Annotated in this window: 53 protein-coding genes, 4 tRNA genes and 1 pseudogene (1 of these 58 only partly in view); 11 read left to right on the top strand and 47 right to left on the bottom strand. The window is 69.4% G+C overall.

The features are described from left to right. A protein-coding gene (locus AB0G20_RS39260; RefSeq protein ID WP_361311614.1) for a hypothetical protein crosses the window boundary here: on the bottom strand, positions 1 to 435 show its 5' portion. It extends 213 nt beyond the left edge of the window; 435 of the gene's 648 nt are visible here — the first part of the coding sequence; its start codon is at positions 433 to 435; the stop codon falls past the left edge of the window. Between the two features lie 242 nt (positions 436 to 677). Between AB0G20_RS39260 and AB0G20_RS39255 the strand changes: the two are divergent. Further along, positions 678 to 842, top strand: a pseudogene (locus tag AB0G20_RS39255) (protease); the annotation flags it as partial. On the opposite strand, the gene AB0G20_RS39250 reads toward AB0G20_RS39255, so the two are convergent. Beyond that, positions 839 to 1,042 (bottom strand): DUF397 domain-containing protein, encoded by a 204-nt coding sequence (locus tag AB0G20_RS39250; RefSeq protein ID WP_361311611.1) that lies wholly within the window; start codon positions 1,040 to 1,042, stop codon positions 839 to 841. The pseudogene AB0G20_RS39255 and the gene AB0G20_RS39250 sit on opposite strands and share 4 nt — an antisense overlap. Next, positions 1,039 to 1,914 (bottom strand): helix-turn-helix transcriptional regulator, encoded by an 876-nt coding sequence (locus AB0G20_RS39245; protein ID WP_361311608.1) that lies wholly within the window; start codon positions 1,912 to 1,914, stop codon positions 1,039 to 1,041. Before AB0G20_RS39245 ends, AB0G20_RS39250 begins: the two co-directional genes overlap by 4 nt. Before the next feature lie 155 nt (positions 1,915 to 2,069). On the opposite strand from AB0G20_RS39245, the gene AB0G20_RS39240 reads away from it, so the two are divergent. Further along, positions 2,070 to 2,480, top strand: a complete 411-nt coding sequence (locus AB0G20_RS39240; RefSeq protein ID WP_361311605.1) for an ATP-binding protein — start codon at positions 2,070 to 2,072, stop codon at positions 2,478 to 2,480. 76 nt (positions 2,481 to 2,556) lie between these two features. On the opposite strand, the gene AB0G20_RS39235 is transcribed toward AB0G20_RS39240, so the two are convergent. The 18 genes from AB0G20_RS39235 to AB0G20_RS39150 all read right to left on the bottom strand — a co-directional run bounded on the left by AB0G20_RS39235 (position 2,557) and on the right by AB0G20_RS39150 (position 23,338). After that, positions 2,557 to 3,270: a cation transporter gene (locus AB0G20_RS39235; protein ID WP_361311602.1), complete on the bottom strand. Its 714-nt coding sequence runs from the start codon at positions 3,268 to 3,270 to the stop codon at positions 2,557 to 2,559. Further along, a complete protein-coding gene (locus AB0G20_RS39230; protein WP_248506945.1) occupies positions 3,270 to 3,605 on the bottom strand; it encodes a metalloregulator ArsR/SmtB family transcription factor in 336 nt (111 codons plus the stop codon). The genes AB0G20_RS39235 and AB0G20_RS39230 overlap by 1 nt, the downstream gene beginning before the upstream one ends. Before the next feature lie 152 nt (positions 3,606 to 3,757). Further along, positions 3,758 to 4,951, bottom strand: a complete 1,194-nt coding sequence (gene tuf, locus AB0G20_RS39225) for an elongation factor Tu (protein WP_030839706.1) — start codon at positions 4,949 to 4,951, stop codon at positions 3,758 to 3,760. 154 nt (positions 4,952 to 5,105) lie between these two features. Continuing rightward, on the bottom strand, positions 5,106 to 7,232 hold the full coding sequence (gene fusA, locus AB0G20_RS39220; protein ID WP_361311598.1) for an elongation factor G: 2,127 nt from the start codon (positions 7,230 to 7,232) through the stop codon (positions 5,106 to 5,108). Between the two features lie 39 nt (positions 7,233 to 7,271). After that, positions 7,272 to 7,742 (bottom strand): 30S ribosomal protein S7, encoded by a 471-nt coding sequence (gene rpsG / locus AB0G20_RS39215; protein ID WP_003992340.1) that lies wholly within the window; start codon positions 7,740 to 7,742, stop codon positions 7,272 to 7,274. A 2-nt stretch (positions 7,743 to 7,744) separates the two neighbouring features. Further along, positions 7,745 to 8,116: a 30S ribosomal protein S12 gene (gene rpsL / locus AB0G20_RS39210; RefSeq protein WP_003948652.1), complete on the bottom strand. Its 372-nt coding sequence runs from the start codon at positions 8,114 to 8,116 to the stop codon at positions 7,745 to 7,747. A gap of 321 nt (positions 8,117 to 8,437) precedes the next feature. Next, positions 8,438 to 8,959 (bottom strand): DUF1707 and DUF4190 domain-containing protein, encoded by a 522-nt coding sequence (locus AB0G20_RS39205; protein ID WP_361311596.1) that lies wholly within the window; start codon positions 8,957 to 8,959, stop codon positions 8,438 to 8,440. 255 nt (positions 8,960 to 9,214) lie between these two features. Then, positions 9,215 to 13,114: a DNA-directed RNA polymerase subunit beta' gene (locus AB0G20_RS39200; protein ID WP_361311593.1), complete on the bottom strand. Its 3,900-nt coding sequence runs from the start codon at positions 13,112 to 13,114 to the stop codon at positions 9,215 to 9,217. A gap of 94 nt (positions 13,115 to 13,208) precedes the next feature. Beyond that, positions 13,209 to 16,694, bottom strand: a complete 3,486-nt coding sequence (gene rpoB / locus AB0G20_RS39195) for a DNA-directed RNA polymerase subunit beta (protein WP_361311590.1) — start codon at positions 16,692 to 16,694, stop codon at positions 13,209 to 13,211. Between the two features lie 571 nt (positions 16,695 to 17,265). Then, entirely contained in the window at positions 17,266 to 17,655 is a 390-nt protein-coding gene (gene rplL / locus AB0G20_RS39190; protein ID WP_033308983.1) for a 50S ribosomal protein L7/L12, read from the bottom strand. Between the two features lie 114 nt (positions 17,656 to 17,769). Beyond that, positions 17,770 to 18,300, bottom strand: coding sequence for a 50S ribosomal protein L10 (gene rplJ / locus AB0G20_RS39185; protein WP_053674508.1), 531 nt, complete (start codon positions 18,298 to 18,300; stop codon positions 17,770 to 17,772). Positions 18,301 to 18,609: 309 nt separating this feature from the next. Further along, complete coding sequence (locus AB0G20_RS39180) at positions 18,610 to 19,437, bottom strand: DUF1396 domain-containing protein (protein ID WP_361311587.1); 828 nt, start codon at positions 19,435 to 19,437, stop codon at positions 18,610 to 18,612. 93 nt (positions 19,438 to 19,530) lie between these two features. Continuing rightward, positions 19,531 to 20,388 carry a hypothetical protein gene (locus AB0G20_RS39175; RefSeq protein WP_361311585.1) on the bottom strand — a complete coding sequence of 286 codons (858 nt, stop codon included), beginning with the start codon at positions 20,386 to 20,388 and terminating at the stop codon, positions 19,531 to 19,533. A gap of 127 nt (positions 20,389 to 20,515) precedes the next feature. Beyond that, complete coding sequence (rplA, locus tag AB0G20_RS39170) at positions 20,516 to 21,241, bottom strand: 50S ribosomal protein L1 (protein ID WP_361311582.1); 726 nt, start codon at positions 21,239 to 21,241, stop codon at positions 20,516 to 20,518. Between the two features lie 77 nt (positions 21,242 to 21,318). Further along, positions 21,319 to 21,753: a 50S ribosomal protein L11 gene (rplK, locus tag AB0G20_RS39165; protein WP_003992325.1), complete on the bottom strand. Its 435-nt coding sequence runs from the start codon at positions 21,751 to 21,753 to the stop codon at positions 21,319 to 21,321. Positions 21,754 to 21,919: 166 nt separating this feature from the next. Further along, a complete protein-coding gene (gene nusG, locus AB0G20_RS39160) occupies positions 21,920 to 22,792 on the bottom strand; it encodes a transcription termination/antitermination protein NusG (RefSeq protein WP_361311579.1) in 873 nt (290 codons plus the stop codon). Positions 22,793 to 22,872: 80 nt separating this feature from the next. Then, positions 22,873 to 23,157, bottom strand: a complete 285-nt coding sequence (gene secE, locus AB0G20_RS39155; protein WP_030233953.1) for a preprotein translocase subunit SecE — start codon at positions 23,155 to 23,157, stop codon at positions 22,873 to 22,875. A gap of 108 nt (positions 23,158 to 23,265) precedes the next feature. After that, positions 23,266 to 23,338, bottom strand: a tRNA-Trp gene (locus AB0G20_RS39150). 306 nt (positions 23,339 to 23,644) lie between these two features. Here AB0G20_RS39150 and AB0G20_RS39145 point away from each other — a divergent pair. Beyond that, the gene (locus AB0G20_RS39145) at positions 23,645 to 24,871 is read left to right on the top strand and encodes a pyridoxal phosphate-dependent aminotransferase (protein WP_361311575.1); all 1,227 of its coding nucleotides are present in this window, start codon (positions 23,645 to 23,647) and stop codon (positions 24,869 to 24,871) included. A 133-nt stretch (positions 24,872 to 25,004) separates the two neighbouring features. Beyond that, positions 25,005 to 26,036 carry an adenosine deaminase gene (locus AB0G20_RS39140; RefSeq protein WP_361311572.1) on the top strand — a complete coding sequence of 344 codons (1,032 nt, stop codon included), beginning with the start codon at positions 25,005 to 25,007 and terminating at the stop codon, positions 26,034 to 26,036. Between the two features lie 156 nt (positions 26,037 to 26,192). On the opposite strand, the gene AB0G20_RS39135 is transcribed toward AB0G20_RS39140, so the two are convergent. From AB0G20_RS39135 to AB0G20_RS39095, 9 genes are all read right to left on the bottom strand, one after another. Next, positions 26,193 to 27,248, bottom strand: a complete 1,056-nt coding sequence (locus AB0G20_RS39135; RefSeq protein ID WP_361311569.1) for a UDP-N-acetylmuramate dehydrogenase — start codon at positions 27,246 to 27,248, stop codon at positions 26,193 to 26,195. 94 nt (positions 27,249 to 27,342) lie between these two features. Then, the gene (locus AB0G20_RS39130; RefSeq protein ID WP_361311566.1) at positions 27,343 to 27,723 is read right to left on the bottom strand and encodes a DUF3291 domain-containing protein; all 381 of its coding nucleotides are present in this window, start codon (positions 27,721 to 27,723) and stop codon (positions 27,343 to 27,345) included. Between the two features lie 30 nt (positions 27,724 to 27,753). After that, a complete protein-coding gene (locus tag AB0G20_RS39125; protein WP_361311563.1) occupies positions 27,754 to 29,190 on the bottom strand; it encodes an MFS transporter in 1,437 nt (478 codons plus the stop codon). Between the two features lie 92 nt (positions 29,191 to 29,282). Beyond that, positions 29,283 to 29,852 carry a TetR/AcrR family transcriptional regulator gene (locus tag AB0G20_RS39120; protein WP_361311561.1) on the bottom strand — a complete coding sequence of 190 codons (570 nt, stop codon included), beginning with the start codon at positions 29,850 to 29,852 and terminating at the stop codon, positions 29,283 to 29,285. A gap of 111 nt (positions 29,853 to 29,963) precedes the next feature. Continuing rightward, the gene (locus tag AB0G20_RS39115; RefSeq protein ID WP_161366358.1) at positions 29,964 to 30,392 is read right to left on the bottom strand and encodes a MaoC family dehydratase; all 429 of its coding nucleotides are present in this window, start codon (positions 30,390 to 30,392) and stop codon (positions 29,964 to 29,966) included. Positions 30,393 to 30,400: 8 nt separating this feature from the next. Next, on the bottom strand, positions 30,401 to 30,853 hold the full coding sequence (locus AB0G20_RS39110) for a MaoC family dehydratase N-terminal domain-containing protein (protein ID WP_248506915.1): 453 nt from the start codon (positions 30,851 to 30,853) through the stop codon (positions 30,401 to 30,403). A gap of 101 nt (positions 30,854 to 30,954) precedes the next feature. Beyond that, positions 30,955 to 31,119 carry a 50S ribosomal protein L33 gene (gene rpmG / locus AB0G20_RS39105; RefSeq protein ID WP_003948671.1) on the bottom strand — a complete coding sequence of 55 codons (165 nt, stop codon included), beginning with the start codon at positions 31,117 to 31,119 and terminating at the stop codon, positions 30,955 to 30,957. Positions 31,120 to 31,207: 88 nt separating this feature from the next. After that, a tRNA-Met gene (locus tag AB0G20_RS39100) sits at positions 31,208 to 31,280 on the bottom strand. Between the two features lie 45 nt (positions 31,281 to 31,325). Then, positions 31,326 to 31,398 (bottom strand) — tRNA-Thr (locus tag AB0G20_RS39095). Between the two features lie 234 nt (positions 31,399 to 31,632). Here AB0G20_RS39095 and AB0G20_RS39090 point away from each other — a divergent pair. Together AB0G20_RS39090 and AB0G20_RS39085 are read left to right on the top strand one after the other, a co-directional pair. Beyond that, positions 31,633 to 32,892: an amidohydrolase family protein gene (locus AB0G20_RS39090; protein ID WP_361311558.1), complete on the top strand. Its 1,260-nt coding sequence runs from the start codon at positions 31,633 to 31,635 to the stop codon at positions 32,890 to 32,892. A 66-nt stretch (positions 32,893 to 32,958) separates the two neighbouring features. Then, on the top strand, positions 32,959 to 33,615 hold the full coding sequence (locus tag AB0G20_RS39085; RefSeq protein ID WP_361311555.1) for an SDR family oxidoreductase: 657 nt from the start codon (positions 32,959 to 32,961) through the stop codon (positions 33,613 to 33,615). Positions 33,616 to 33,655: 40 nt separating this feature from the next. Here the strand turns inward: AB0G20_RS39085 and AB0G20_RS39080 are convergent, their stop codons facing one another. The 4 genes from AB0G20_RS39080 to AB0G20_RS39065 all read right to left on the bottom strand — a co-directional run bounded on the left by AB0G20_RS39080 (position 33,656) and on the right by AB0G20_RS39065 (position 36,810). Further along, entirely contained in the window at positions 33,656 to 33,868 is a 213-nt protein-coding gene (locus tag AB0G20_RS39080; protein ID WP_030839769.1) for a hypothetical protein, read from the bottom strand. A gap of 214 nt (positions 33,869 to 34,082) precedes the next feature. Then, complete coding sequence (gene rox, locus AB0G20_RS39075; RefSeq protein WP_361311552.1) at positions 34,083 to 35,513, bottom strand: rifampin monooxygenase; 1,431 nt, start codon at positions 35,511 to 35,513, stop codon at positions 34,083 to 34,085. Positions 35,514 to 35,726: 213 nt separating this feature from the next. Further along, complete coding sequence (locus tag AB0G20_RS39070; protein WP_361311550.1) at positions 35,727 to 36,284, bottom strand: CAP domain-containing protein; 558 nt, start codon at positions 36,282 to 36,284, stop codon at positions 35,727 to 35,729. A gap of 444 nt (positions 36,285 to 36,728) precedes the next feature. Beyond that, a tRNA-Tyr gene (locus AB0G20_RS39065) sits at positions 36,729 to 36,810 on the bottom strand. A 220-nt stretch (positions 36,811 to 37,030) separates the two neighbouring features. Between AB0G20_RS39065 and AB0G20_RS39060 the strand changes: the two genes are divergently transcribed. Next, positions 37,031 to 37,519 carry a YajQ family cyclic di-GMP-binding protein gene (locus tag AB0G20_RS39060; protein ID WP_033309004.1) on the top strand — a complete coding sequence of 163 codons (489 nt, stop codon included), beginning with the start codon at positions 37,031 to 37,033 and terminating at the stop codon, positions 37,517 to 37,519. Between the two features lie 98 nt (positions 37,520 to 37,617). Here the strand turns inward: AB0G20_RS39060 and AB0G20_RS39055 are convergent, their stop codons facing one another. Then, a complete protein-coding gene (locus tag AB0G20_RS39055) occupies positions 37,618 to 37,884 on the bottom strand; it encodes a GlsB/YeaQ/YmgE family stress response membrane protein (RefSeq protein WP_361311546.1) in 267 nt (88 codons plus the stop codon). 194 nt (positions 37,885 to 38,078) lie between these two features. Between AB0G20_RS39055 and AB0G20_RS39050 the strand changes: the two genes are divergently transcribed. After that, positions 38,079 to 39,335 carry an APC family permease gene (locus AB0G20_RS39050; RefSeq protein ID WP_361311543.1) on the top strand — a complete coding sequence of 419 codons (1,257 nt, stop codon included), beginning with the start codon at positions 38,079 to 38,081 and terminating at the stop codon, positions 39,333 to 39,335. 239 nt (positions 39,336 to 39,574) lie between these two features. Here AB0G20_RS39050 and AB0G20_RS39045 read toward each other — a convergent pair whose 3' ends face one another. From AB0G20_RS39045 to AB0G20_RS38990, 12 genes are all read right to left on the bottom strand, one after another. Beyond that, entirely contained in the window at positions 39,575 to 39,967 is a 393-nt protein-coding gene (locus AB0G20_RS39045; RefSeq protein ID WP_361311540.1) for a YccF domain-containing protein, read from the bottom strand. Continuing rightward, positions 39,967 to 40,827: a zinc metalloprotease HtpX gene (gene htpX / locus AB0G20_RS39040; RefSeq protein ID WP_361311537.1), complete on the bottom strand. Its 861-nt coding sequence runs from the start codon at positions 40,825 to 40,827 to the stop codon at positions 39,967 to 39,969. The genes AB0G20_RS39045 and htpX overlap by 1 nt, the downstream gene beginning before the upstream one ends. Positions 40,828 to 41,081: 254 nt before the next feature. Continuing rightward, complete coding sequence (locus tag AB0G20_RS39035; protein WP_361311534.1) at positions 41,082 to 42,605, bottom strand: NADH-quinone oxidoreductase subunit N; 1,524 nt, start codon at positions 42,603 to 42,605, stop codon at positions 41,082 to 41,084. Then, on the bottom strand, positions 42,602 to 44,176 hold the full coding sequence (locus AB0G20_RS39030; RefSeq protein ID WP_361311531.1) for an NADH-quinone oxidoreductase subunit M: 1,575 nt from the start codon (positions 44,174 to 44,176) through the stop codon (positions 42,602 to 42,604). Before AB0G20_RS39030 ends, AB0G20_RS39035 begins: the two co-directional genes overlap by 4 nt. Positions 44,177 to 44,182: 6 nt before the next feature. After that, positions 44,183 to 46,177 (bottom strand): NADH-quinone oxidoreductase subunit L, encoded by a 1,995-nt coding sequence (locus AB0G20_RS39025; protein WP_361311529.1) that lies wholly within the window; start codon positions 46,175 to 46,177, stop codon positions 44,183 to 44,185. Next, positions 46,174 to 46,572, bottom strand: coding sequence for an NADH-quinone oxidoreductase subunit NuoK (nuoK, locus tag AB0G20_RS39020; RefSeq protein ID WP_361311526.1), 399 nt, complete (start codon positions 46,570 to 46,572; stop codon positions 46,174 to 46,176). Before nuoK ends, AB0G20_RS39025 begins: the two co-directional genes overlap by 4 nt. Further along, positions 46,572 to 47,243 (bottom strand): NADH-quinone oxidoreductase subunit J, encoded by a 672-nt coding sequence (locus AB0G20_RS39015; protein ID WP_361311524.1) that lies wholly within the window; start codon positions 47,241 to 47,243, stop codon positions 46,572 to 46,574. Before AB0G20_RS39015 ends, nuoK begins: the two co-directional genes overlap by 1 nt. Next, the gene (locus tag AB0G20_RS39010; protein WP_361311521.1) at positions 47,240 to 47,935 is read right to left on the bottom strand and encodes an NADH-quinone oxidoreductase subunit I; all 696 of its coding nucleotides are present in this window, start codon (positions 47,933 to 47,935) and stop codon (positions 47,240 to 47,242) included. Before AB0G20_RS39010 ends, AB0G20_RS39015 begins: the two co-directional genes overlap by 4 nt. A 2-nt stretch (positions 47,936 to 47,937) precedes the next feature. Continuing rightward, complete coding sequence (locus tag AB0G20_RS39005; protein ID WP_361311519.1) at positions 47,938 to 48,906, bottom strand: complex I subunit 1 family protein; 969 nt, start codon at positions 48,904 to 48,906, stop codon at positions 47,938 to 47,940. Beyond that, the gene (locus AB0G20_RS39000; RefSeq protein ID WP_361311517.1) at positions 48,903 to 50,642 is read right to left on the bottom strand and encodes an NADH-quinone oxidoreductase subunit C; all 1,740 of its coding nucleotides are present in this window, start codon (positions 50,640 to 50,642) and stop codon (positions 48,903 to 48,905) included. Before AB0G20_RS39000 ends, AB0G20_RS39005 begins: the two co-directional genes overlap by 4 nt. Then, positions 50,639 to 51,277, bottom strand: a complete 639-nt coding sequence (locus AB0G20_RS38995) for an NADH-quinone oxidoreductase subunit B family protein (RefSeq protein ID WP_361311514.1) — start codon at positions 51,275 to 51,277, stop codon at positions 50,639 to 50,641. The genes AB0G20_RS39000 and AB0G20_RS38995 overlap by 4 nt, the downstream gene beginning before the upstream one ends. Then, positions 51,268 to 51,675, bottom strand: coding sequence for an NADH-quinone oxidoreductase subunit A (locus tag AB0G20_RS38990; RefSeq protein ID WP_031116983.1), 408 nt, complete (start codon positions 51,673 to 51,675; stop codon positions 51,268 to 51,270). Before AB0G20_RS38990 ends, AB0G20_RS38995 begins: the two co-directional genes overlap by 10 nt. 223 nt (positions 51,676 to 51,898) lie before the next feature. Here AB0G20_RS38990 and AB0G20_RS38985 point away from each other — a divergent pair, with 223 nt between their 5' ends. The 3 genes from AB0G20_RS38985 (at position 51,899) to AB0G20_RS38975 (ending at position 55,516) form a co-directional block, all read left to right on the top strand. Then, positions 51,899 to 53,122 carry a sensor domain-containing protein gene (locus AB0G20_RS38985; RefSeq protein ID WP_361311510.1) on the top strand — a complete coding sequence of 408 codons (1,224 nt, stop codon included), beginning with the start codon at positions 51,899 to 51,901 and terminating at the stop codon, positions 53,120 to 53,122. A gap of 143 nt (positions 53,123 to 53,265) precedes the next feature. Continuing rightward, complete coding sequence (locus tag AB0G20_RS38980; RefSeq protein WP_361311507.1) at positions 53,266 to 54,627, top strand: sensor domain-containing protein; 1,362 nt, start codon at positions 53,266 to 53,268, stop codon at positions 54,625 to 54,627. 229 nt (positions 54,628 to 54,856) lie between these two features. Continuing rightward, positions 54,857 to 55,516 (top strand): response regulator transcription factor, encoded by a 660-nt coding sequence (locus tag AB0G20_RS38975; protein WP_283974152.1) that lies wholly within the window; start codon positions 54,857 to 54,859, stop codon positions 55,514 to 55,516. The last annotated feature ends 359 nt before the right edge of the window (positions 55,517 to 55,875 follow it).

The following is a 55,875-nucleotide window of genomic DNA, read 5'->3' as shown; positions in this document are numbered from 1 at the left end:
CGGGCCGACGCCCGGGATGTCGACGGTCGTGACCTTCCGCCACGAGTCGCCCTCCCGCTTCGCCTCTTTGACCGCGAGCTGACTCGCGATGACGGCAGGGTCGTTCGACAGCGGCTCGCCCCGCTCGTTGCGGCCGCCGACCAGAGAGACGGTCACCGAACCCGTGATCGGCGTGTCCCCGCCGAAGCTCTCCGCCATGCAGCCGCAGTACATCGCGCCCGACTTCCAGGCATCCGCGGCGGCCTTCTGGAGGAAGTCGACGTACGCGTCCCGGTACTGCTCCAACTCCGGCCGCTGCCGCACCCGTTCGCTCACCATCCGCCGGATCGAGTCGTCCCGCGACTCCGGCCGTACGTCGAACTCCCACCACGACTCCGGCACCTTGATCCGGAAACCGCCCCGCTCGACGGTCAGTGTCTCCATGTAGCGGGCCATGACGCCGGTCTCCCCGTTCGCTCGATCACGTGTGCGCACATCGTGCCACTACTCGTCCAGCGTCCAGTACGGCGAGTCCCGCGGCGGCGCAGGGCGCACGGGGAGCGTGCCGAAGTCGATGTCCGCGTCCACCTGCGGATCTCCAATCGCCCCAGGCGGCCGACTCCCGCGTTCCGTACATCGCGTTGATCCTGGCAACCGCCTCCGCGCGGGAGATACCGATCCGCGGCCCTCATCGACCGGCCTGGCTTCCGAACGAGGAGTTCCTGAACCGCTCGGGCCGGACCTACGACGGCTCCGGCATCCCGCCCCACCTGACCGAACCGGTCTTCGCGAAGGAGGAGTTCGCGAAGAACCGGGACTCGGCGTTCGACCGCGCGGTGAGCGTCCTCCGGAACGAAGGCTAAACAGAGGCCACGAACCCGACCCAGGCCTCCGGCGTGAGCGCGAGCCGGGGGCCCTGGGTGGCGTGCTTGGAGTCGCGGACATGGATGGCGTGGGGCGCTATCGCGATCTCGACGCAGGAGTTGCCATCAGGGCCACTGCTGTAGCTGCTCTTGAACCACGCCAGTTCGGAGGCGTCCCCGACAGAGGACTTGCGGATCATGTCTCTCCCAGCAGTTGCTCAATGAAGGCCAGCGACTCCCGTGGGGGAAGGGCCTGAGCTCGGATGGTGCCATACCGCAGTTCGAGGATCCGGATCTGTTTCGGGTCAGTGATCGGTCGGCCATTGAAGGCACCATCGGACCGGCCCACCGCAGTGCCGTCCCCGAATTTCAGCACCTCGATCCTCCCGTTCAGACCGGGATGGGCCTCGCTGCTCGTCGGCATCACCTGAAGCCTGACGCTACGCAACCGCCCCACCTCCAGCAGGCGCTCAAGCTGCTGACGCCAGACCATTGTGCCCCCGACCGGGCGGCGCAGCGTAGCTTCCTCCTGGACGAAACTCAGCGACGGCGCCGGCGACCGCTCGAATACGGACTGTCGAGCCATGCGCGCAGCCACCAGACGCTCCACCTCGTCCGGTGAGTACGCGGGCTGCCACGACTCGAACAACGCCCGAGCATGCTCGGGGGTCTGCAACAGCCCGTTGACGCTGTTGCACTCATACACCCCGATCTCCACCGCCTGCCCCTCCAACTTGGCAAGCTCCCGAACCCTCTTGGGATACCGAACCCTCTTCACGTCCTCCCAGGCCGCCGCAATCAGCCCACCCGCCCCCAGCACCTCATCAGCCCTGACCAGATAGTCCTGCCGAGGGATCCGCTTCCCGCCCTCGATCTTGTAGACCATGTCCTCGCCGTACCCCACCGCCGTCCCGAACTCGCCGGCCCGCATCCCCACCGCCTCCCGCCGCAGCTTCAGCTGCCGCCCCACCGTGGCGATGACAGCGACGCCCCACTCGTCGTCCGGGTCCACCTCCCAACCCGGCTCGTCCGCCTCGCTCTTGAGCCGCCCCGAGTCCGCCTCGACCGTCATCCCGCACCCTTTCGCCGCCCTACGACCGTGCCCAGCGCCCTACCCGTACGCCAGGCCCCGACAGCCCGGACAACGCCGGACAAGCTCCGGACAGTTACCGTACGCACCCGCTGAGTCACTGTTCACAGTAGGCACTGACGGCCACGCTGAGTGACGTGAAGCAGAACTCCCCCGAAGTCACCACCCCCATCCGCAACTTCAGCCTCCAGCTCTCCCCCACCCCACGCGGCGCCCGCCTGGCCCGCCTGCTGGCCACCGAGCAACTGCGTTCCTGGGGCCTGCCGCTGGACCCGGCACAACAGGTCGTCGCAGAGCTGTCGGCCAACGCGGCCACCCACGGCCGCATCCCCGGCCGGGACTTCCGCCTGCTGCTCTACGTCGTCGCGGCCACCCTCCGCATCGAGGTGACGGACACCCGCGGCGACCGCCTGCCGAGTCCGCAACTCCCCGGCCCCGACACCGAGTCCGGCCGCGGCCTGCTCCTCGTCGACGCACTCGCCGACCGCTGGGGCGTCACCCCGGGCCTGCCACCCCGCAAGACCGTCTGGGCCGAACTGGACCTTTGACCGGAAGCACCGGACCCCCACACCTCGGACCAGGCCGCACGGCGCCGACGAGGCACGAACCCCTCGCCGGTCGGGCTCAGGTGCAGCAGTCGCATCCGGGGCGGCAGCCGCACGCGTCCGCGTCCGCCCCGGCAGGGGCCGTCACCGTCGGGGGCACGGGTGCGCAGCATCCCTTCCCCTGCCAGGCGTCGCGTCCCTCCTTGACGGCGATGACGGCAATGACGAGCGCGGCGAACGGGTCGGCCCAGGACCAGCCGAGGGTGGCGTTGAGGAGCAGGCCGACCAGGAGCACGGCGGAGAGGTACGTGCACAGCAGGGTCTGCTTGGAGTCCGCCACGGCCGAGGCGGAACCGAGTTCCCGCCCGGCGCGGCGCTGCGCGGCGGACAGGAACGGCATGATCGCGAGCGACAGGGCGGCGAGCACGATGCCGGTGACGGAGCGGTCGGCCTCGCCGGCGCCGGCCAGGGCACGGATCGCGTCGGCACTCACATAGGCGGCGAGGGCGAAGAAGGAGGCCGCGATGATCCGCAGGGTGGTCTTCTCCCGAGCCTCACGGACCGCGTGGTCGGCCGCGGAGAACTGCCAGGCGACCGCGGCGGCGGAGGAGACCTCGATGACGGAGTCGAGACCGAAGCCGATCAGCGCGCTGGAGGAGGCGACCGTGCCGGCGACGAGGGCGACGATCGCCTCGACGACGTTGTAGGTGATCGTCGCCGCGACGAGCAGCCGTATCCGGCGGGTGAGCGTGTCGCGGCGGGCCGGGGACGGCCCCAGGGACAGGGCCACCATCAGCAGCAGCCCTCCGTGGCGGCGTCCGGGCAGGTCTTGCCCTCCTCGACCGCGACCACCACGGCGAGCAGCTGGTCGAGCGCGTGGCCGAGACGTTCGTCGGCGAGCTCGTAGCGGGTGCGCCGCCCGTCCGGAACGGTCACCACGAGGCCGCAGTCCCGCAGACACGCCAGGTGGTTGGAGAGCCGGGTGCGGGAGACGCCGAGTGCGTCGGCGAGGTCGGCGGGGTAGGCCGGGGCTTGGCGCAGCGCAAGGAGGATCCGGCAGCGGATCGGGTCGGCGAGCGCTCGGCCGAAGCGCGCCAGCACGTCGATGTCGGAAGCAACGGTCAGCATCCCACCACAGTACAGAGCATCCTGAATTCAGCAAATCCTGAACCGTGCGGGCGGGCCCGTCCTGATCAACAGCAAAAGGGCCCGCACGACCGAAGTCGTACGGGCCCCTTCGAGCCACTCAGGTCAGTAGACCCTCAAGCCAGTCCGAAGACTCACTTGTTGATCTTGGTGACCTGGCCGGCGCCCACGGTCCGGCCACCCTCACGGATGGCGAACTTCAGGCCCTCCTCCATGGCGACGGGCTGGATGAGCTCCACCTTCATCTCGGTGTTGTCACCCGGCATGACCATCTCGGTGCCCTCGGGGAGGGTCACCACGCCGGTCACGTCCGTCGTACGGAAGTAGAACTGCGGGCGGTAGTTGTTGAAGAACGGCGTGTGGCGGCCACCCTCGTCCTTGGACAGGATGTAGGCCTGCGCCTCGAACTCGGTGTGCGGGGTGACCGAGCCCGGCTTGATGATGACCTGGCCGCGCTCGACGTCCTCGCGCTTGATGCCACGAAGCAGCAGACCGACGTTCTCACCGGCCTGGCCCTCGTCGAGGAGCTTCCGGAACATCTCGATGCCGGTGACCGTGGTGGTGGTCTTCTCCTGCTTGATGCCCACGATGTCAACGGTCTCGTTGACCTTGAGGACACCACGCTCGATACGGCCGGTGACGACCGTACCGCGACCGGTGATCGTGAAGACGTCCTCGATCGGCATGAGGAACGGCTTGTCGACGTCACGCTCGGGCTGCGGGATGTTCTCGTCCACGGCCTTCATGAGCTCGAGGACGGAGTTGCCCCACTCCTTGTCGCCCTCGAGGGCCTTGAGCGCCGAGACCTTGACGACCGGCAGGTCGTCGCCCGGGAACTCGTACTCGGAGAGGAGCTCACGGACCTCGAGCTCGACGAGCTCCAGGATCTCCTCGTCGTCCACCATGTCGGCCTTGTTCAGCGCGACGACGATGTACGGAACGCCGACCTGGCGGGCCAGGAGCACGTGCTCCTTGGTCTGCGGCATCGGGCCGTCGGTGGCGGCGACCACGAGGATGGCGCCGTCCATCTGCGCCGCACCCGTGATCATGTTCTTGATGTAGTCCGCGTGACCGGGGCAGTCGACGTGGGCGTAGTGACGCGTCTCGGTCTGGTACTCGACGTGCGCGATGGAGATGGTGATACCGCGCTGGCGCTCCTCAGGAGCCTTGTCGATCTGGTCGAAGGCCGAGGCCTCGTTCAGGTCCGGGTACGCGTCGTGCAGCACCTTGGTAATGGCGGCCGTGAGGGTCGTCTTACCGTGGTCGATGTGACCGATGGTGCCGATGTTGACGTGCGGCTTAGTCCGCTCGAACTTCGCCTTCGCCACTGGGGTCCTCCTGAGAGTGGTTCTGGTACGCCTTACTCATCGGCGCCAGGTGATCTTTGCTGGAAAGCCCGGGCCTCGGGGCATTCGCACCACGATTGCGGCGGAATGCCCCTCGAGCACCGGAGTCAAGCCTACGGCGTGTAGACGCGGTGCGTTACTCGCCCTTGGCCTTCGCGATGATCTCCTCGGCGACGTTCCGGGGAACCTCGGCGTAGGAGTCGAACTGCATCGAGTAGCTTGCGCGACCCGACGTCTTGCTGCGGAGGTCTCCGACGTAGCCGAACATCTCCGAGAGGGGCACCAGGCCCTTCACGACGCGGGCACCGGCCCGCTCCTCCATGGCCTGAATCTGACCACGGCGGGAGTTGATGTCGCCGATGACCTCACCCATGTAGTCCTCGGGCGTGGTGACCTCGACGGCCATCATCGGCTCGAGCAGCACGGGGCTGGCCTTGCGCGCGGCCTCCTTGAAGGCCTGCGATCCGGCGATCTTGAACGCGAGCTCGGAGGAGTCGACCTCGTGGTAGCCACCGTCGATCAGGGTGACACGCACGCCGGTCATCTCGTAGCCGGCGAGGATGCCGAACTGCATGGCCTCCTGCGCACCGGCGTCCACCGAAGGGATGTACTCCTTCGGGATACGGCCACCGGTGACCTTGTTCACGAACTCGTACGAGGCGTCGCCGCCCTCGATCGGCTCGATCGCGATCTGCACCTTGGCGAACTGGCCGGTACCACCAGTCTGCTTCTTGTGCGTGTAGTCGACGCGCTCGACGGCCTTGCGGATCGTCTCACGGTAGGCGACCTGCGGCTTGCCGACGTTGGCCTCGACCTTGAACTCACGGCGCATACGGTCGACCAGCACCTCGAGGTGCAGCTCGCCCATGCCACCGATGATGGTCTGGCCGGTCTCCTCGTCCGAGTGGACCTGGAAGGACGGGTCCTCCTCGGCCAGGCGCTGGATGGCGACACCCAGCTTCTCCTGGTCGCCCTTGGACTTGGGCTCGATGGCGACCTGGATGACCGGCGCCGGGAAGTCCATGGACTCCAGGATCACCGGGTTCTTGTCGTCGGACAGCGTCTCACCGGTGGTGGTCTGCTTCAGGCCCATGACGGCGACGATGTCGCCGGCGCCCACCGAGTCGATCTCCTCACGCTTGTTCGCGTGCATGCGGTAGATCTTGCCGATGCGCTCCTTCTTGCCCTTGACGGAGTTCAGCACCGCGGTGCCGGACTCCAGGCGGCCCGAGTAAACCCGGACGAAGGTGAGCTTGCCGAGGTGCGGGTCGCTCATGATCTTGAACGCGAGCGCGGCGAGGGGCTCGTCCTCGGACGGCTTGCGCGCGATGACCTGCTCCGGGTCCTTGACGTCGTGGCCCTCGATGGCCTCGACGTCGAGCGGGGTGGGCAGGTAGCGCACGACCGCGTCGAGCAGGGGCTGAACGCCCTTGTTCTTGAACGCGGTGCCGCAGAACACGGGGGTGACGGTGGTGCCGCCGCCCTTGCCGGACGCGATCGTGATACGGCGGATCGCGGCGTAGAGCTGCTCCACGGTGGGCTCGGTGCCCTCCAGGTACAGCTCCATCAGCTCTTCGTCGTTCTCGGCGACGGCCTCGAGCAGCTTGCCGCGGTACTCCTCGGCAGCCTCGGCGTGGGTGTCCGGGATGTCGACGGTGTCGTACATCTCGCCCTTGGTCGCCTCGGCCGACCAGACCAGGGCCTTCATCGTCACGAGGTCGATGACGCCCTTGAAGTCCGCCTCTGCACCGATCGGCAGCTGCATGACCAGCGGCTGCGCGCCCAGGCGGTCCGAGATCATGTCCACGCAGCGGTGGAACTCGGCGCCGGTACGGTCCAGCTTGTTGACGAAGCAGATACGCGGCACGCCGTAGCGGTCGGCCTGACGCCACACCGTCTCGGACTGCGGCTCGACACCGGCGACACCGTCGAACACCGTCACGGCACCGTCGAGCACGCGCAGGGAGCGCTCCACCTCGACGGTGAAGTCGACGTGACCCGGGGTGTCGATGATGTTGATGGTGTAGTCGTTGTCCTCGAGCGGCCAGTGACAGGTGGTCGCAGCAGACGTGATCGTGATGCCACGCTCCTGCTCCTGCTCCATCCAGTCCATGGTGGCAGCGCCGTCGTGGACCTCACCGATCTTGTACGACACGCCGGTGTAGAACAGGATCCGCTCGGTGGTGGTCGTCTTGCCCGCGTCGATGTGGGCCATGATCCCGATGTTGCGGACCTTGGCCAGGTCAAGTGAAGTGGTAGCCATAAGGCTTCAGTCTTCTCTCGGTCTCGATGTGGGTAGCGACTACCAGCGGTAGTGCGCGAAGGCCTTGTTGGACTCGGCCATCTTGTGGGTGTCCTCGCGCTTCTTCACAGCGGCACCAAGGCCGTTGGAGGCGTCGAGAAGTTCGTTGAGCAGACGCTCGGTCATGGTCTTCTCGCGACGGGCGCGGGAGTAACCGACCAGCCAGCGCAGCGCGAGCGTGTTGGCGCGACCGGGCTTGACCTCGATCGGAACCTGGTACGTCGCACCACCGACACGGCGGGACTTGACCTCGAGGGTCGGCTTGATGTTCTCCAGCGCGCGCTTCAGCGTGATGATCGGGTCGTTGCCCGTCTTCTCACGCAGACCTTCCATGGCACCGTAGACGATGCGCTCGGCGGTGGAGCGCTTGCCGTTCAGCAGCACCTTGTTGATGAGCGACGTCACCAGAGGAGAACCGTAGACCGGGTCGATGATGACCGGGCGCTTCGGGGCGGGGCCCTTACGAGGCATTCTTACTTCTCCTTCTTGGCGCCGTAGCGGGAACGGGCCTGCTTGCGGTTCTTGACACCCTGGGTGTCGAGGGAGCCACGGATGATCTTGTAGCGAACACCCGGCAGGTCCTTCACACGGCCGCCGCGCACGAGCACGATGGAGTGCTCCTGCAGGTTGTGTCCCTCACCCGGAATGTAAGCGGTGACCTCGATCCCGCTGGTCAGACGCACACGCGCGACCTTACGCAGGGCCGAGTTCGGCTTCTTCGGGGTGGTCGTGAACACACGCGTGCAGACGCCCCGGCGCTGAGGAGAACCCTCGAGTGCGGGCGTCTTGTTCTTCTCGACCTTGTCCTGCCGGCCCTTACGGACCAGCTGCTGGATCGTAGGCACTACTTCTCCGGTTTCTGTGTGCCGAATGGTGAAGCTAACCTGGAACGTCGCCGACCCACGCGGTCGGGTGTGTCGAACCCCGCGGACTCCCGCCGCCAGGCAGAAATAAGCGCGGATTACGGTGGCCGATGTCAGCTCGCCGTGCGGTTCATGGCACACACGCGAGCCAGGGCACACCCCAGGCACAAGGTCTGAGCGTACCTACCGCATTCGCTGCGGTCAAAACAAATGGGCACCGCCCGCATCGCCATGCGGGACATGTCAAGCCCCTCGGCCGTTGTCGATCTTCAATTCGGTGGCCAGTGTCCGATTTGCATACCTTCACGATGCTACGACGGACACCACGGTGAGCAACACCAGAACGAGTGCCCAGCCCGCCGTGGACAACCACCCGAGCACGAGACCGGTCAGCGCGAGCCCGTCCCCCAGCTCGCCCCGGCTGCGGATCTCGGCCCGGGCCACATGCCCCAGCACGACGGCCGGGATTCCGGTCAGCCCCATGGTCGGCACGCACAGCAGCCCGCACACCCCGGCCGCGACGGCCTTCCCATTGGTCCGCGGCCGCGGCACGGGCATGAACGTCGCCGGCACCGGCACGACCGAGGCCGACTGCGGCAGCGGCCCCTGCGGCAGATCCGCGACGAGCAGCGCCAGCTCCCCCACGGTCCGCGCCGCGTACGCCCGCCCGACCCGCTGCTCGAACTCGCCCTGCTCCATCCGCCCCTCGCCGTACCCGGCTCTGAGCACATCCACGGCCCGCTCCCGATCGGCGTGCGACGCGAGCATCGACGGGGCACCAGAGCCCTGCCAGGGCTGCCAGGACGGATAGTGCGGCTGCGACACGGAGCACCTCCCCGGGGGCCGGAGTCCTTCCATGATGCGCCGAAGCGGGGCTTCCGGCACCGGTGCGTCCACGACGGGGCACCGCGTGTCGGCCAGACGGCCGACAGACGCCATCGCACACGGGAGGACGCCCTGGCCCGCCGTCGTACCGCCGGAGGCGGCTGAAGGCCCGCCGCAACGGCCTCTGAGCCGGTTTGGGAACGCCGAAGGGCGGCCACCCCTCAGGGTGACCGCCCTTCAACTCAAGCGACTCGCTTACTGGTTGTACGGACCGTAGTCGTAGTCCTCCAGCGGAACGGCCTGGCCGGAGCCCGTGCCGAACGGCGAGTAGTCGATGTCGTCGTAGCCGACGGCCGAGTACATCGCGGCCTTGGCCTCCTCGGTCGGCTCGACCCGGATGTTGCGGTAGCGGGACAGACCCGTACCGGCCGGGATGAGCTTACCGATGATGACGTTCTCCTTGAGGCCGATGAGGCTGTCGGACTTGGCGTTGATCGCCGCGTCCGTCAGGACTCGGGTCGTCTCCTGGAAGGAGGCGGCCGACAGCCAGGATTCCGTCGCCAGCGAGGCCTTGGTGATACCCATCAGCTGCGGACGACCGGAGGCCGGGTGACCGCCCTCCTGGACCACACGACGGTTCTCGGTCTCGAACTTCGAGCGCTCGACCAGCTCGCCGGGCAGCAGCTCGGCGTCGCCGGACTCGATGATCGTCACGCGGCGCAGCATCTGCCGGATGATGATCTCGATGTGCTTGTCGTGGATCGACACACCCTGCGAGTTGTAGACCTTCTGGACCTCGCCGACCAGGTGGACCTGGACGGCACGCTGGCCCAGGATGCGCAGCACGTCGTGCGGGTTGGTGGCACCCACGGTGAGCTTCTGGCCCACCTCGACGTGCTCGCCCTCGCTGACCAGGAGACGGGCACGCTTCGAGATCGGGAACGCCGTCTCGTCGCTGCCGTCGTCCGGGGTGACGACGATCTTCTTGGTCTTCTCGGTCTCCTCGATCCGCACGCGGCCCTGGGCCTCGGAGATCGGGGCGACACCCTTCGGGGTACGGGCCTCGAAGAGCTCGACGACACGCGGCAGACCCTGGGTGATGTCGTCACCGGCCACACCACCGGTGTGGAAGGTACGCATCGTCAGCTGGGTACCGGGCTCACCGATGGACTGGGCGGCGATGATGCCGACCGCCTCACCGATGTCGACCAGCTTGCCGGTGGCCAGCGAACGGCCGTAGCACATCGCGCAGGTGCCGACGGCGGACTCGCAGGTCAGGACCGAGCGGGTCTTGACCTCCTCGACGCCGCGCTGCACGAGCTCCTCGATGAGGACGTCGCCCAGGTCGGTACCGGCCGGGGCCAGCACCTGTCCCTCGACCACGATGTCCTCGGCGAGGCAGCGCGCGTACACGGAGGTCTCGACGTCCTCCGTCTTGATCAGCGCGCCCTCGGCGTTGCGGTCGGCGATCTTCAGACGCAGACCGCGCTCGGTGCCGCAGTCCTCCTCGCGAATGATGACGTCCTGGGAGACGTCGACCAGACGACGCGTGAGGTAACCCGAGTCGGCGGTACGCAGAGCGGTGTCCGCCAGACCCTTACGGGCACCGTGCGTGGAGATGAAGTACTCCAGCACGGACAGGCCCTCACGGAACGACGCCTTGATCGGACGCGGGATCGTCTCGTTCTTCGCGTTCGACACCAGACCACGCATACCGGCGATCTGACGCATCTGCATCATGTTGCCTCGTGCACCCGAGTTCACCATCATGAAGATCGGGTTGGTCTTCGGGAAGTTGTCGTTCATCGCCTCGGCGACCTCGTTGGTCGCCTTGGTCCAGATCGCGATGAGCTCCTGCGTGCGCTCGTCCTTGGTGATCAGACCGCGCTCGTACTGCTTCTGGACCTTCTCGTCCTGCGCCTCGTAACCCTTGACGATCTCCTTCTTCGCCTCGGGAACGACGACGTCGGAGATGGCCACGGTGACGCCGGAGCGGGTCGCCCAGAAGAAGCCGGACGCCTTCAGGTTGTCGAGCGTCGCCGCCACGATGACCTTCGGGTAGCGCTCGGCGAGGTCGTTGACGATCTCGGAGAGCTGCTTCTTGCCGACCTCGTAGTCGACGAACGGGTAGTCCTCGGGCAGCAGCTCGTTGAAGAGCGCGCGGCCCAGCGTGGTGTTCAGCCGGAAGCTGTCACCCTGCTGCCACTCGGGCTCGCCCTCCTCGCGCGCCGGCGGGGTCCAGCCACGCGGCGGGATGGTGCCGACCGGGAAGCGGACGTCGATCCTCGACTGGAGCGAGAGCTCGCCCGCGTCGAAGGCCATGATCGCCTCGGCGACCGAGGCGAAGGAACGGCCCTCGCCCTTGAGGTCGCGCATCTCGCCGTCGGTGGTGAGGAAGAACAGACCGAGGACCATGTCCTGGGTCGGCATCGTCACCGGGCGGCCGTCGGCCGGCTTGAGGATGTTGTTCGAGGACAGCATCAGGATGCGGGCCTCGGCCTGCGCCTCCGCGGAGAGCGGCAGGTGGACGGCCATCTGGTCACCGTCGAAGTCCGCGTTGAACGCGGTGCAGACGAGCGGGTGGATCTGGATGGCCTTGCCCTCGACCAGCTGCGGCTCGAAGGCCTGGATGCCGAGGCGGTGCAGCGTGGGCGCACGGTTCAGCAGAACCGGGTGCTCCGCGATGACCTCTTCCAGCACGTCGTACACGACCGTGCGGCCGCGCTCGACCATGCGCTTGGCGCTCTTGATGTTCTGCGCGTGGTTCAGGTCGACCAGGCGCTTCATCACGAACGGCTTGAAGAGCTCCAGCGCCATAGCCTTCGGCAGACCGCACTGGTGCAGCTTCAGCTGCGGACCGACGACGATCACGGAACGCGCGGAGTAGTCCACACGCTTACCGAGCAGGTTCTGACGGAAGCGGCCCTGCTTACCCTTCAGCATGTCGCTGAGGGACTTCAGCGGGCGGTTACCGGGACCGGTGACCGGGCGACCACGACGGCCGTTGTCGAACAGCGCGTCGACGGCCTCCTGGAGCATGCGCTTCTCGTTGTTCACGATGATCTCGGGCGCACCGAGGTCGAGAAGGCGCTTCAGGCGGTTGTTCCGGTTGATCACACGGCGGTACAGGTCGTTCAGGTCGGAGGTCGCGAAGCGGCCACCGTCCAGCTGCACCATCGGGCGAAGGTCCGGCGGGATGACCGGGACGCAGTCGAGCACCATGCCCTTGGGGCTGTTGCTGGTCTGCAGGAACGCGGAGACGACCTTGAGGCGCTTGAGCGCACGGGTCTTCTTCTGGCCCTTGCCGGTACGGATGATCTCGCGGAGGCGCTCGGCCTCCTCGTCGAGGTCGAAGGACTCCAGGCGCTTCTGCAGCGCCGCGGCACCCATCGAGCCGTCGAAGTACGTGCCGAAGCGGTCACGCAGCTCGCGGTAGAGCAGCTCGTCGCCCTCGAGGTCCTGGACCTTGAGGTTCTTGAACCGGTTCCACACCTCGTCGAGGCGGTCGATCTCGCGCTGCGCACGGTCGCGCAGCTGCTTCATCTCGCGCTCGGCACCCTCGCGCACCTTGCGGCGCACGTCGGCCTTGGCGCCCTCGGCCTCCAGCTCGGCCAGGTCGGTCTCGAGCTTCTTGGCGCGGGCCTCCAGGTCGGCGTCGCGGCGCTGCTCGATCTGCTGGCGCTCGACGGAGACGTGGGCCTCCAGCGAGGGCAGGTCGCGGGTGCGGCGCTCCTCGTCGACGTACGTGATCATGTACGCCGCGAAGTAGATGACCTTCTCGAGGTCCTTCGGGGCCAGGTCGAGCAGGTAGCCCAGACGCGACGGGACGCCCTTGAAGTACCAGATGTGCGTGACCGGGGCGGCCAGCTCGATGTGGCCCATCCGCTCACGGCGCACCTTGGCGCGGGTGACCTCGACGCCACACCGCTCACAGATGATGCCCTTGAAGCGGACACGCTTGTACTTGCCGCAGTAGCACTCCCAGTCCCGGGTCGGACCGAAGATCTTCTCGCAGAAGAGTCCGTCCTTTTCGGGCTTGAGCGTGCGGTAGTTGATCGTCTCGGGCTTCTTGACCTCGCCGTGGCTCCACTGACGGATGTCGTCAGCGGTGGCCAGACCGATCCGGAGCTCGTCGAAGAAGTTGACGTCGAGCACTATGCGTCAATCCCTCTCAGGGTTGTAAGTCATGGGGTCTGATACGGGGGTCCTGGGGCCGGAGGCCTTCATGACGAAGGCCTCCGAACTCCCGTCAGACCTCTTCGACGCTGCTCGGCTCACGCCGGGACAGGTCGATGCCAAGCTCCTCCGCAGCGCGGAAGACGTCCTCGTCGGTGTCGCGCATCTCGATGGACATGCCGTCCGAGGACAGCACCTCCACGTTGAGGCACAGGGACTGCATCTCCTTGATGAGCACCTTGAAGGACTCGGGGATGCCGGGCTCGGGAATGTTCTCGCCCTTGACGATGGCCTCGTAGACCTTCACGCGGCCGGTGACGTCGTCGGACTTGATGGTCAGCAGCTCCTGGAGGGCGTACGCGGCGCCGTAAGCCTCCAGCGCCCACACCTCCATCTCACCGAAGCGCTGGCCACCGAACTGGGCCTTACCACCCAGCGGCTGCTGGGTGATCATCGAGTACGGACCGGTCGACCGGGCGTGCAGCTTGTCGTCGACCAGGTGGTGCAGCTTGAGGATGTACATGTAGCCGACCGAGATCGGCTCCGGGAACGGCTCGCCGGAACGGCCGTCGAACAGCGGCGCCTTACCGGTCGGGAGCACCATGCGCTCGCCGTCGCGGTTCGGGATGGTGTGGTTCAGCAGACCGGCCAGCTCGTCCTCACGCGCACCGTCGAAGACGGGGGTGGCGACGTTCGTGCCGGGGGCGACCTGGTCGGCCTCGATGGCCTGCAGGCGCTGCGCCCAGTCGTCCGCGAGGCCGGAGACGTCCCAGCCGCGGCTGGCGAGCCAGCCGAGGTGGATCTCCAGGACCTGTCCCGGGTTCATTCGGGACGGCACACCGAGCGGGTTGAGGATGATGTCGACCGGGGTGCCGTCCTCCAGGAACGGCATGTCCTCGATCGGCAGGATCTTCGAGATGACACCCTTGTTGCCGTGACGGCCGGCGAGCTTGTCACCGTCCGTGATCTTGCGCTTCTGCGCCACGTAGACACGAACCAGCTGGTTCACGCCCGGCGGCAGCTCGTCGCCCTCTTCACGGTCGAAGACGCGGACGCCGATGACCTTGCCGATCTCGCCGTGCGGGACCTTCAGCGAGGTGTCACGGACCTCACGGGCCTTCTCACCGAAGATCGCGCGCAGCAGGCGCTCCTCCGGCGTCAGCTCGGTCTCGCCCTTGGGCGTGACCTTGCCGACGAGGATGTCGCCGGCGACGACCTCGGCACCGATACGGATGATGCCGCGCTCGTCGAGGTCGGCGAGGACCTCCTCGGAGACGTTCGGGATGTCCCGGGTGATCTCCTCGGGGCCGAGCTTGGTGTCACGGGCGTCGACCTCGTGCTCCTCGATGTGGATCGAGGAGAGGACGTCGTCCTGCACGAGGCGCTGCGACAGGATGATCGCGTCCTCGTAGTTGTGACCCTCCCACGGCATGAACGCCACGAGCAGGTTCTTGCCGAGCGCCATCTCGCCGTTCTGGGTGGCCGGACCGTCGGCGAGGACCTGGCCCTCGATGATCCGGTCGCCCTCGTTGACGATGACCTTCTGGTTGACCGAGGTGCCCTGGTTGGAGCGGGCGAACTTGGCCAGGCGGTACGTGATGTACGTGCCGTCGTCGTTGGCGGTGGTGATGTAGTCCGCGGAGACCTCCTGGACCACACCGGGCTTCTCGGCCTTGACCACGTCGCCGGCGTCGACCGCGGAGCGGTACTCCATGCCGGTGCCGACGAGCGGGGCCTCGGACTTAATCAGCGGCACGGCCTGACGCATCATGTTCGCGCCCATGAGGGCACGGTTGGCGTCGTCGTGCTCGAGGAAGGGGATCATGGCCGTCGCGACCGACACCATCTGGCGCGGCGAGACGTCCATGTAGTCCACGTCCTCGCCGGTGACGTAGTCGACCTCGCCGCCCTTACGGCGGACGAGCACGCGGGCCTCGGCGAAGCGGAGGTCGTCCGTCAGCGGCGCGTTGGCCTGCGCGATGACGAAGCGGTCCTCCTCGTCGGCGGTCAGGTAGTCGACCTCGTCGGTGACCTGGCCCTCGAACACCTTGCGGTACGGGGTCTCGACGAAACCGAACGCGTTGACCCGGCCGTAGGAGGCGAGCGAGCCGATCAGACCGATGTTCGGGCCTTCAGGCGTCTCGATCGGGCACATGCGGCCGTAGTGCGACGGGTGCACGTCACGGACCTCGAAGCCGGCCCGCTCACGGGACAGACCACCCGGGCCGAGCGCGGAGAGACGCCGCTTGTGCGTCAGACCCGACAGCGGGTTGTTCTGGTCCATGAACTGGGACAGCTGGCTGGTGCCGAAGAACTCCTTGATGGAGGCGACGACCGGCCGGATGTTGATCAGGGTCTGCGGCGTGATCGCCTCGACGTCCTGGGTCGTCATCCGCTCGCGGACGACTCGCTCCATACGCGCCAGACCCGTACGGACCTGGTTCTGGATGAGCTCGCCGACGCTGCGCAGGCGGCGGTTGCCGAAGTGGTCGATGTCGTCGGTCTCGACGACGATGTTCGTACCGCTGTCGCCGACCGTCTCGGTCTCGCCCGCGTGCAGCTTCACCAGGTACTTGATCGTCGAGATGATGTCCTCGACGGTCAGGATGCCCGCGTCCAGCGGAGCGTCCGCACCCAGCTTCTTGTTGACCTTGTAGCGGCCGACCTTGGCCAGGTCGTAGCGCTTGGGGTTGAAGTAGAGGTTCTCCAGCAGCGTCTGCGCGGCCTCACGCGTGGGGGGCTCGCCCGGACGCAGCTTGCGGTAGATATCGAGCAGCGCGTCGTCCTGGCCCTGGGTGTGGTCCTTCTCCAGGGTGGCGCGCATGGACTCGTACTGGCCGAACTCCTCGAGGATCTGCTCGGTGGTCCAGCCGAGCGCCTTGAGCAGGACGGTGACGGACTGCTTGCGCTTGCGGTCGATGCGGACACCGACCATGTCGCGCTTGTCGATCTCCATCTCCAGCCAGGCACCCCGGGACGGGATGATCTTGGCGGAGAAGATGTCCTTGTCGGACGTCTTGTCGATGGAGGAGTCGAAGTAGACGCCGGGCGAACGGACGAGCTGCGACACCACGACACGCTCGGTGCCGTTGATGACGAAGGTGCCCTTGTTCGTCATGAGCGGGAAGTCGCCCATGAAGACGGTCTGAGACTTGATCTCGCCGGTCTCGTTGTTCGTGAACTCGGCGGTGACGAAGAGGGGGGCCGCGTACGTGAAGTCGCGGTCCTTGCACTCGTCGATGGAGTTCTTCGGCGGCTCGAAGCGGTGGTCGCGGAAGGTCAGCGACATCGACCCGCTGAAGTCCTCGATCGGGGAGATCTCCTCGAAGATCTCCTCGAGCCCGGACTTGGTGGGGACGTCCTGACCGTTCTCGAGAGCCTCCTCGACCCGACTCTGCCAGGCGGTGTTGCCGAGGAGCCAGTCGAAGCTCTCGGTCTGCAGCGCGAGCAGGTTCGGAACCTCAAGAGGCTCCTTGATCTTTGCAAAAGAGATGCGCAGCGGGGCAGTGCTGGCGGCGTTGTTCGTATTCGCGGTCGAGGCGTTGCGCGAGGCGGCCAAGAGGGGGTCCTTCCGAGGGCTCGGACTCACTACGCGCGTACCGGCCCCTCTCCCGTACACGGAGACAAGCTGTGTCCATCGGGCCGTAAGGCCAGTTCAGACGGGTCTTGTCGTCGATGCTCGGGCGAGGGCAGACCCCTGGTGACGGGCAGGGGACAGCTAACAGGCAGCGCAAAGGGTCAGTGTAGCCACTTGGCACACTGATGTCCAGTGCGGGTCGTGAAACCCGTGTTCACCCTCGTTGTTCCACTCCTGCGACACGGCGCTGCCCTCAACGCACGTTAGTACTGCCCTCTTCGTCGTCGATCCATGCCTCGGATTCGGATCCTGTGACGACGCGTCCTGAGAATTGCGCGCTGCGTGCGGTTCGTCAAGGCCCCACTGCCCGATCCGGGGCCGCCCGGAGACACGACGAAGATCACCATACCCCCCGTCACCGGGGCTTCAAGGCAACCGTGGCCCACCCCCGAGAACGCCGAAGAGCGACCACCCGGATGGATGATCGCTCTTCCACGCTTACGCGTTACACGTCCAGCGGGACGTGTTGTGGATCCTGACGGATCCGAGGGTCTTACTTGACCTCGACGGAGGCGCCGGCGCCCTTGAGGGACTCGGCGGCCTTCTCGGCGGCGTCCTTGGCGACCTTCTCGAGAACGGGCTTCGGGGCGCCGTCCACGAGGTCCTTGGCCTCCTTCAGACCCAGGGAGGTCAGCTCACGCACGACCTTGATGACCTGGATCTTCTTGTCGCCGGCACCCGTGAGGATGACGTCGAACTCGTCCTGCTCCTCAGCGGCCTCGGCAGCGGCGCCACCAGCGGCACCACCGGCGACGACGACCGGCGCGGCAGCGGCGGCGGTGACGTCGAACTTCTCCTCGAACGCCTTCACGAACTCGGAGAGCTCGATGAGGGTCATCTCCTCGAACTGCGCGAGCAGGTCTTCCTGGCTGAGCTTCGCCATGATGGCGGTCCTTCCACTAAATCGGCAGGTGCCGGATGTACATGTGAGGCGGGCGTACGTCTGGCCCGCTACGGTCGCCGCGTTCAGGCAGCGGCGGCCGGGATGCGAGCCGAGTTACTCGGCACCGCCCTGCTCGTCCTGCTTGGCACGGAGCGCGTCCACGGTGCGGACGAGCTTCGACGGCAGCGCCTGGAAGACAGAGGCAGCCTGGGACTGCTTGCCCTTCATGGCACCGGCCAGCTTGGAGAGCAGAACCTCGCGGGACTCGAGGTCCGCAAGCTTCTTGATCTCATCGGCGGACAACGCCTTGCCGTCAAGGACGCCGCCCTTGATGACGAGGTTGGGGTTGTCCTTGGCGAAGTCACGGAGACCCTTCGCCGCCTCGACCGGGTCACCGGTCACGAAGGCGACGGCCGACGAACCCGCAAAGAGGTCGTCCAGCGTCGTGATCCCGGCCTCGTTGGCCGCAATCTTGGTCAGCGTGTTCTTCGCCACACGGTACTGAGCGTTCTCACCGAGTGAACGACGCAGCTTCTGGAGCTGCGCAACGGTGAGACCGGTGTACGCGGTAACGACGGCAGCGTTGGAGTTGCGGAACTTGTCCCGCATCTCCTCGACGGCATCGACCTTGTCAGGCCTCGCCATGAGCCTCGGCCTCCTTCCGGGTGATTCGGACCGCGCGGACCCGAAGGAGGACTGGGGAAAACGAAACGCCCCGGCGCAAGCGCACGGGGCGTAGCTCGACCGGTTTCACGCACACACGAGGCGGCGGACTCCGGGAGCTTCTCCAGTGTCACCTGCGCGGGTCGTCCGCCGTTCAGCGGATCCTTCGGCCACCACGCCCTCTGATGAGCGCGCGGTAACGACCAGCGGTCTTTGGCTTCTGTAGGAGAGTACGGGAACGGATCGCCGTCAAGCAAATCCGCCCCGTACGGCGTACCAGCGCAGGGCCGTTCAGCCCTGCTCCAGCTCCTTGAACATCTCGCCCAGGTCCGCGACGTCCTTGGCCGGCGGGGCCGTGACGGTGACGGGCTTGTTGTAGTCGAGGAAGGTGATGGTCATGTCGAGCGGGCCCTTGTCGGCCTCACCCTTCATGCGGAACTGCTTGGTGTGGTCCTCGCCGTCGACCCACATGTCCATCGTGAACTTGTCGACGCCCAGCTTCTCGTACTGCTTGATGCTCTTCTCGCGCTGCTTGCGCGTCTCCGCCTTGTCGTCCTTGAGCGAGGCGCGCAGGTCGTCGAGGGTGACCGTGCCCGAGTAGTGGGTGGTCTCGACGCCGTCGACCTCCTCGCTGCCGACCTTCTTCACGTCCTTGGCGCCCGTGAGGAAGGTGGACTCCGCCGCCGGGTTCTGCTCGGCCTGGCTCGTGGACCCCATCTGGTCCAGGTCCTTGGCCGCGTCGGATCCGGACAGGTCGAACTTCAGCCAGCGCTTGCCGTCCATCTCCTTGGCCATCTCGGCTCCCCCACCGAGATACATGGCCTTGTCGACGAGACGGATCTCCATGGTTTCGCCGGCTCCCTGGTCGGGCGCCTGCATCTTCATGCTCATCGCGATCGTGGGCTTCAGCCGCATGGACGCCTGGCCCTCGACGCGGCCCGACTCCGGGACCGTGCCCTTCATGCGGTACTGGAGGGACGTGATGTCCTCCGTGTTCTTCGCCGCCTTGGCGACGGCCGCCGCGGGCGTCATCTCCGGCGACTTCTCGGAACCGCAGCCGACCGCACCGGCGGCGAGCAGCAGGGCGCACAGCCCGGCGGCAGGTATGGATGTCCTCATCGATTCCCCCCAAGGAATACATGCTTGCTTCACAGCAAGGCCGCGAGCCTATCCCAGAGGGGCACAAGTGATCTATCCGAATAGACGCACGCCTCAGGGCGTACCGGACTGCTTCCGCACCAGGTCCTCGAAGTCCCCGGTGTCGGACCGCGGGGGCCGCTCAGCCCGGACCGCCACGCCGTAATCGGCGTAGTGCGCGGTCTGGGTCATCAGGCCCGTGGTCATCCGCGCCTTCTCGACCTTCTTGACCAGCAGGTTCCGCTTGTCGATCCAGATGTCGACGGTCTCGGTGGTGACCCCGGCCTCGGTGAGCTGCTTCCTCAGGCCGGCGTCGGCGACGTCGGCCGCCGTCACGGTGCCGGACCAGTGCGTGGTGGTCCGGCCGCGGACGGTCTCCTCGCCGACCTTCCTGACGTCGCCGGAGGACAGCAGGAGCTTCACGGACTGGTTGGGCGTGGTGCTGCGCATCTGGTCGCCGAGATGAGCACCGGAGCCGCCGGCGAGGGCTTCGAGGTCCTTGTACGCGTACCGGATCCAGTGCCTGCCGCCGGCCTGTTCGGCGAACTTCTCGCCCATGCGCGCGTAGTACGCCTCGGGCAGGTAGCGGGCCTCCATCGACGTGGTGCCGAGCCGGCGCATGGTGTCGGCCACGGTGCCACCGGTGTACTTGATGGTGAGGGTGCCGGTGATGCCGTCGCTCCAGCCGAGGGTGCCGTCGGCGGTCATGGACATCAGCGAGCCCATGGTCGTCGTGGACTCGACCCGGGCGGACTCGGCGTGCTCGGTGGCGCGCTCGGCGGAGCGCAGGGCGGCGAGGGTCCGGCCGCGCGCGGCGCGGTCGGGCTGGCCGGGGCCGTCGGAGGAGTCCTGAGAAGTGCAGGCGGCCGCCCCCGTCAGCGCGGTCGCCACCGCGATCCCCAGGCCCACACGGCGCACGGTCGTGCCCTGCATACGTCCCCCCGATCGCATCCGGTTCCCGCACGTTAACCCAGGCCACCGGCGTACGTACCGGAAAAGGGAACGGGCCCCGCACCTGTAAGAGGTGCGGGGCCCGTGACCGGTTGGGTGAGCCTCAGGCTCAGACCGCGGCCGGGTCCTCCTCGACGAGGAGGTTGCGGGTGCGGTTCGAGTCGACCGGAATGCCGGGGCCCATCGTGGTGCTGATGGCGGCCTTCTTGATGTAGCGACCCTTGGCGGCGGACGGCTTCAGACGGAGGATCTCCTCCAGGGCCGCGCCGTAGTTCTCCACCAGCTTGGTGTCGTCGAACGACGTCTTGCCGATGATGAAGTGCAGGTTCGCGTGCTTGTCGACACGGAACTCGATCTTGCCGCCCTTGATCTCGGTGACGGCCTTGGTGACGTCGGGGGTCACGGTGCCGGTCTTCGGGTTCGGCATCAGACCACGCGGACCGAGCACGCGGCCGAGGCGGCCGACCTTGCCCATGAGGTCCGGGGTGGCGACGACGGCGTCGAAGTCCAGACGGCCCTTCGACACCTCGTCGATCAGCTCGTCGGCGCCGACGATGTCGGCGCCCGCGGCACGCGCGGCCTCGGCACGGTCACCGGTCGCGAAGACCAGGACCCGGGCGGTCTTACCGGTGCCGTGCGGAAGGTTCACGGTGCCACGGACCATCTGGTCGGCCTTGCGCGGGTCGACACCCAGGCGGAAGGCGACCTCGACGGTGCTGTCGAACTTGGTCGTGGAGGTGTCCTTGGCGAGACGGACGGCCTCGAGCGGGGCGTAGAGCTTCTCCCGGTCGATCTTGGCGTCCGCAGCGCGAAGGGACTTGCTGCGCTTGCTCACTACTGCTCCTGTGGATTCTTAGGAGTTGTGGTCCGGGCCGAGCAGGCCCCGCCACTTCTGCTGATGGAGGTTGGGGCTCAGCCCTCGACCGTGACGCCCATGGAACGGGCGGTGCCGGCGATGATCTTCTCGGCGGCGTCCAGGTCGTTGGCGTTGAGGTCGGGCATCTTCGTGGTGGCGATCTCACGGACCTGGTCACGCGTGATCTTCGCGACCTTGGTCTTGTGCGGCTCGCCGGAGCCCTTCTCGATGCCCGCGGCCTTCAGGATCATCTTCGCGGCCGGCGGCGTCTTGGTGATGAAGGTGAAGGAACGGTCCTCGTAGACCGTGATCTCCACCGGGATCACCCAGCCACGCTGCGACTCGGTCGCGGCGTTGTAGGCCTTGCAGAACTCCATGATGTTCACGCCGTGCTGACCCAGCGCGGGGCCGACCGGCGGGGCCGGGTTGGCGGCACCGGCCTGGATCTGGAGCTTGATGAGCCCCGTGACCTTCTTCTTCTTGGGAGGCATAGCTCTCCGGGTCCTTTCGATTCGGGTCCTGCCTGCACACGGGGACCACCCGGACGCAGGCATACCGCACAACGATAACGGGTATAGATGCGCGGCCAAAAACCGCGCAGGTCAGGCGGCCGCTCGAGCGATCGCCTGACCTGCGCGGAAGCGGTGAGTCCGGAAGTTAGTTCTTCTGGATCTGGTCGAAGGAGAGCTCGACCGGCGTCTCGCGGCCGAAGATCTCGACGAGGCCCTTGACCTTCTTCGAGTCCGGGTTGATCTCGTTGATGGTCGCCTGCAGCGTGGCGAACGGGCCGTCGGTGACGGTGACCGAGTCGCCGACCTCGAAGTCCAGCACCTGGACCTCGACCTTGCGCTGCGGAGCCGGCTTGCCCTCGGCCTCGGCGGCCTCGCGGGCGGCCTTCTCCTCGGCCTCGGGGGCGAGCATCTTGACGATCTCGTCCAGGGTCAGCGGGTACGGGTCGTAGGCGTTGCCCACGAAGCCGGTGACACCGGGGGTGTTGCGGACGACACCCCAGGACTCGTTCGTCAGGTCCATGCGGACCAGGACGTAGCCCGGGAGCTTGTTCTGCTTGATCGTCTTGCGGTCGCCGTTCTTGATCTGGACGACCTCTTCCTGCGGCACCTCGGCCTGGAAGATGTAGTCCTCGACGTTCAGCGAGACGGCGCGCTGCTCCAGGTTGGTCTTCACGCGGTTCTCGTAGCCGGCGTAGGTGTGGATGACGTACCACTCGCCGGGCAGGACCCGCAGTTCCTCGCGGAGCTTCTCGATCGGGTCGCGGTCGTCCTCAGGCTCTTCCTCGGACTCGTCCGCGGTCTCTTCCTCGGACTCGTCCGCGGCCTCTTCCTCGGACTCGTCCGCGGCCTCTTCATCGGCTTCGGTCTCCGCCTCGGCGGCGTCGTCCGCGACGGCGTCGGCAGCCTCGACCTCGGCGGAGGCCTCGGTGTCCTCGCTGTCCGCGCCCTCGACGATGTCGAGCTCGTCCTCGACGGACTCGACAGGCTCGATGGCGTCGTTCACGTTCGGGTCAGACACGGTGGCTGCTTCTTCCTGGATACATGGGGGTGGAACATGCGAAAGGAGCGCCGGGTACCTCGGCGCTCTTCGCGGACTGCTCAGCCGAACACGTACTTGGCGGCGTTGCTGAGCCCATAGTCAATCACGGTGACCAGGCCGATCATGATGACCACGAAGATGATCACCACGGTCGTGTAGGTCGTCAGCTGGTTGCGGCTCGGCCAGACGACCTTGCGCAGTTCCGCGACGATCTGGCGGTAGAAGAGGGCAAGGCGCTTCAGCGGGCCCTTCTTGCCGCGCTTGCCGCCCTTGCGGGTCTTCTTGGACTCCGGCGCCTCATCCTGGGCATCAGGCATGTCGATGGAGCCCACGGCGTCCGTCACTCGTCCTCACCTGATTCCGGGTCGTGGCCGTGCCGCGCCCGGTCTGAGCCGCACGGCGGTGCATTGCTGTACGTACATGCGCACACATCCTGGCGAAGGTGTGTGTAGCAGGGCCGGAGGGACTTGAACCCCCAACCGCTGGTTTTGGAGACCAGTGCTCTACCAATTGAGCTACGACCCTTTGTGTGTCCCCCAACGTACCGCATCCATCCGGATGCTTGGTGTGCACCGAACGGGCGCGGCCTGCTGAAGGCCAACGAGGTGAGAGTGTACGTGCTCGGCGGCCGGTCGTCGAACAGAAAGGGCCCGAGGGAGGGCTCGTTGGCGGAAGATCGCCTCCTGAACGGGGAGCGGACTGACGTGATTCCGCTGAAGATCGCCCAGGCCGCGCGGACGATCCGCACTGTTGTTCAGGGGTTTGCCCGACGTTGTTCAGTCTGTGAAACCCCCGTGCCGCGCGCGTTTCCAGTCTGAAACGATGGGGCCCATGAGCGCTGCAACCCCTCCCACCGAGCGCCGGGTCTCCGCCCGAGTCGGCGCGATCTCCGAGTCCGCCACCCTCGCCGTGGACGCCAAGGCCAAGGCCCTCAAGGCCGCAGGGCGGCCGGTGATCGGCTTCGGCGCCGGTGAGCCCGACTTCCCGACCCCGGACTACATCGTCGAGGCCGCGATCGAGGCCTGCAAGAACCCGAAGTTCCACCGCTACACGCCCGCCGGTGGTCTGCCCGAGCTGAAGGCCGCGATCGCCGCGAAGACGCTGCGGGACTCCGGCTACGAGCCCGACGTCTCGGAGATCCTGGTCACCAACGGTGGCAAGCAGGCCATCTACGAGGCCTTCGCCGCGATCCTCGACCCGGGCGACGAGGTCATCGTGCCCGCGCCGTACTGGACGACGTACCCCGAGTCGATCCGGCTGGCCGGGGGTGTCCCGGTGGAGGTCGTCGCCGACGAGACGACCGGCTACCGGGTGAGCGTCGAGCAGCTGGAGGCGGCCCGTACGGAGAAGACGAAGGTCGTCCTCTTCGTCTCGCCGTCGAACCCGACCGGCGCGGTCTACAGCGAGCAGGAGACCGAGGCGATCGGCCGCTGGGCCCTCGAGCACGGCCTGTGGGTGCTGACCGACGAGATCTACGAGCACCTGGTCTACGGCGACGCCTCCGCCGTGTCGCTGCCGGCGGTGCTGCCCGAGCTGCGCGACAAGTGCGTCGTGGTCAACGGTGTCGCCAAGACGTACGCGATGACCGGCTGGCGTGTCGGGTGGGTCATCGGCCCGAAGGACATCGTCAAGGCCGCGACGAACCTCCAGTCGCACGCCACGTCGAACGTGTCCAACGTCGCCCAGGCCGCCGCGCTGGCCGCCGTCTCCGGTGACCTGGACGCCGTGGCGACGATGCGTGAGGCCTTCGACCGGCGCCGCAAGACCATCGTGCGGATGCTGAACGAGATCGACGGCGTGGTGTGCCCGGAGCCGGAAGGGGCCTTCTACGCGTACCCGTCCGTGAAGGCGCTGATCGGCAAGGAGATCCGGGGCAGGCGGCCCAAGGACTCGGTCGAACTGGCCGCGCTGATCCTGGAGGAGTCCGAGGTCGCGGTGGTGCCGGGTGAGGCGTTCGGTACGCCCGGGTACCTGCGGCTGTCGTACGCGCTGGGTGACGAGGATCTGGTCGAGGGTGTGAGCCGGATCCAGAAGCTGCTGGCGGAGGCCAGGGACTGACGCTTCCGTCTGAGGGGGCACATACCGGATCCGGTATGTGCCCCCTTTGTTTGTGCCAGTTTCTTTGTGCGAGCAAGACCACGAAAGGGGAAACGGCTACCGGGACGGCTGGGACGTACGGCAGGATCTTGGGATGGAGCGTGTACGTGATGTCTCTGAGCTGCCGAAAGCCCATCTGCACCTGCACTTCACCGGGTCGATGCGGCCCTCGACCGTGCTGGAACTGGCCGACAAGCACGGGGTGCGGCTGCCCGACGCGCTGAGTGAGGCGCTGACCAGCGGGGAACCGCCGAGCCTGCGGGCTACGGACGAACGGGGCTGGTTCCGCTTTCAGCGGCTGTACGACGCGGCGCGCTCGTGTCTGCGGGAGCCGGAGGACATTCAGCGGCTGGTGCGGGAGGCCGCGGAGGAGGACCTGCGGGACGGGTCGGGGTGGCTGGAGATCCAGGTCGACCCGACGTCGTACGCGCCGCGGCTGGGCGGGCTGATTCCGGCGCTGGAGATCATCCTGGACGCGGTGGAGACGACGTCGCGGGAGACAGGGCTCGGGATGCGGGTGCTGGTCGCGGCGAACCGGATGAAGCACCCGCTGGACGCGCGGACGCTGGCGCGGCTCGCGGTGCGGTACGCGGACCGGGGCGTGGTCGGCTTCGGGCTGTCGAACGACGAGCGGCGGGGGATGGCGCGGGACTTCGACCGGGCGTTCGGGATCGCGCGCGAGGCCGGGTTGATGTCGGCGCCGCACGGGGGTGAGCTGGCGGGGCCGTCGTCGGTGCGGGACTGTCTGGACGACCTGGGGGCGACCCGGGTGGGGCACGGGGTGCGGGCGGCGGAGGATCCGCGGCTGATGAAGCGGCTGGCGGACCGGCAGGTGACGTGCGAGGTGTGCCCGGCGTCGAACGTGGCGCTGGGGGTGTACGAGAAGCCGGAGGACGTGCCGCTGCGGACGTTGTTCGAGGCGGGGGTGCCGCTGGCGCTGGGCGCGGACGATCCGCTGCTGTTCGGGTCCCGGTTGGCGGCGCAGTACGAGATCGCGCGGCGGCATAACGGGTTCACGGACGCGGAGCTCGCGGAGGTGGCCCGGCAGTCGGTGCGGGGGTCGGCGGCGCCGGAGGACATCAAGACGAAGCTGCTGGCGGGGGTGGACGACTGGCTGGCGTCGTAGCGCGGGTGTGGGCAGCGCCTTCCCGCCGGGTGGTGGGTCGGGGCGACGGGCCCAGCTGCGGGCATGCGTGCCGCCAGGGGCGGCACGGGTGGGCGCAGCGGCAGCCCGCTGCGCCGGGTCGCGCACCCACCCGGCCTCAGCAGCGACGCCGGGCGCCTACAGGCTGACCCCGACCGTAACCGGCTCGTTGACCAGGGTGATGCCGAAGGCCTCGCGGACGCCGGCCACGACCTCACGGGCCAGCGCGAGGAGATCCTCGGTCGTCGCGCTCCCCCGGTTCGTGAGCGCCAGCGTGTGCTTCGTGGAGATGCGGGCCGGACCCTCGCCGTAGCCCTTCGTGAAGCCCGCCTTGTCGATCAGCCAGGCCGCAGAGGTCTTGGTACGGCCCTCACCGGCCGGGTACGCGGGGGGCTCCACCGCGTCGCCGAGCCGCTCACGCACGCGTGTGCGGAACGTCGCGAAGTCCGCGTCCGTGAGGATCGGATTGGTGAAGAAGGAGCCGGCCGACCAGGTGTCGTGGTCCTCGGGGTCCAGGACCATGCCCTTGCCGGCGCGCAGCTTGAGCACCGTCTCGCGGGCCTGCGCGAGCGGGACGCGATCGCCCGGTTCCACACCGAGGGCGCGGGCCGTCTCGGCGTACCGGAGGGGGGCGGAGAGGCCCTCGGCGTCCTCCAGACAGAAGCGGACACGCAGGACCACGTACCGCTCGGGGTCGGACTTGAAGCGGCTGTGGCGGTAGGAGAAGGCGCAGTCCTCATTGGCCAGGGTGACCGTTTCGCCGGTGGTCCGGTCGTAGGCGACGACCTCGGTGATCGTGGAGGAGACCTCCTGGCCGTACGCCCCGACGTTCTGGATGGGGGTCGCGCCCGCCGAGCCGGGGATGCCGGCCAGGCACTCGACGCCGGCCAGGCCCGCCTCGACCGTGCGGGCGACGGCGTCGGTCCAGACCTCGCCGGCGGCGAGCTCCAGCGTCGTGCCGTCGAGGGAGAAGCCCTTGGTGGCGATGACGAGGGCGGTGCCCTCGAAGCCCTTGTCTCCGATGACCAGGTTCGAGCCGCCGCCGATGAGCAGCAGCGGGGTGCCCGCCTCGTCGGCTTCGCGGACGGCGGCGATCACCTCGTCGTCCGTCGTCGCGGTGACCAGCCGGGTCGCGGGGCCGCCCAGCCGGAAGGTCGTCAGCGGGGCGAGGGGGGCGTCGTGGAGTTCCTGCACGGGCTCAAGAGTACGAGACGGTACCGACAGGGTCGGGCACGCGTGTGTGCGGCCCCGTTCGCGGGAACGGGGCCGCACACACGCGTGGTGTCCGTCAGGGCAGCCGGCGGAGCGCCTCGGACCAGGAGAGCGGGAGGTCCTCGCTGCTCACCTGCCAGGTGGTGAACGCCGAGTCCCTCATCTGCGGGGCGAGGCCGCGGGAGGCGGGGCCGTGGGCACCCGCGCGGACGAAGGCGTGGAGCGCGTCCTTGGACTCCCAGGCCGACAGGGTCCAGAAGGTCCGTTTCAGAGGCTTCGCCTTCAGGGTCGCTCCGTAAGCGCCGGGGCTCCGGCGGACCTGCCGCCACACGGCGGGCGTCCCGGCGAGGAACTTCAGGGCTCCCCACAGGGTGCTGGTCTCGAAGCGGGAGGCGAAGACGTGCACCTCGGTGTCGCGGGGCGGGGTGTTCGGGACGGTCCAGGGAAGGGTGGGCATGCCGCTTCTCCTTGTTGAGGGCCTTCGGGGTCAGTGGGCGGCCGTCTCCAGCACCGGTGCCGGTTCGGCCTGGGCCGTCTGCCGCTCGGTGCGCCGCCGGGTCGGTATCAGCAGGGCCGCGATGCCCGCGAGGGCGACCACCGCGGAGCCCGTCACCAGGGCGGGCCGCATGCCGTCGACGAAGGTCTGGCCGGTCTCGTAGCCGCCCTGGGCCGCGAAGATCGACGCCATGACGGCGATGCCGAGCGCCCCGCCCACCTCGCGCAGGGCGTTGTTGGCGCCGGAGGCGATGCCCTGCTCCGATGCCCGCACGCTGGACATCACCAGGTGCGAGGCGGGGGCGAAGAACAGCGCCATGCCGATGCCGCTGACGATCAGGGCGGGCAGCTGGGCCGTGTAGGAGGCGTCGGCCGTGGCGACCACCGCCATGTAGCCGAGGCCCAGGGCCTGCAGGAAGAGGCCCGCGGCGACGACCGGGCGGCCGCCGATCCGGTCGGCCAGGATGCCGGCGATCGGGGCCACCAGCATCGGCATACCGGTCCAGGGCAGCATCCTGAGGCCCGCCTCGGTGGGCGAGTAGCCGAGGACGCCCTGCATGTACTGGCTGAGCAGGAAGATCGAGCCGAACATGCCGAGGAACATCAGCAGGCTCGCCGCGTTGATCCCGGCGAAGGCCCGGGACCGGAACAGCCGCATCGGGAGCATGGGGTTCTTGGCGCGCGTGCTGTAGAGGACGAAGCCGGCGAGCAGCGCGGAGCCCGCGAACAGGCCGGTCAGGACGAGGGAACCGGTCCAGCCGTCGGCGGGGCCGCGGACCAGGCCGTAGACGATGCCGAAGAGACCGCCGCTGGCGAGCAGGGTGCCGGGGACGTCGAGCGGGGCTCCGGTGCCGTGGGACTCGGCGAGGCGGAGGCGGGCGAGCGGCAGCAGGGCCAGACCGAGCGGGACGTTCAGCCAGAAGATCCACTGCCAGGAAATGTGTTCGGTGAGCGTGCCGCCGACGAGCGGCCCGGAGGCGACGGCCAGTCCGTTGACGGCACCCCAGATGCCGTAGGCCATGCCGCGTTTGGCGGCGGGCACGGCGGCGGTCAGCAGGGTGAGCGTCAGCGGCATCATGACCGCCGCACCCGCGCCCTGGACCGCCCGGGCGGCGATGAGGGAGTCGATGCCGGGGGCCATGGCCGCCGCGGCGGAGGCGCCGGTGAAGACGGCGAGTCCCGCGATGAAGAGCCGGCGGCGGCCGAAGCGGTCGCCGAGGGCCGCGCCGAACATCAGCAGGACGGCAAAGGTGAGCGTGTAGGCGCTCACGGTCCATTCCAGGTCGTGCAGTCCTCCGCCGAGGTCCTCGCGGATGGAGGGCAGGGCGGTGGTGACGACGAGGTTGTCGAGAGCCGCCATGAATCCGGCGACGCTGGTGATGACGAGGGCCCAGGCGGCTCCCCCGCGACGTGCGGTCTGCTGTGACATCGCTCCCCCAAGGAGTATCTGCCGTGATCGATTAGTTATTGCTCACTAACTTTCGCGCACATGAAGAGGCACACTCGTGCGCTCTTCCCCGCTCATTTCTCCAGCCGGCCCTTGAGCCTCGCCGACGGGTACATCCCCTCCCAGACACGGTGCTCGGGCGGGAAACCCATGGCCGTGAGGCAGTTGATGAGCATCCCGTACGCCATGAACGTCGTCGTCTCGCCGGCGTCGGCCCCGAGCGGCAGATGGACGGTGTCCCACAACCGCATCCAGCCGGCGCGCACCGACTCGCCGAACTCATGGTCGCCCTCCTCCTCGGCGGCCTTCACGGCGACATACATCTGCATCTGCATCATGAGCCGCTCGGGCCGCTCTTCGATGACCTTGGTGTACGCGTTACCCATGGCGTGCAGGGCCTCTTCGCCGTGGAGCCCCTCGGAGGCCTCGGCGAACGTGCGGATGGTGTCCTCCACGCAGCGCTCGGCCGCCGCCAGGAAGATCGCCTTCTTGCCCGGGAAGAGCCGGAAGAGGTACGGCTGCGAGACGCCGACCCGACGGGCGATCGCCTCGGTCGAGGTGCCGTGGTAGCCACCCCGGGCGAACTCGGTCGTCGCCGCCCGGATGACGCTCTCGCGCCGCTCTTCCGCACTCATCCTCGCCATGCATTCGAAGTTAGTACTCAATCACTAACTACGTCAAGCGGTGGTCTGCACGCGCCATGCGTAAGGGGCGCCCCGCAATGGAGAGCGCCCCTTACGTCGTGTCGCGGCCGCTCAGGCCAGTCGCACGACCGCCCTGGACATGCCCAGCACCTTCTGCCCGGCGCTGGTCGCCGTCAGGTCCACGCGGACGGTGTTGTCGTCGAGCTTGGCGGCGACCTTGCCCGCCACCTCGATCACGGCGCCCTGGTCGTCGTTCGGGACGACGACCGGCTTGGTGAAGCGGACGCCGTACTCGACGACCGCGCCCGGGTCGCCGGTCCAGTCGGTGACCACGCGGATCGCTTCGGCCATGGTGAACATGCCGTGCGCGATGACGTCCGGCAGGCCGACCTCCTTGGCGAACTTCTCGTTCCAGTGGATCGGGTTGAAGTCGCCGGAGGCGCCCGCGTACCGGACGAGGGTGTCGCGGGTCACGGGGAAGGTCTGCGCGGGCAGTTCGGTGCCGACCTCGACGTCGGAGTAGGAGATCTTCGCGGTCATGGGGTCGCTCACGCCTCCTCGGCCGCGCGGGCCACGAGCTTGGTCCAGGCGGTCACGACGTGCTCGCCCGCCTCGTCGTGGACCTCGCCACGGATGTCCACGATGTCGTTGCCCGCGAGGGACTTGACGGCCTCGATGGTCGAGGTGACCGTGAGCCGGTCGCCGGCGCGGACCGGGCGGCGGTAGGCGAACTTCTGGTCGCCGTGCACCACGCGGCTGTAGTCGAGGCCGAGCTGGGGGTCCTGGACGACCTGGCCGGCGGCCTTGAAGGTGATCGCGAAGACGAAGGTCGGCGGGGCGATCACATCGGGGTGACCGAGCGCCTTGGCGGCCTCCGCGTCCGTGTACACCGGGTTGGCGTCCCCGACCGCCTCGGCGAACTCACGGATCTTCTCCCGGCCCACCTCGTAGGGCGCGGTGGGCGGGTACGTCCGCCCCACGAAGGACTGGTCGAGCGCCATGGCTCGGTACCTCCTGGTAGCTCTACTGACCGGTACGGGTCCCTCAACGACACGAGGCCGCCCCCGATCACTCGGGAACGGCCTCGTGTACGAGCCTGTTTTTATCGCGTTTCGCGGTGCGCGGTGTGCGCATTGCAACGCGGGCAGTGCTTCTTCATCTCAAGACGATCCGGGTTGTTACGCCGGTTCTTCTTGGTGATGTAGTTCCGCTCCTTGCACTCCACGCAGGCCAGCGTGATCTTCGGGCGGACGTCGGTGGCAGCCACGTGAGTGCTCCTAAGACGAACGGATGGACTGTTTAACGCAAGAAGAGTAGCCGATCGAAGGACCGACCCCGCAATCGGCTACTGAGAGTAGCGGTGACCGGACTTGAACCGGTGACACAGCGATTATGAGCCGCTTGCTCTACCGACTGAGCTACACCGCTTTGATGTGGTCCGGTCCCGCCTCGCGACGGAACCAGTCACACCAGAGCCCCAAAACGGAATCGAACCGTTGACCTTCTCCTTACCATGGAGACGCTCTGCCGACTGAGCTATTGGGGCGAGCGATGAAGACATTACACGCTCGGCAGCCGTTCACCCAAATCCGTTTCGAGGCACCCGCGCGGGTGCCCGGACCGTCCTCCCGGCAGCCTCGTGAGTGCCTCCCGTGCCATGGCGGACCACGCCGGTACGACTATTGCGCTCCTCCCCGCCACGGGCGGGAGGCCGTCCTAGGCTCGTCTCACTCTGCGTGATCATGCCTCCTCCGCGCGCAGCCCGAGCCCCTGGAGTGCGATGCCCGACAGCCGGCCGCAGCCACCACCGCCACCGTCGTCCTCGCCGGGTCCGGCCGACCCGTCGTCGCTGCTGCTGTGCGGAGCGCGGCTCACCGACGGCCGGACCGTGGACGTACGGCTGGGCGGCGGGCGCATCGAGGCGGTCGGCACGGCCGGCAGCCTCGGGGCGGGCGGCACGCGCGCGTGCGGGGCGCGCGTGGACCTCAGCGGCTATCTGCTGCTGCCGGCCCCGGCCGAGCCGCACGCCCACGCCGACACGGCCCTGTCGGCCGATGCCGAGGGGCCGGTCTCGTACGAGCCGCAGGACGTGCAGCGGCGGGCGACGGAGGCCGCGTTGCTCCAGCTCGGGCACGGGGCGACGGCACTGCGGGCGCATGTGCGCGTGGGGGACGTCCAGGGGCTGGGCGCGCTGGCGGCGGTGCTGCAGGCGCGGCGGGCGCTGCGCGGGCTGGCGGAGCTGACGACGGTGGCGATGCCCCGGGTGCTGACCGGGGTGGCCGGCGCGGACGGCCTGGCGATGCTGCGGGACGCGGTGAAGATGGGCGCCTCGGTGGTGGGCGGCCGGCCGGACCTCGACCCGGATCCGACAGGGTACGTGGAGGCGGTCCTGGAGATGGCCTCCGAACACGGCTGCCCCGTCGACCTGCACACGGACGCCGACGACCCTGCCCGCCTGGCCCGGCTCGCGGCGATGGCCGGCGGACTGCGCCCAGGGGTCACCCTCAGCCCGTGCGGGGACCTCGCCCGGCTGCCTTCCGAGGTGGCTTCACGGACGGCCGACCAACTCGCGGCGGCCGGGGTGGCCGTGGTGTGCCTGCCGCAGGGCGGCTGCTGCGGCGTCGACCGGCGCGGTGCGGCTCCGGTACGGCTGCTGCGCGCGGCCGGGGTGCGGGTGGCCGCCGGGAGCGGCGCGCTGCGGGACGTGTCGAACCCTGTGGGGCGCGGCGATCCGCTGGAGGCGGCCTTCCTGCTGGCCTCGCGCTGCGGGCTGCCCCCCGAGGAGGCCTACGACGCGGTCAGCTCCTCGGCGCGGGCGGTGCTGGGGCTGCCCGAGGTGCGGGTGGAGGCGGGCTTCCCGGCCGAGCTGCTCGCGGTGCGCGGGGACCGGCTCGCGGGGGTGCTGTCCCTGGCGTACAGCCGGATCGTCGTGCATCAGGGGCGCGTGGTGGCGCGGACCAGCGCGGTGCGGGAGTACTGCAGTTCGGCTGCCTCGGTGGAGCTGGGGCTGCCGCGGCAGGGGCGGGGCGAAGTGCCGTAGGGCCTGCGGCGGGGTGTGGCCGAAGTCGTGCGGCGGACGGTGCTGTCCAGGCGTACGGTCGAAGGCATGCGCATTGTCATCGCTGGTGGTCATGGTCAGATCGCGTTGCGGCTGGAGCGGCTGCTCGCCGCGCGCGGGGACGAGGTGGCGGGGCTCATCCGCAAGCCCGAGCAGGCCGACGATCTGCGGCAGGCCGGTGCCGAACCGGTCGTGCTCGACCTGGAGTCGGCGTCCGTGGACGAGGTCGCGGAACGGCTCAGGGGTGCCGACGCCGCGGTCTTCGCGGCGGGCGCGGGCCCGGGCAGCGGGGCGGCCCGCAAGGACACGGTGGACAAGGCCGCGGCGGTCCTCTTCGCGGACGCGGCGGTGAAGGCGGGCGTGCGGCGCTTCGTGATCGTGTCGTCCATGGGCGCCGACCCGCACCACCAGGGCGACGAGATCTTCGACGTGTACCTGCGCGCCAAGGGCGAGGCGGACGCGTACGTGCGCGGGCTGGACGGCCTGGACTGGACGATCCTGCGCCCCGGCCAACTCACCGACGACGCCGGCACCGGTCTCGTACGCCTGGAGGCACACACGGGCCGCGGTCCCATCCCGCGCGACGATGTGGCCGCCGTACTCGCGGAGCTGGTGGACACCCCCGCGACGGCCGGGCTCACCCTGGAGCTGATCAGCGGACCGGCGCCGGTGTCGGTGGCGGTGAAGTCGGTGGCGGGGAACTGAGGTTCGCGGCCGGCCGCGGCTCACACAGCCGTCGGGGCGCCTAGAACAGGGGCAGTTGGCCCGGGAAGTCCGGGACCGTGTAGCCGTCCAGGGACGGTTGCTCCGGGCCGGGGCGTGCCTGGCGGCGGGAGCCCGGGCACGAGGTGAGTTCGCCGTGCTCGCGGGCGCCGGGCGGGTCGTGGCGCGCGTACCGCCCGGCGACGACGGCGATCTCGCGGCGGCACTCGGGGCAGACTCTGCGGCGGGAGGACATGGGGTCAGTGTGCCGCGTGGGCGGGTCGGCCATGCCACTCCCCGGGTGCGGGCCGTGTGCTGGGTTGGTCCCGGGCACCGGCGTGGACGACCACGACATCGAACTCGTCCACGCCGGCGAGTAGGCGTGGCTTGTCGGGGCGGATCGGGTCGGGTCGGGGCATGCAGGGGTGCTGCTCAACCCGGTCGCTCCTGCCGGACGCCACAGGGGGCTCTCAGCCGGTGGCCGCTCCGAACCACCTCGGCAGTCGGGCGAGCAGTTCCCGCTGGTCCTCGCCGGTCCAGGCCACGTGGCCATCCGGTCGTAGCAGTACCGCGGGCACGTCGAGTTCCTCGCTGACGTCGACGACGTGGTCGACCCGGTCCGACCAGCCCGCCACCGACAGCCGGCCGCCGGTCTGGTCGAGCAGCAGTCCGCGGCCGCCGCGCATCTGCTCGTAGAGGCGGCCTCGCTTCAACTGCACGTCCCGCAGCCGCCGTCCGAGCAGTTCGTGGCCCTCGCCGAAGTCGTAGCGGACGGCGATCGCGGTGATCTTCTCGATCAGGTGCCGGTTCACCTCCTCGAAGTCCATCAGCTCCGCCAGCAGCCGGCGTACGGCCTGCGGTCCCGGCTCGGGCGCCAGCAGCTGCATCTGCGCACGGGTGTTGTCCAGCACGGCCGCGGCCGCCGGGTGGCGTTCGGTGTGGTAGCTGTCCAGCAGCCCCTCCGGCGCCCAGCCGCGCACTTCGGCGGCCAGCTTCCAGCCGAGGTTGAACGCGTCCTGGATGCCGAGGTTGAGTCCCTGACCGCCGGTCGGCGGGTGGATGTGCGCGGCGTCGCCGGCCAGCAGGACGCGGTCGACGCGGTAGCGCTCGGCCTGCCGGGTGGCGTCGCCGAAGCGGGAGAGCCAGCGCGGCGCATGCACGCCGAAGTCGGTGCCGGCGAACTTCCGCAGCTGTTGCCTGAACTCCTCGAAGGTGGGCGGGGCGGTGCGGTCCTCGGCCACTCCCTCGGCGGGCACGATGACGCGGTGCACCCCGTTCTTCAGCGGCATGGCGCCGAACCGGAAGTGGGTCTTGCGGACTTCGGCCATCACGGCCGCCAGTTCCTCCGGCGGGGCGGACACCTCCATCTCGCCCAGCAGCGTCTCGACCCTGGAGGGCTCACCGGGGAAACCGACGCCCAGCAGCTTGCGCACCGTGCTGCGGCCGCCGTCGCACCCGACGAGGTAGCGGGAGCGCAGCCGCGTGCCGTCGGCCAGCTCGGCGGTCACGCCGTCGCCGTCCTGGCTCAGCCCGACCAGTTCGCAACCGCGCCGGATCTCGGTGCCGAGCTCGGCGGCGTGCTCGGTCAGCAGGCGGTCGGTGACGGGCTGCGGGATGCCGAGGACGTACCCATGCGCGGTGTCCAGCCGGTCAGGTGACGGCTTGGTGATGCCGGCGAAGAAGCCGCCGACCGGGTGTGTCCTGCCCTCCGCGAGGAAGCGCTCCAGCAGACCGCGCTGGTCGAGCACCTCGATGCTGCGCACGTGGAGGCCGAGCGCGCGAACGTGCGGAGCGGGCTCCGCCTCCTTCTCCAGCACGACCACCTGCACGCCGTGCAGCCGCAACTCGCCGGCCAGCATCATTCCGGTCGGGCCACCGCCGGCAATGATCACATCAATCAAGGCAGACCCCAATTTTCGCCTGTTTCTGGCTTCAGGTCGAAGATTCTGCGGCACCACGGGGGCCTTGCCGCAAGGCCCCCCATGCGCTATATGTTGAAAGTGGCAAGGAGCAGGTGACTCCTTGCCTTTCCTTTTGCGCTTCCGCCTCTCCCTTTTCTTTTCGAAATGGGCGGCAGCAGCATGTGGGGCGCCGAGGGGAAGGGCAGTACCGGCTCAGTAGCCGGTGGCCAGGTCCAGCGTCCACCAAGGTCCTCCGTCGCCCGTCGCGACGCCGACCCCCGCGTGGATGTAACGGCAGGTCAGGATGATGGCCCGGTGCTCGGGGCTGTCGATCCAGGTGCGGACGGCGGACTCGGGCGTGCCGGGGCCCGCGGCGATGTTCTCGGCGATGTGGCCGGGGTGGTAGCCGGCGTCCCGCATCCGGGAGGCCGGGGTGCTGCCGTCGCTGCCCGTGTGGGCGAGGCGCTGTCTGCGGGCCATGTCGGCGCTGTGCCTCTGGGCGGCACGGTTGAGGGACGTCTTCAGCCGCACGGGCTTGCAATCGGCCCGGGCGCGCTGCCGGTTGACGGCGTCGACGACCTCGGCCGCCACATCGTCACGGACCTGGCCCGGGCGGGCGTGGGTGTTGCTGTCCCTGGGCTGGACTGGCCCGGGCGCCGGCAGAGGCCACAAAGGCGCCTCGTAATACGGAGGCGGCATCGGCACGGGCGGCCCGGCCCAGGCGAAAAGGGTGGCTCCCAGGGCGAGCGCGGCCCTGCGCATCCCGGTCATCTTCTCCCTCTTCTTTTCTCCGCGTTCTGGGTTCTACGTTCTGCTTTCTGCGTTCCCGTTCTACGTTCTGCGATCCGCGCATCGCACTGCACACCGTAGCGATATCCAGGTCCGCTGTTGCGCCCAGCCGCGCGTTCGGGGGAACGAGGAATTTCACGGCAGGTTCGGAAGCTTTTTCTTCCTCTACCGTCGGGAGTCGAAGTCGCTCAGGGTTCGCCGGCCGGCGAGGTGCCCGGGCGTGCCCGGGACATGCCCTGAGGTGCCCCCCGCCTGGACCTCGACCGCAGCGATGGCCTCCGGCCGACGGGTGCGCTGACGTACGTCGGAGGCCGCGCCCGCGCGTGAGACACCTCACTCCGCCTGCCGCAGGGTCCGCAAGGGCGAGAAAACGAAAAACCCCCTCTCATCTACGTCTCCGCAGATGAGAGGGGGTCTTCCCCAGTGTGGCGGCGCCAGGATTCGAACCTGGGAAGGCTGAGCCGGCAGATTTACAGTCTGCTCCCTTTGGCCGCTCGGGCACACCGCCGGGGTTGCTGCCCGTCGAGCCGCTCTTCCGCGGCGCTCCGTGGCAACGACGTAAACAATACCCGATACGGAGGGGTGCTTCGCCACCCGATTGATCGGCGCTCGGCGGGCCGGGGGTGGCTAGGCTTGTCCGGATGCGGCCCGGGACCTGAACGGGCCCTGCGACCGCCCAAGTACGCCGGTACGCACGATACGCACCCCGATACAAGGAGCCACAGGACATGGCCGACTCCAGTTTCGACATCGTCTCGAAGGTCGAGCGGCAGGAGGTCGACAACGCACTCAACCAGGCCGCCAAGGAGATCTCGCAGCGCTACGACTTCAAGGGCGTGGGTGCCTCGATCTCGTGGTCCGGTGAGCAGATCCTCATGGAGGCGAACTCCGAGGACCGGGTGAAGGCCATCCTCGACGTCTTCCAGTCCAAGCTGATCAAGCGGGGTATCTCGCTGAAGGCTCTGGACGCGGGCGAGCCCCAGCTCTCCGGCAAGGAGTACAAGATCTTCTCGTCGATCAAGGAGGGCATCTCCCAGGAGAACGCCAAGAAGGTGGCGAAGACCATCCGCGACGAGGGCCCCAAGGGCGTGAAGGCGCAGGTGCAGGGCGAGGAGCTGCGGGTCAGCTCCAAGAGCCGTGACGATCTGCAGGCCGTCATCACCCTGCTGAAGGGCAAGGACTTCGACTTCGCGATGCAGTTCGTGAACTACCGGTAGGTCCGGTCCTCCGGGCTCCCGCCCGCACGGATACGAGGAAGGGTGGGCACCGCGGGTGTCCACCCTTCTCGTCTGCCGGCTGTCATCGGTGGGCGCGGTCAGTCGCGCGAGTTGCCGAACAGGAGGCGGTAGGCGATCAGCAGCACGAGCGATCCGCCGATCGCCGCCGCCCAGGTCGCACCGTCGTAGAAGTCCTTGCTGATCGGGTGGTCCATCCAGCGGGCCGATATCCAGCCGCCGATGAACGCGCCCGTGATGCCGATCAGGGTCGTGCCGATGAGGCCGCCCGGGTCACGCCCCGGCAGCAGGAACTTCGCGATGGCTCCGGCCAACAGTCCCAGGATGATCCAGCTGAGGATGGTCATGCCGTGAACCTGCCCTTTCACGCTGTGCCCGCACTGTCCCGGCCATGTGATGCTGCTTTCGGCCAGACCGAGCCCGTGCGTCGTACGTCGGGCGTCCGGCGCGCGGCCTCCTTGCCACGCACGTTCACACCGTCTTGGTGGGGAGGACGTCCTGGCCGCACCCGCTGGTTGCACTGATCAGTAGGGTGCGACGCATGACAGCTCCCGCTCCTGGACTGCGCCGCACCCTCGGCGTGGGCGACGCCGTCGTCATCGGACTCGGCTCGATGGTGGGCGCCGGGATCTTCGCCGCCCTCGCGCCGGCCGCGCACGCCGCCGGTTCCGGGCTGCTCCTCGGGCTCGCCGTCGCCGCTGTGGTCGCGTACTGCAACGCCATGTCGTCGGCCCGTCTCGCCGCCCTGTATCCGGCCTCGGGCGGCACGTATGTGTACGGGCGGGAGCGGCTCGGGGAGTTCTGGGGGTATCTCGCGGGCTGGTCGTTCGTGGTCGGGAAGACGGCCTCCTGTGCGGCGATGGCGCTCACCGTGGGCACGTACGTCTGGCCGGGGCAGGCGCACGCGGTGGCGGTCGCGGCCGTGGTGGCGCTGACCGCGGTGAACTACGGCGGTGTCCAGAAGTCCGCGTGGCTGACGCGGGTCATCGTGGCGCTGGTCCTGGCTGTCCTCGCTTCGGTGGTGGTCGTGTGTCTGGCGTCCGGTGAGGCCGATGCCGGGCGGCTGGACATCGGGGCCTCGGGCGGCGCGGACGGGGTGCTGCAGGCGGCCGGTCTGCTGTTCTTCGCCTTCGCCGGGTACGCCCGGATCGCGACACTCGGCGAGGAGGTGCGGGATCCGGCGCGCACCATTCCGCGGGCGATCCCGCTGGCGCTGGGCATCACGCTGGTGGTGTACGTGTGTGTGGCGGTGGCTGTCCTTTCGGTCCTCGGGTCGGGCGGCCTCGGGGAGGCGACGGCGCCGCTGGCCGACGCGGTGCGGGCGGCCGGGGTGCCCTGGCTCGGGCCGGTGGTACGGATCGGTGCGGCCGTGGCCGCGATGGGCTCGCTGCTCGCGCTGATCCTGGGGGTGTCGCGGACGACACTGGCCATGGCCCGGGACCGGCATCTGCCGGGGGCGCTGGCCGCCGTGCATCCGCGGTTCCAGGTGCCGCACCGGGCGGAGCTGGCCGTGGGTGCGGTGGTCGCGGTCCTGGCCGCCACGGTGGACGTCCGGGGCGCGATCGGGTTCTCCTCCTTCGGTGTGCTGGCGTACTACGCAGTGGCCAACGCGTCGGCCTGGACGCTGTCTTCGGCGCCGGCGGCGCGGGCGGTGCCGGTGGTGGGGCTGGCCGGGTGCGTGGTGCTGGCGTTCTCGCTGCCCGCGGTGTCGGTGGTCGTGGGCGCGGGGGTGCTGGTGCTGGGGGCGGTTGCGTACGCGGTGCGGCGGTGGAGGAAGGCTGGGGCGGGGAGGGGGTAGGGCCGGGCCTCCGTTACCGCCCGGACCTTCCAGAGCCTCTCGGCCGGGGTCTTTCAGGGCACCGCGACTCGGGGCGCGAAAGAACGGCCTCCACGCGGGAGTTGTGGGTCTCGGTCGTCACTCGGGTCGGCAACTGCTCGATCGCGGTCATGGGTTCATCATGCAGGCCGCCGGTGACAGCCGGGCGGGCCTGTGGACAACCACCGGCCTGTGGAAATGGGAGGGGACGAGCCCCTCCGTCAGCGCACCGCGAACGGCTCGTCCGTCCGCACGATGTCGCGGCCGAGTGGGAGCAACGAGACCGGGATGAGCTTGAAGTTGGCGATGCCCAGCGGGATGCCGATGATCGTGACGCACAGGGCGATGCCGGTGGCGATATGGCCGAGGGCGAGCCACCAGCCCGCGAGGACCAGCCACAGCACGTTGCCCACACAGGACGGCCCGCCCGCGTCATGGCGCTCGATGGTCGTGTACCCGAAGGGCCACAGGGCGTAGACGCCGATACGGAAGGCCGCGATGCCGAACGGGATGCCGATGATCGTGATGCAGAGGAGCAGGCCCGCGAGCATGTAGGCGAGGAACAGCCAGAAGCCGCTCAGGACGAGCCATATGACGTTGAGAATGGTCCTCACTAATTCCCACCTGCCATCTTCTCGAGCCGGGCGATACGTTCCGCCATCGGCGGGTGTGTGGAGAACATCTTCGAGAGGCCCTGGCCGGGCCGGAACGGGTTCGCGATCATCATGTGACTGGCGGTCTCGATGCGCGGCTCGGGCGGCAGCGGGAGCTGCTTCGTGCCCAGTTCGAGCTTGCGCAGGGCACTGGCCAGGGCGAGCGGGTCGCCTGTGAGCCGGGCACCGGAGGCGTCCGCCTGGTACTCACGGGACCGGCTGATGGCCAGCTGGATGACCGAGGCGGCGAGCGGGCCCAGGATCATGATCAGCAGCATGCCGAGCAGACCGGGGCCGTCATCGTCGTCCGAGCGTCCGATGGGGATCAGCCAGGCGAAGTTGACCAGGAACATGATGACGGAGGCGAGGGCGCCGGCAACCGACGAGATGAGGATGTCGCGGTTGTAGACGTGGCTGAGTTCGTGGCCGATGACGCCGCGCAGCTCGCGCTCGTCCAGCAACCGCAGGATGCCGTCGGTGCAGCACACCGCGGCGTTGCGTGGGTTGCGGCCGGTGGCGAAGGCGTTGGGTGCCTCCGTCGGCGAGATGTACAGGCGCGGCATGGGCTGGCGGGCCTGGGTGGAGAGCTCGCGGACCATGCGGTAGAGAGCCGGGGCCTCGAACTCGCTCACCGGGCGGGCGCGCATCGCACGCAGTGCCAGTTTGTCGCTGTTCCAGTACGCGTACGCGTTGGTGGCCAGTGCGACCAGGACGGCGATGACGAGCCCCATACGGCCGAAGAAGCTGCCGATGACGATGATGAGTGCGGACAGTCCTCCCAGGAGGATCGCTGTCCTGAGCCCGTTGTGCCGGCGGTGCACGGTGCGCCCTCCAAGTGGTGCGGCAGGGGGACCTTTGCTTGCTGAATCTGCGGTGCCACTGGTGGCGCGTTCTCACGTCCAGTGGACCCTCCCGTACTGGTCAACGCCAAGCGGGAGGCTCTAGTTCCCTTGTGCGTGCGGCGGCGGGTGTGGACCGTCCGGGTGACGGCTCCGGGAAGCGGCACGCGCGCGTGGGAGCGGGTGCCCCACGCGCGCGGTGTAAAGCGGCCGGTATCCCGGCGAGCCCGGTTCGTTCAGAAGAGCCCGGTGTCGGTGAAGCGCAGGACCAGCTGGGGTGCTCCGGACAGGGCGATGCCGAGGACACCGGTCAGAGCGATCGCGGCGGCGACCGGGCCGGGGACGCGGTGCCTCTCGGGTTCGCCCTCGGGGGCGCGGAAGAGCAGGGCCGTCCACTGGAGGTAGTAGAACAGCGCGATGACGACGTTGACGGCCATGACCACGGCCAGCCAGCCGAGGCCGGCGTCGACGGCCGCCGAGAAGACGGTGACCTTGGCGAAGAGGCCGATGATGCCCGGCGGCAGCCCGGCGAGGCACAGCAGGAAGAACGCCAGGAGGAGCGCGGACAGGGGGCTGGAGGCGTACAGGCCGCGGTAGTCGGCGACGCGGTTCAGGGTCTTCGTCCGGCCGACCAGCGCGGCCACGGCGAAGGCGCCGAGGTTCACGGCGCCGTACATCAGGGCGTAGGCCACGGTGGAGCCGATCGACTTCTCGGCGTCCCCGGAGTACGCGGCGGCGGCGATCGGCACCAGGAGGTAGCCGGCCTGGCCGACGGAGGACCAGGCGAGCAGGCGTACCGCGCTGTACGCGCGCGTGGCCTGCTGACGCAGGGCTCCGGCGTTGCCCACGGTCATGGTGAGCGCGGCCAGGGCCGCGAGGGCCGGGCCCCAGACGTCGGCGTACGACGGGAGGGCCACGACGGTGACGAGGATCAGGCCGCTGAAGCCGACCGCCTTGCCGATGACCGACAGGTAGGCCGCGATCGGCAGAGGCGCCCCCACGTAGGTGTCGGGCACCCAGAAGTGGAAGGGCACGGCGGCCGTCTTGAAGGCGAAGCCGACGAGGGTGAGGACGACGCCGGTCTGGGCGAGCGTGTGGAACTGCCCGTCGACGTCCTGGATACGGTCGGCGACCTGGGTGAGGTAGAGGGTGCCCGTGGTGGCGTACACGAAGCTGATGCCCATGAGGCTGACCGCGGTCGCGGTGACCGAGGACAGGAAGAACTTGAGGGCCGCTTCGGAGGACTTCCGGTCGCCGTACCGCAGGCCGACCAGCGCGAAGGCGGGCAGGGAGGCGACCTCCAGGGCGACGATCAGGGTGGCGAGGTCGCGGGAGGCGGGAAGCAGGGCGGCGCCGGCCGCGGAGGACAGCAGCAGGAACCAGTACTCGCCTTCGGGGAGTTCCTTGCGGGCGTCCTTCAGCGCGGTGACCGACAGGAGGGCGGCGAGCAGGGCGCCGCCGAGGACCAGGAACTGGATGACCACGGTGAACCGGTCGGCCGTGTAGCTGCACACGGCGGCGTCGCCGGTCAGGCAGAAGGTGCTGCGGTCGCCGTCCAGCAGGGGCAGCAGCATCGCCGTGGCGGCGGCCAGGCCCGCCACCGATGTCCAGCCGAGCAGGGCCTTGCGGTGCTCGGCGACGAACAGGTCGGCGACCAGGACGACGAGTCCGACGACCGCCGCGATGGTGGGCGGCGCGATGGCGAGCCAGTCGACGGACTGGACCAGCGACGCCGCGAGGGGCTGGGCCGGGGAGCTCATCGGGTGCCTCCTGCGAGGAGCTGCTGGACGGCCGGGTCGCTCAGGCCGAGGAGAGCCTTGGGCCACAGGCCCGCGACGACGGTGAGGACGACGAGCGGGGTCCACGCCGCGAACTCGTAGGAGCGCACGTCGGTGAGCTTGGGGGCGTCCTGGGGCAGGGCGCCCATGCAGACGCGGCGGACCACGATCAGCAGGTACGCGGCCGTGAGCAACGTGCCGAACGCGCCGATCGCCATGAAAGTGAGGAAGGCGGGACGGCTGAGGCCCTCCGCCGGCTGGAACGCGCCGAACAGGGCCAGCATCTCGCCCCAGAAGCCGGCCAGGCCCGGCAGGCCGAGCGAGGCGACGGCGGCGAAGGCGAGCAGGCCGCCCAGGCGCGGGGCCTTGCCGTAGAGGGCGGCTCCGGTCTCCTCGGCGAGGCTGTCGAGGTCGGTCGTGCCGGTGCGGTCCTTCAGGGCGCCGACCAGGAAGAAGAGCAGGCCGGTGATGAGGCCGTGGGCGATGTTGGCGAACAGGGCGCCGTTCACGCCGGTCGGGGTCATCGTGGCGATGCCGAGCAGGACGAAGCCCATGTGGCCGACGGAGGAGTAGGCGATGAGGCGCTTGAGGTCGCCCTTCGCGCCCTGCTTGGCGAGGGCCAGACAGGCCAGCGATCCGTAGATGATGCCGACGACGGCCAGGGCGGCGAGGTAGGGCGCGAAGATGCGGAAGCCGTCCGGTGCGATGGGGAGCAGGATCCGGACGAATCCGTACGTACCCATCTTCAGTAGGACACCGGCCAGGAGGACCGAGCCGACGGTCGGCGCGGCGGTGTGGGCATCGGGCAACCAGCTGTGCAGCGGCCACATCGGCGTCTTGACCGCGAGCCCGATCCCGATCGCCAGAACGGCGATGACCTGCACGGATGTGCTCAGCGACCGGCCGTTGTCAGTGGCGAGTGCCATCATGTCGAACGTGCCCGCCTTGATCCCGATCATGAGCAGGCCGAGCAGCATGACCACGGAGCCGAGCAGCGTGTAGAGGATGAATCGCCAGGCGGCCTGGCTCCGTCCTTCACCGCCCCAGCGGGCGATGAGGAAGTACATCGGGATGAGAACCATCTCGAAGGCGAGGAAGAACAGCACGAGGTCGAGGACGGCGAAGGTCGCGAGCGTGCCCGACTCGAGGACGAGCAGCAGGGCGACGAAGGCCTTCGGGGTCGGCCCCTCGGGCATCTTGAAGTACGAGTAGAGCGCGCAGAGGAAGGTCAGCAGCGCGGTCAGGACCAGAAGGGGGAGGGAGATGCCGTCGATGCCGAGATGGATGCGTACGTCGAGTGCGGGGATCCAGCTGATGTCGGTGCTGGCCTGCATCTTCGACGGCTGGTCATGGTCGAAGCCGAGCGCGAGGACGATCGCCGCGATGAGGACCGCGCCGGTGACGGTGACGCCGTGCCGGAGTACGGCCTGCTCGGGCGACTTCCCCTTCAGCCCGGGCGGGGCAGGCAGGAGAGCCGCGGCGGCGCCGAGGAGCGGGCCGACGACGACGAACGCCAGAAGGAACTGCATCACGGACTCGTTGATATCGATCACGCCTGCTCACGCTCCCGTGGCGACGAGGACGGCGGCGACCGCGAGGACGACGGTGCCGGCGAGCAGCGCGCTCACATAGGTCTGGACGTTGCCGGTCTGGGCGCGCCGTACGGCGGCGCCGAGCCAGCGGGGCAGCGCACCCGCACCACGGACGTAGGTCTCCACGACCTCGCGGTCGAGGAACCGGACGAGGCTCGCTCCGGCCTGGACGGGCCGGACGAACAGGGCCGAGTACACGGCGTCCAGGTGGAAGCCGGCGGCCGCGTGCCGGTGCAGGGGGCCGAGCAGCAGTCGACCCGGGTCTGCGGGGTCCGGTGCATAGGCGATGTCCCCGTAGGCCGGCTCGTGCGTGGCGATGGCCTCCGCCTCGACCTGGGCGGCGTCGCCCTCCGGGTGGGCCGCGACCGCGCCGAGCGGGACGCGGGCGGTGAGCGCGGTGGTGTGCCGCCAGGCGGCGTAGGTGACGATGCCGCCGACCAGGGCCACGCCCGTGCCGAGCACGGAGGTGGTCAGGGTCGGGCTGAGGTCACGGCCGTCGAACCAGTCGGGCAGCAGGCGGAACGCGAACCCGCCGAGGGCCAGGGACGGGGCTGCGAGGACCCACAGCACGACGGTCATCGTCAGCGGCTGCCTGCCGTGGTCGGGGGCTTCGATGCCCCGGCCCCGGAAGGCCAGCAGCCACAGGCGCATCGCGTAGGCGGCGGTGAGCACGGCCGTGAGCAGGCCGGCGACGAGGACGATCCAGCCCGCGGCGGCGGGGGCGTGCTCGGTGTGGCCGGTGACGACGTGCTCGGCGACCCCGAGGACGGCCTCCTTGGAGAAGAAGCCGCTGAACGGCGGGATCGCGGCGAGCGCGAGCAGCGCCACGGTCATCGTCCAGTAGGCGTCGGGGACGCGGTCGCGCAGGTCGCGCATGCGTGACATGGCGGCGAGCGAGTTGGTGCCCGCGGCGTGGATGATCACGCCCGCGGCGAGGAACAGCAGCGCCTTGAAGGCACCGTGGGACAGGAGGTGGAAGACGGCGGCGCCGCGGTCGCCGACGGCGAGGGCGCCGGTCATGTAGCCGAGCTGGCCGATCGTCGAGTAGGCGAGGACGCGCTTGATGTCGTCCTGGGCGAGCGCGGCGAGCGCCGAGCCGGTCATCGTGACGGCGGCCATGACGGCGAGGACGACCATCGCGGCCTGGGAGGCCTCGAAGACCGGAAGGAGACGGGCGATGAAGTAGACACCGGCGGCGACCATCGTCGCGGCGTGGATCAGCGCGGAGACGGGCGTCGGGCCCGCCATCGCGTCGGGCAGCCAGGTGTGCAGCGGGAACTGCGCCGACTTGCCCGCTACGCCCGCCAGGAGCAGCAGGGCGATCAGCGTCGGGTGGTCGAGCCCGCCGCTCGCGACGGTGCCGAGGATCCGGGTGATGCGGAACGAACCGGCGTCGGTGGCCAGGGCGAACAGGCCGATGAGGAAGGGGACGTCGCCGAGCTTGGTGACCAGGAAGGCCTTGAGGGAGGCGGCGCGGGCCTCCGGGGTCTCCCAGTAGTGGCCGACCAGGAAGTAGGAGCAGATGCCCATGACTTCCCAGCCGACCAGCAGCACGATCAGGTCGCCGGAGTAGACGACGAGGAACATCGCGGCGGTGAACAGCGAGACGAGGGCGGCGTAGGAGGGGTAACGCGGGTCGTCGCGCAGGTAGCCCGTCGAGTAGATCTGCACGCAGGAGGCCACCAGGCCCACCAGGACCGCGACGAGGGCGGCGAAGCCGTCGATGTGCAGGGCGAGCTCGATCGGGACCGAGCCGGTGGGGGTGAGTTCCGTGGCCGAGTCGACGGCCGCGTCGCCGCCCTGGCGTACGGCGACCAGCGCGGCGAGCACCAGGGAGGTGAGCGTCGGCAGGACGGCGAGCGGGCGGACGAAGCCGGGTGCCGTGCGGCCGAGGAGCAGGCCGGCGGCGGCGCCGAGGAACGGAAGGAGGGGGACGAGGACGGCGAGGGTGGTCGTGGTCACGCGGTGGCCTCAGCCTTCTGGGCCTCGTCGGACTGCTCGGCCGTGCGGGCGTCGTGGTCGGGGTCGTCGGGGTCGTGCCGTTCGGCGGTGTCGCGGAGCTTGTCGATGTCCGAGGTGCCGCGGTTGCGGTGGACGGCGAGGACGATCGCCAGGCCGATGCCGATCTCGGCGGCGGCGATGGCGATGGTGAACAGGGTCAGGGCCTGGCCGGAGTGCAGGGTCTCCTCGGCGGTCCTGCTGAGCCAGACGTCGAAGGCGACCAGGTTGAGGTTGACGGCGTTGAGCATCAGCTCGACCGACATCAGGACCAGGATCGCGTTGCGGCGGGCGAGGACGCCGTACAGGCCCGTGCAGAAGAGGAGGGCGGAGAGCACGGCGGGATAGGCGAGGTGCATCAGCGGCCGCCTTCCTTCTCGGAACTCTCTGTGACCGTTCGGGAACTCTTGGTGGTGCCTCGTGAGTTCACAGGGGGAGAGCTCGACTCCGCCTTCGACTTGCGGGACAGGACGATCGCGCCGACCAGGGCGGCGAGGAGGAGGACGGAGAGGGCCTCGAAGGGGAGGACCCAGTTCTGGAAGAGGCTCGCGCCGGTGGCCTCGGTGGAGCCGGCGGCGGGGCCGTCCAGGTCGATCCAGGTCGTGCGGAACGCGTCGACGACGACCCAGACCAGGGCGGCGGCAGCGACGACGGCCACGGTGAGGGCGGCCCAGCGGTTGCCTGAGTCGGCGTCCGGGGAGCGGCCGATGGGGGCCCTGGTGAGCATCAGTCCGAACAGGAGGAGGACGACGACGGAACCGACATAGATGAGGACCTGCACCCAGGCGATGAACTCGGCGGTGAGCAGGAGGTACTCGACAGCGAGGCCACCGAGGGTGACCACCAGCCACAGGGCGGCGTGCACCAGTTGCCGGGTGGTGACGGTGACGAGCGCGGCGCCGAAGGTGACCAGGCCGACGAGGAGGAAGGCGATCTCGACGCCGGTCGGGGAGAGGAAACCGTGGGTATCGGCGGCGGCCCCGGTGGTCGGGCCTGTCGCGAGGAGAGCGGCGGTTGCGGCGAGGGTCATTCCGAGCCCTCCTGCCCCGGCTTGGGGCGATCCGGCGTTTGGTGACCCGGCGTCGACTGACCCGGCTTCGGCTGGTCGGTCTGCTGCTTGGAGTCGCCCTGCGGCCGGGTGGGCTGCTCGGCGGCGCGGGCCTGCTCGTCGGCGTGGGGTTCCGTGGCCGGCGGGGCCTGCTGGGCGGCGAGTTTGTCGGCGGTCTTGCGGGCGGTGACGAGTTCCTTCGGTTCCTCCGCGCCGGGGTCGAGCGCCGGCGGGGCCGGGACGGTCCACATCCACTCGCGGAGCTTGTCGCGCTCGTGGGTGAGCTCGCGGATGTCGGTCTCGGCGTACTCGAACTCAGGGGACCAGAACAGGGCGTCGAAAGGACAGACCTCGATGCAGATACCGCAGTACATGCACAGGGAGAAGTCGATGGCGAAGCGGTCGAGCACGTTGCGGCTGCGCTCGCGGCCACCCGGGGTCGCGGCCGGGACCGTCTCCTTGTGGGAGTCGATGTAGATGCACCAGTCGGGGCACTCGCGGGCGCACAGCATGCAGACCGTGCAGTTCTCCTCGAACAGGCCGATCACACCCCGGGTGCGGGGCGGGAGATCGGGCTGGGCGTCCGGGTACTGCGCGGTGACGGACTTCTTCGTCATCGTGCGGAGGGTGACGGCCAGGCCCTTGGCGAGGCCACTGCCAGGAATGGGGGCCATGGTTACTGGATCACCACCTTGACGATGCCGGTGAGGGCGATCTGGGCGAGGGAGAGGGGGACGAGGAGCGTCCAGGAGAGCTTCTGGAGCTGGTCCTCGCGCAGGCGGGGGTAGGTGACGCGCAGCCAGATCACGAGGAAGGCGAGGACGGCTGCCTTCAGCAGGGTCCAGACCCAGCCGAGGCCGTCGGCGCCCCAGGGGCCGTGCCAGCCGCCCAGGAAGAGGACGGTGGTCAGGCCGCACAGGACGACGATCCCGGCGTACTCGGCGAGGAGGAACAGAGCGAAACGGAGGCCGGTGTACTCGGTGTACGCGCCGAAGATGATCTCCGAGTCGGCGACGGGCATGTCGAAGGGCGGGCGCTGGAGTTCGGCGAGACCGGCCACGAAGAAGACGATGGCGCCGACGATCTGCCAGGGCAGCCACCACCACTCGAAGGCGTCGAGGATGCCGGTGAGGGAGACGGTGCCGGCCGCCATCGCCACGGAGGCGGCCGTCAGGAGCATCGGCAGTTCGTAGGCGAGGAGCTGGGCGGCGGTGCGCAGGCCTCCGAGCAGGGAGAACTTGTTCGCGGACGCCCAGCCGGCCATGAGCGAGCCGAGGACGCCGACGCCCATGACGGCCAGGACGAAGAAGACGCCCGCGTCGATGACCTGGCCGACGGCTCCCTCGCCGGGGCCGATGGGAATGGCGAGCAGGACGAGGAGGTAGGGCAGGAGGGCGACGGCGGGGGCCAGTTGGAAGATGCGGCGGTCGGCGCCCGCGGGGACGACGTCCTCCTTCTGCGCGAACTTCACGCCGTCGGCGATCAGCTGGGCCCAGCCATGGAAGCCGCCGGCGTACATGGGGCCGAGGCGGCCCTGCATGTGGGCCATCACCTTGTGTTCGGTCTGGCCGATGACCAGAGGGAAGGTGAGGAAGACGACGAAGACGCCCAGGAGTCGCAGGGCGACGTCGAGCACGTCGTTCACTGCGGGCCTCCTGCGGGGTCCTCTGGGTCCTCGGGCTTGTCAGGGTTATCAGGGCGGTCAGGGTTTTCGGTGGACTTCGCGTTGTCGCCCGTCGGCTTCGGATTGTTCGCCGACTTCGGAGTGCCCGGGGTGTCCGGGGTCTCGGGGGCGTCCAGTGCCTCGGGGCTGTCCGAGGACTCCGGGCTGTCCGAGGACTCCGGGTTGTCCGCGGGCTCGGAGGTCTGTGACCCACCCGACGGCTCTGAAGCCGGCAACGGCGCTGCCTCCGGCGACGGTTCGGGAGCCGGTTCGTCGAAGGCCGGACGGGCGTGGTGCCAGGGGGCGTCCGAGCTGCGCGGCGTGCTCGAAGCCCTGCCTGGCCGGCTGTCGCCGTGGTCGGCCCCGGGCCTCTGGCTCGCGCTGCCCTCCGATGCGCTGCGCGCCCGGCGCGGTCCCGCCGGTGGGGCCGGGTGGCCGACCTCAGCGGCCGACGGCCCCGAACCGGTCGTCGGGGTCGCGGAATCGGTCGCCGCTGCTCCGGAATCGGGCGTCGCGGTCTCGGGACCGGGGGCCGGGGATGCGGAATCGGGCGTCGCGGTCTCGGGACCGGGGGCCGGGGTCCCGGAACCGGTCGCCGCTGGTTCCGAACCGGGCGTCGCGGGCTCGGGCCCGGAGGCCGGGGATGCGGAACCCGGCGACGCGGCCTCCGGGCCCGTCGTCGGGGACCCAGAACCCGGCGTCGGGGATGCCGGGTCGCTGGGCTGCTGGCTCGCCGAACCCTGCGACGCCGAGCGGTTGCGCCGCGGTCCCGTCGGGGCCGGAGCGGTCGGCTCGCCGGGCGTGGACTGGCTCGCCGAGCCTTCAGCAGCCGTACGAGCACGGCGCGCAGCAGCCGGAGCCTCCCCACCCGCAGCAGACTGACTCACCGAACCCTCACCCGCCGTACGCGCACGCCGCGCAGCAGCCGGAGCCTCCGCACCCGCAGCAGACTGGCTCGCCGAGCCCTCACCCGCCGTACGCGCACGGCGTGGAGCAGTCGGGGTCTCCGTACCGGCGGCGGGCTGGCTCGTCGAGCCCTCCGATGCCGAGCGGGTGCGTCGTACCGGGCGTTCTCCCGCAGGGCGTGCTGCGCCTCGGGCGGGGCGTTCGCCCGCTGCCCGGCCCGCGCCTCGGGCGGGGGCCGGAGGGAGTTGGCCCTTGAGGGGGCCCCATTCGTTGGGGTCGGGGACGCCGGGTGGGAGCATCTGGCGGCGCTTGGGGCCGCCGTGTTCCGACTCGCCCGGTTCCTTCGCGCCGGGCCAGGCCTTGGCGACGCGGGCGGCGAGGACGAAGTCCTTGCGCAGGGGGTGGCCTTCGAAGTTCTCGGGCAGGAGCAGGTGGTCCAGCGCCGGGTGGCCCTCGAAGGTGACGCCGAACATCTCGTACGTCTCGCGCTCGTGCCAGGCGGCACCCGCGTAGACGTCGACCGCCGAGGGCAGGGTGGCGGCCTCGTGCGGGACGGTCGTGCGCAGGAGGAGGCGTCGTACGGGCGAGAGGGCGGCGACGTGGGCCGTGACGCGGAAGCCCGTGCCCGGTTCGTCGACCGCGCTCAGCCAGTCGAAGTAGGTGCAGCCGAGCCGGTCGCGGGCGGTCTCCAGGGCGGTGATCCAGGCGGCCGGGGGCACGTCGACGGTCAGGACCTCGTAGGACTCCTCGGCCGTGGCGTCCGGGCCGAAGAGCTCCTCGGCGTCGGAGGGCAGCCAGCCGACGGCGGTCATCGTCCCTCCCCCGGCGTCGAGTCGGAGCCCGGGGCGGGGGCCGGGGCGGGCGCCGGCGGCTGCACCAGACCGCTCTGCAGGGCCGCCGCCGAAGGACGGCCCGCACCGCTGCCGTACCGCTCCCCAAGCGACTCGCGGGCGATCTTCTCCTGGAGCTTGAGGATGCCCTGGAGCAGCGCCTCGGGCCGGGGTGGGCAGCCGGGGACGTAGACGTCGACGGGGATGATCTGGTCGACGCCCTTGGTGACGGAGTACGAGTCCCAGTAGGGGCCTCCGCAGTTGCTGCACGCGCCGAAGGAGATGACGTACTTGGGCTCCGGCATCTGCTCGTAGAGGCGCTTCACGGCCGGGGCCATCTTGTCCGTGACCGTGCCGGAGACCACCATCAGGTCGGCCTGGCGCGGGCCCGGGGCGAACGGGATGACGCCGAGACGGATGAAGTCGTGGCGGGCCATCGAGGCGGCGATGAACTCGATCGCGCAGCAGGCGAGGCCGAAGTTGAAGACCCAGAGCGAGTAGCGGCGGCCCCAGTTGAGGATGACCTTCATGGGCTCGGGGGCGAGGCGGGCCAGGGCGCCCAGCCGCTTGGGCTCGGGCAGCAGGACGGGCTCGGGCGCCGAGGGGTTCACGTCCATGTCAGGACGCCCTTCTTGTATGCGTAGAGCAGGCCGACGGCCAGGAAGCCGAGGAAGATGAACATCTCGACCAGGGTCGTCGCGCCGTAGCCGGGGGCGGCGAAGACCGTCGCCCAGGGGAACAGGAAGATCGAGTCGACGGCGAAGATCACGTAGAGGAAGGCGTACACGTAGTAGCGGACCTGGGTGTGGGCCCAGCCCTCTCCGACGGGGTCGACGCCGCACTCGTACGTCAGGAGCTTCTCGGGGGTGGGGACCACGGGCCGCAGCAGGCGCCCGGCCCCGAAGGCGACGGCGACGAACAGCACGCCGACGACGGCGAGCAGTCCGACGACCGAATAGGACTGGAAGTAGTCCGCCGCGACGACGGTCGTGGTGACGACGGTCGGTTCCGGCACGTCCGTCCCTCGCTCCCTGAAACTCGGACCTGGATCCTGCGACGATGCTGCGGCTCACTGGGGCGCCGCCGTTCGACGATCTGTACGCACGGGAGTCTAGGCCCTGATAAAGGCAGGGTAAGCAGCCCGTCACGGCCCGGCATGCGGGGGTGGGGTTTTCCTCAGTTGATCCTGGCGGTCCACCTCATGGCGCCGTCGCCCGCCGCCGGGCACGCTAGCGCATATGACCCAACGCATCCCGTCCTCGGGCACCACGGCGGCCCGGGCGGCCGCCGGGCCGGACGACCGTCCTCCACCGGCCCGGCTCGCCTATGACCGGCACACCTGGAAAGAGATCGCGCACCTGCTGGCCAACCTTCCGGTCGCGCTGCTCGGTTTCACCTATGTCGTGACGGTGTTCTCCACCGGTTTCGGGCTGACCGTCACGGTGATCGGGTTCCCGCTCCTCGCGGCCGGACTCGTGGGGGCGCGGCAGTTGGGCAGGCTGGAGCGGGCGCGGGCCCGGGCGCTGCTCGGGGTGCGGATCGAGGAGCCGAGCCGACTGCGGATGCGTGGCGGGGGCGGCTTCTTCCAGCGGCTGTGGATGCAGCTGAAGGACCCGGTGGGCTGGCGCACGGCCCTGTACGAGTTCATCCGGCTGCCGTGGGGTGTCCTCACCTTCACCGTCGCGCTGACCTCGCTGTTCGTGCTGTGGCCGGTGCTGCCGTTCATCGCGCGGGGGCTGACCAACGCCGACCGGGCCATGGTGCGGGCGCTGCTGTCGCCCTCCGACGAACTGGAGCGGCGGATCGCCGAGCTGGAGTCGGACCGGGGGGTCGTGGTCGACACGGCCGCGGCCGACCTGCGGCGCATCGAGCGGGATCTGCACGACGGGGCGCAGGCCCGGCTGGTCAATCTGGCGATGGGGCTCGGCCTGGCCAAGGAGAAGGTGCTGGAGGATCCTGACGCGGCTGCGGCGATGGTCGAGGAGGCGCACGGCGAGGTGAAGCTGGCGCTCCAGGAGCTGCGGGACCTGGCACGCGGCATCCACCCGGCGGTCCTGACCGACCGCGGCCTGGACGCGGCCCTGTCCTCGGTCGCCTCGCGCTGCACGGTCCCGGTGAAGGTGACGGTCGATCTGCCGGAGCGGCCGGCCGCGGCCATCGAGGGCATCGCCTACTTCACCGTCTCGGAGCTGCTGCAGAACGTCAGCAAGCACAGCGGGGCGAAGTCGGCCTCGGTGGATGTGTGGCGGACGAACACCCGGCTGCTCATTCAGGTGTGGGACGACGGTGGCGGGGGCGCGAGCCTCGACGGCGGTACGGGGATGAAGGGCCTGGCGGACCGGCTGGACGCCGTCGACGGGCTGTTCGTCCTGGAGTCGCCCGTGGGCGGCCCGACGACGGTCACGGCGGAACTGCCGTGGCGGAACCGCACGGACTCCGCGGACGCGGGCACGGCCCGATAGCGACCCCGCGGCCAGGGCCCGGTCCGGAGGTAGGGAAAACCCCCCGTCCAAGACGCCGACGGACTCCATGGTCCGCCGACCTGCGGCGGAGCAGGGTGGAGGTACGAGAGCACAGCCGCGGGACGAGGAGAAGGACGGCGCCGATGGCCACGGAGTACGGACAGGGATACGGGCTCGACAGCGGGCCCGGGTTCCCCGGGAGCACCGAACGGCGGCACCGGCTGCCCGCCGCGCTGCGGGCGCCGGTCGAGGGCCGCACCTGGCTCGAGCTCACCCATGTGCTGCTCAGCCTGCCGATCAGCATCCTGCTGTTCACCTACGCGGTCACGATGGTGTCGCTGGGGGCGGGACTGCTCGTCACGTTCCTCGGTGTGCCGGTGCTGGCGGCGGCCCTCGCCGGGTGCCGCGGCTTCGGGGCGCTGGAGCGGATGCGGGCGCGGGGGCTGCTGGGCCTGGAGGTGGCCGAGCCGGAGCCGCTGCGGATGACCAAGCCGGGCGCGATGGCGTGGATGGGGGCCGTCCTGAAGAGCGGCGCTTCGTGGCGAGCCCTGCTGTACGCGGTGCTGCACCTGCCCTGGGCCGTGTTCTCGTTCGTCGTCGCGGTGAACGTGTGGGTGCTGGGCTGGGCGCTGCTGACGTACCCGCTGTGGTTCTGGGTGTTCCCGGTGTACGCCGGTCAGGAAGGGATCCAGCTGTACGGCGACGAGACGCACCGGATCTACCTCGACAACCCCTTCGAGATCACGGTGACCGCGCTGGTGGGTCTGCTGTTCACGATCGCCTCGCCGTGGATCGTGCGGGCGCTGACGATGGTGGACCGGCTGCTGGTGCACGGGCTGCTCGGGCCGTCGCGGCTGGCCTCGCGGGTGGTGGAGCTGGAGTCGGACCGTGGGGTCGTGGTGGACACGGCCGCCGCCGACCTGCGGCGCATCGAGCGGGACCTGCACGACGGGGCGCAGGCCCGGCTGGTGGCGCTGGCGATGGACCTGGGACTGGCGAAGGAGAAGCTCCAGGAGGATCCGCAGGCGGCCGCGCGGATGGTGGACGAGGCCCACGGCGAGGTCAAGACGGCGCTGCAGGAGCTCCGGGACCTGGCCCGGGGGATCCACCCGGCGGTGCTGACGGACCGGGGGCTGGACGCGGCGCTGTCGGCGGTGGCGTCGCGGTGCACGGTGCCGGTGCAGGTCGAGGTCGACCTGGCGGAGCGGCCGGCGCCGGCCATCGAGGGGATCGCGTACTTCACGGTGTCGGAGCTGCTCCAGAACGTCAGCAAGCACGCGCGGGCCACCTGGGCGGGCGTCGAGGTGTGGCGGACGGCGAACCGGCTGATGCTGCAGGTCGTGGACAACGGCGTGGGCGGGGCCGATGTGTCCGAGGGATCCGGACTGGCCGGGCTGGCGGAACGGCTCGACGCGGTGGACGGGATCCTGGTGGTGGACTCGCCGGCGGGCGGGCCGACCCGGGTGACCGCCGAGTTGCCGTGGCGCGGGGAGCACGTGCGGTGATCCTGGCGGGGGCCCGGCCCCCGCGAGCAGTGACGGGGCCAGGGGCGCTCGCCTCCGGCCCCGAAGCTTCCCCCCCGCCACCCGATCGGCCAGTCAAGAACCCGGTCCCGACCCCATGCACCCCCCGACCCTGAAATGCTGGACCCGTCGCACGGGTGGGCGCGGAGCCGTTGTGGGCCGCGGACGGGCGGCATCGGGCTGTGGGGGGCCGAACATCGTGGAGGACAGGGTGCGGGTGGTCATCGCCGAGGATTCAGTGCTGCTCAGGGAGGGCCTGACCCGGTTGCTGACCGACCGCGGGCACGACGTCGTCGCCGGTGTGGGTGACGGCGAGGCACTGATCAAGACGATCACGGAGCTGGATGCGCAGGGCGAGCTGCCCGACGTGGTCGTGGCGGACGTGCGGATGCCGCCGACGCACACGGACGAGGGAGTGCGGGCGGCGGTGCAGCTGCGCAAGGCGCACCCGGGGCTCGGGGTGCTGGTGCTGTCGCAGTACGTGGAGGAGCGCTACGCCACGGAGCTGCTCGCGGGCTCCAGCCGGGGTGTCGGCTATCTGCTGAAGGACCGGGTGGCCGAGGTGCGGGAGTTCGTGGACGCGGTGGTGCGGGTGGCCGAGGGCGGTACGGCGCTCGACCCGGAGGTGGTCGCGCAGCTGCTGGGCCGCAGCCGTAAGCAGGACGTGCTGGCGGGGCTCACCCCGAGGGAGCGGGAGGTGCTGGGGCTGATGGCCGAGGGGCGGACGAACTCGGCGATCGCACGGCAGCTCGTGGTCAGCGACGGGGCGGTCGAGAAGCACGTCAGCAACATCTTCCTGAAGCTGGGGCTGTCCCCGAGCGAGGGGGACCACCGCAGGGTGCTTGCCGTGCTGACGTACCTCAACTCCTGATGCATCTCGACTTGAGGTGTGCGGGTAAACCCGGACAAGTCCGAGCGCATGATCATCCCAAAGTCGTGTCCAAGATGCGAATGACACAAGGAAGGCGACCCTTGCGGTCGTAGGGTTGATCCTGGGAGGGCCTGCGGGAAGGCCTGTCCCGGACAGCGTCCTCGAGGGAGGTCCAGTTCAGTGACCAGCCAGGTCAGTAGCCCAGCGGAGCAGGCCGACGAAGCAGTCCTAGGAGAGCAGCGCAAAGCGGCGGGCGCGAAGGATGTCCGTCGCCTGGACCGGGTGATCATCAGGTTCGCGGGGGACTCGGGTGACGGTATGCAGCTCACCGGTGACCGTTTCACCTCGGAGACCGCGTC

The organism is Streptomyces sp. NPDC024017, from assembly GCF_040638895.1.
GTDB lineage: Bacteria > Actinomycetota > Actinomycetes > Streptomycetales > Streptomycetaceae > Streptomyces.
This window is presented reverse-complemented; position numbering and strand designations above follow the sequence as displayed.

What these genes read in the sequence shown, in the direction of transcription:
- AB0G20_RS39250 (WP_361311611.1), bottom strand. Translation starts at nt 1,042, where the DNA reads ATGATCCGCAAGTCCTCTGTCGGGGACGCCTCCGAACTGGCGTGGTTC.
- AB0G20_RS39245 (WP_361311608.1), bottom strand. Translation starts at nt 1,914, where the DNA reads ATGACGGTCGAGGCGGACTCGGGGCGGCTCAAGAGCGAGGCGGACGAG.
- AB0G20_RS39235 (WP_361311602.1), bottom strand. Translation starts at nt 3,270, where the DNA reads ATGGTGGCCCTGTCCCTGGGGCCGTCCCCGGCCCGCCGCGACACGCTC.
- AB0G20_RS39230 (WP_248506945.1), bottom strand. Translation starts at nt 3,605, where the DNA reads ATGCTGACCGTTGCTTCCGACATCGACGTGCTGGCGCGCTTCGGCCGA.
- fusA (WP_361311598.1), bottom strand. Translation starts at nt 7,232, where the DNA reads ATGGCTACCACTTCACTTGACCTGGCCAAGGTCCGCAACATCGGGATC.
- rpsG (WP_003992340.1), bottom strand. Translation starts at nt 7,742, where the DNA reads ATGCCTCGTAAGGGCCCCGCCCCGAAGCGCCCGGTCATCATCGACCCG.
- rplL (WP_033308983.1), bottom strand. Translation starts at nt 17,655, where the DNA reads ATGGCGAAGCTCAGCCAGGAAGACCTGCTCGCGCAGTTCGAGGAGATG.
- rplJ (WP_053674508.1), bottom strand. Translation starts at nt 18,300, where the DNA reads ATGGCGAGGCCTGACAAGGTCGATGCCGTCGAGGAGATGCGGGACAAG.
- AB0G20_RS39180 (WP_361311587.1), bottom strand. Translation starts at nt 19,437, where the DNA reads ATGAGGACATCCATACCTGCCGCCGGGCTGTGCGCCCTGCTGCTCGCC.
- AB0G20_RS39175 (WP_361311585.1), bottom strand. Translation starts at nt 20,388, where the DNA reads ATGCAGGGCACGACCGTGCGCCGTGTGGGCCTGGGGATCGCGGTGGCG.
- rplK (WP_003992325.1), bottom strand. Translation starts at nt 21,753, where the DNA reads ATGCCTCCCAAGAAGAAGAAGGTCACGGGGCTCATCAAGCTCCAGATC.
- AB0G20_RS39145 (WP_361311575.1), top strand. Translation starts at nt 23,645, where the DNA reads ATGAGCGCTGCAACCCCTCCCACCGAGCGCCGGGTCTCCGCCCGAGTC.
- AB0G20_RS39140 (WP_361311572.1), top strand. Translation starts at nt 25,005, where the DNA reads ATGGAGCGTGTACGTGATGTCTCTGAGCTGCCGAAAGCCCATCTGCAC.
- AB0G20_RS39130 (WP_361311566.1), bottom strand. Translation starts at nt 27,723, where the DNA reads ATGCCCACCCTTCCCTGGACCGTCCCGAACACCCCGCCCCGCGACACC.
- AB0G20_RS39125 (WP_361311563.1), bottom strand. Translation starts at nt 29,190, where the DNA reads ATGTCACAGCAGACCGCACGTCGCGGGGGAGCCGCCTGGGCCCTCGTC.
- AB0G20_RS39120 (WP_361311561.1), bottom strand. Translation starts at nt 29,852, where the DNA reads ATGGCGAGGATGAGTGCGGAAGAGCGGCGCGAGAGCGTCATCCGGGCG.
- AB0G20_RS39115 (WP_161366358.1), bottom strand. Translation starts at nt 30,392, where the DNA reads ATGACCGCGAAGATCTCCTACTCCGACGTCGAGGTCGGCACCGAACTG.
- AB0G20_RS39110 (WP_248506915.1), bottom strand. Translation starts at nt 30,853, where the DNA reads ATGGCGCTCGACCAGTCCTTCGTGGGGCGGACGTACCCGCCCACCGCG.
- AB0G20_RS39090 (WP_361311558.1), top strand. Translation starts at nt 31,633, where the DNA reads ATGCCCGACAGCCGGCCGCAGCCACCACCGCCACCGTCGTCCTCGCCG.
- AB0G20_RS39085 (WP_361311555.1), top strand. Translation starts at nt 32,959, where the DNA reads ATGCGCATTGTCATCGCTGGTGGTCATGGTCAGATCGCGTTGCGGCTG.
- AB0G20_RS39080 (WP_030839769.1), bottom strand. Translation starts at nt 33,868, where the DNA reads ATGTCCTCCCGCCGCAGAGTCTGCCCCGAGTGCCGCCGCGAGATCGCC.
- AB0G20_RS39070 (WP_361311550.1), bottom strand. Translation starts at nt 36,284, where the DNA reads ATGACCGGGATGCGCAGGGCCGCGCTCGCCCTGGGAGCCACCCTTTTC.
- AB0G20_RS39060 (WP_033309004.1), top strand. Translation starts at nt 37,031, where the DNA reads ATGGCCGACTCCAGTTTCGACATCGTCTCGAAGGTCGAGCGGCAGGAG.
- AB0G20_RS39055 (WP_361311546.1), bottom strand. Translation starts at nt 37,884, where the DNA reads ATGACCATCCTCAGCTGGATCATCCTGGGACTGTTGGCCGGAGCCATC.
- AB0G20_RS39050 (WP_361311543.1), top strand. Translation starts at nt 38,079, where the DNA reads ATGACAGCTCCCGCTCCTGGACTGCGCCGCACCCTCGGCGTGGGCGAC.
- AB0G20_RS39035 (WP_361311534.1), bottom strand. Translation starts at nt 42,605, where the DNA reads ATGAGCTCCCCGGCCCAGCCCCTCGCGGCGTCGCTGGTCCAGTCCGTC.
- nuoK (WP_361311526.1), bottom strand. Translation starts at nt 46,572, where the DNA reads ATGCACCTCGCCTATCCCGCCGTGCTCTCCGCCCTCCTCTTCTGCACG.
- AB0G20_RS39015 (WP_361311524.1), bottom strand. Translation starts at nt 47,243, where the DNA reads ATGACCCTCGCCGCAACCGCCGCTCTCCTCGCGACAGGCCCGACCACC.
- AB0G20_RS39010 (WP_361311521.1), bottom strand. Translation starts at nt 47,935, where the DNA reads ATGGCCCCCATTCCTGGCAGTGGCCTCGCCAAGGGCCTGGCCGTCACC.
- AB0G20_RS39000 (WP_361311517.1), bottom strand. Translation starts at nt 50,642, where the DNA reads ATGACCGCCGTCGGCTGGCTGCCCTCCGACGCCGAGGAGCTCTTCGGC.
- AB0G20_RS38995 (WP_361311514.1), bottom strand. Translation starts at nt 51,277, where the DNA reads ATGGACGTGAACCCCTCGGCGCCCGAGCCCGTCCTGCTGCCCGAGCCC.
- AB0G20_RS38985 (WP_361311510.1), top strand. Translation starts at nt 51,899, where the DNA reads ATGACCCAACGCATCCCGTCCTCGGGCACCACGGCGGCCCGGGCGGCC.
- AB0G20_RS38980 (WP_361311507.1), top strand. Translation starts at nt 53,266, where the DNA reads ATGGCCACGGAGTACGGACAGGGATACGGGCTCGACAGCGGGCCCGGG.